This is a genomic window from Methanoculleus sp. (assembly GCF_036677455.1).
In the GTDB taxonomy this organism is placed as follows: domain Archaea; phylum Halobacteriota; class Methanomicrobia; order Methanomicrobiales; family Methanoculleaceae; genus Methanoculleus.
This window is the reverse complement of the sequence record NZ_JAVBWL010000004.1, coordinates 1-57,523: the sequence shown is the minus strand read 5'-3', so window position 1 is coordinate 57,523 and position 57,523 is coordinate 1. Positions and strand designations below refer to the sequence as shown.

The following is a 57,523-nucleotide window of genomic DNA, read 5'->3' as shown; positions in this document are numbered from 1 at the left end:
ACCGTAGCGTTGTGGTCGTCATCCAGCACGATCTCCGGTGCCGTCGTTGCCGTGCTCCAGTTGACGGAGGCGGTGAGGTTTGACGCATCGAGAGGATCGGTGTCGTTGCAGGTAGCGAGGATCGTGACCGGCTCCCCGGCGAGCACGGTGCGGTCGCTCCCTGCATCGACCGTGAGGGCGGCCTGCACGGCAGGAACCACCAGGACAAGGGCGATCAAGAGGGAGAAGATCCGGATCGTAGTATCTCGTTTCATGGATAACTCATCTCCGGTAGATACTGGCTCTGCTCCCTTATTTGAGCGCATGGAGCTTCCCGGTTCAATCGATCATCCAAAAGGTTGGTCTATACCCTGAGCAGCCGGGCGTTGATCGCGACGATCACCGTGCTTGCGCTCATCAGCACCGCCCCGGCCGCCGGGGTGAGGACGATGCCGACGGGATAGAGGACGCCTGCGGCAAGCGGGATGGCGACGACGTTGTAGCCGGTCGCCCAGAGGAGGTTTTCGACCATCTTCCGGTAGGTCTTCTTCGAGAGGTCGACGACCGCCGCGGCGTCCCGGGGATCGCTCTTTGCGAGAACGATATCGGCGCTCTCCACGGCAACGTCGGTCCCCGCCCCGATGGCGATCCCGAGGTCGGCCTCGACAAGCGCGGGGGCGTCGTTGATCCCGTCGCCCACCATCGCCACCCGGTAGCGCTGCTGCACCTCCCGGATCTTTGCAGCCTTCTCGTGGGGGAGGACCCCGGCGAAGAACTCGTCGAGACCGAGTTCCCCCGCCACCCACGCGGCGACGTCTCGGTTGTCGCCGGTGAGCATCATGCACCGGACATCCATCGCTTTGAGCCGGGCGATTGCCTCCCCCGACTCCGGCCTGATGATATCGGCGAGCGCAAGCGCTCCCATGAGCCGGTCGTCCTCGAGGAGGAAGACGACGGTCTTGCCCTGCCGCTGGAGGCTCTCGACCCGCCCGTCCCCGGCGATACCCGCATCAGCGATGGAGCCCGGACCGACCACCCGGACAATCCGGCCCGCGACCCTTCCCTCGACGCCGACCCCGGGGATCGCCCGGAAACCTTCGACCGGGGGGACGGAGAGGACCCGCTCCTCCGCGCTCCGGACCACGCCCCGGGCGATCGGGTGCTCGGAGTGCGCCTCCACCGCCGCCGCCGTCCGGATCACGTCGTCCTCCGTCGCGCCATTGAAGGTGAGGACGTCAGTGACCCCGAACCTCCCCTCCGTCAGGGTGCCGGTCTTATCGAAGACGACCGCGGTGAGGTCTTTTGCCCGCTCAAACGCGCTCCGGTCCCGGATCAGGAACCCTGATGTAGCAGCAAGGGCCGTTGAGACCGCGATCACGAGCGGGACGGCGAGGCCGAGGGCGTGGGGGCAGGCGATGACCATCACGGTCGCGGCCCGCTCCACTGCAAACCCGGTCCCCGCCCCGAGGGCGAACCAGGCCACAAACGTCACCGCACCAACCGAGAGGGCGATCACCACCAGGAGGAACGCCGCCCGGTCTGCGAGGTCCTGCGTCCGGGACCGGCTCTCCTGCGCCTTTCGGACAAGGTCGATCACCTGCGCGAGATAGGTCTCCGCGCCGGTCTTCCTGACCTCGACGACGATGGAGCCCTCGCCGTTGATCGCGCCGCCGATGACCTCGTCACCGGGACGCTTCTTCACCGGCCTCGACTCCCCGGTGAGCATCGCCTCGTTGACGCTCGTCGCTCCCTCGGTCACCACGCCGTCCGCCGGCACCTTCTCCCCGGGCCGGACGAGAACCCGGTCGCCCGGCGCAAGGCGGTCAACGGGGACGTCCTCGGTCCTCCCGTCCCGGACCAGGTGCGCCTCCGCCGGCATGACCCGGACCAGCTCTTCAAGCGCCCGCGACGCCCCGAGGACCGAGCGCATCTCGATCCAGTGGCCGAGGAGCATGATGTCGATCAGGGTGGCAAGCTCCCAGAAGAACCCCTCCCCGGCGACAAGGCTGAGGAGGGCCGCCGAACTGTAGACGTAGGCGACGGTGATTGCGACGGCGATGAGCGTCATCATCCCGGGCATCCGCGCCCGGAGTTCGCTTATAAGGCCGGTGAGGAACGGCCAGCCGCCGTAAAAGTACACCGCGGTCGCGAGAGCGAGGAGGAGGTAATCCGAGCCCGGGAACCGTATGACGATCCCGAGGAGCGCCTGAACCGGGGCCGAGAGCAGGAGGATCGGGACGGTAAGAGTGGTCGAGACGATAAACCGCCGCCGATAGTCCTCAAGGGCGTGGTGGTGGGTACTATGAACGGGGCTTCCGGAGCCCGGGGACCGGCCCGCCTCCACGGGTTGCATCTCGTGCCCGTTGTGGTCGTGGTTCATAGTGACTGGCCGCCCCGTTGTGTGCGCGGTATCTCCTGCCATGGAGATGGCGGCCCGCGACGTAAACATTCCGGCGGTTCACGGACCGGGAGGCGCCTCCACACTACGTGCGCGACCTCACGACGGCGATGGAGTCTGGATCCAACGCCTCTCAGGTGACGGCTACCTCCAGGGAGAGATACACAGGTTTATATGCTTTGGAAAAGAGCATACTGCCGTTGGACGCCAAAACGTGCCTACCGGAGGGATAGATTCCAAAATTCAGGTAATATGCGTCAAAACTATCTATAAGGCCTTGCAACATTTTATCGCATAATAATTATAGAACTCTACGATAAAGGGAGAGGAACCCGGCCAATGTATGAACATCTGCCTGCATGCGGTAATCTCACTGCGCTTGCCGCCATACTGGAGACGCTCGACGAGGGAGTGCTCGTCGTCGGCCCCGGCAACCGGGTAGCCTGTTCCAACGGGTATCTCCAGCGCATCCTCGGTATCGACCGGGACGCGGCGAGCGGTGCCGACGCGGACCGGTTCATCCAGAAGACGATCGCGGAAGATTCGAGCCGGGCCGAGATCCTCGCGTTCCTCGCCGGACGAACGCGGTCTCTCGACGTCCTGTGCAGACCGCGAACGCCTGGTGACGTGAAGGGACAGGTCCGCTGCTCGTGCAGGGTCGCCGACGAGGGGCTGTTTCCGGGTATGCGGGTCATTCGCCTCTCGCCTGAGCCCGCCGCTCTCGCTGGCGATTCCACCCCCGGCGCCTCCGCCGGGACCGGGATAGAGGAACTCCTGCAGGAGGACGGGTACCGGTTCCTTGTCGAGAACATCAACGAGGGCATCGGGCTGATCGACAGGGAGGGCGTCGCGGTCTTTGCCAACCAGAGAATTGCCGATATCATCGGCTACCCGGTCGACGAACTGATCGGGATGCCGGTCGGCGCGCTCGTCGACGAGGAGGGTGCTCTGTGCCTGGGAGCGTACCTGCAGGGCCTGGACCAGAACTCGCATGAGGTCTTCGAGATCGACCTGATCCACAGGGACGGTGCCCGCATCCATACACTGATGGCGACAACCCCGATCATCGATACCGACGGCGTCTGTCGGGGTTTCCTCGCCGGGGTCCAGGACATCACACCCTTAAAGCGGATGGAGATGCAGCTCCGGGAGAGCGAGGAGAAGTACCGGTCGCTCGTCGAACGCTCGGCCGAGACGACCCTGATCCACCAGGACGGGAGGATCGTGTACATCAATCCTGCCGGCCTGAAGATGCTCGGTGCCTCACGCCTGGAGGAAGTGATCGGGAAGTCTGTCCTCGATATCGTCCACCCCGAAGCCAGGGAGGCCATCAGGTCTTTTGGCGCGCGGGACCTTCAGGGGGAAGAGACGCCGCTCGCTGAACTGCTGGTTGTCAGGCTCGACGGGACGACGGTCCCCGTCGAGGGGAGGGGCACGAGGATGTTTTACTCGGGAAGACCTGCGATCCAGGTCGTTATGCGGGACGTCACCGACCGGAAGCAGGCACAGGAGCAGTTGCAGGCAAGCAACCGGCGTCTCACGCTGCTCAACCGGATCGCCGGCACGTCCGCATCGGCCCGATCGCCCGGCGAGCTCATGGAGACTGCGCTCAACCAGACGCTCGACCTCCTCGGCTATGACGGCGGCGCCGTCTACCACGCCGGCGCCGGACGGAGCAGGATAGCGCCCCGGTACGAGCGGAACATGCCGGACGGGTGCCTGGAGCGGGCGGAGAGCCTTGTGAGGGAGTTTTGCGTCGGGCCCCTTGCTGCCGGCCAGCCCCACTACGTCGAACGCGATCCTGACCCGAACTCCTCTAAATCCCGTCTCCTCCGGGAACTCAGGTTCACCGCGCTCGCCTGCATCCCGCTCGTCGTCGAGTCCGACGTCTTCGGGACACTCCTCATCGGGAGCAGGGACCGGGGATCCTTCTCCCCCGAAGAGCGAGGGCTCCTCGAGGCTGTCGGCCGGGAGATCGGGGCCGGTATCCTGCGGGGAGTGCTCTACCAGAGACTCGAGGCGGCGAACCGGGAGGCGAACCTCTACCTCGACATCCTCACCCACGACATCAAGAATGCCGACAACGTCGCAAATATCTACGCCGATCTCCTCATCGACGAACTTGACGGTGAACCGGCCCGGCACGCCCGGAAGTTGAAGAAAGGCATCAAAAAGAGCATCGAGATCACCGCAAACGTCGCCACCATCAGGAAGATCCACGAGAACCAGACCGTGCTTGCACCCGTCGGCCTCCACGAGGTCATCCTGAGTGAGATCCGGCACTTCCCCGACCTCCGCATTCACTACAACGGTCTCCCCGTGGAGGTCCTCGCCGACAACCTCCTCCCGGAAGTCTTCACGAACCTCATCGGCAACGCCGCAAAGCACGGCAGGCCGGGGGTCGAGGTCATGGTGACGGTCGAGGAGATGGATGAAGAGACCGTCCTCGTCACCATCGCCGACACCGGCCCGGGTATCCCCGACGACGTGAAGGAAGCCCTCTTCTACCGGTTCGAGCGGGAGGGGGGAAGGCGGGGAAGCCAGGGCCTCGGCCTCTCGATCTGCCGGATGCTGACCGCACGATACGGCGGCAGGGTCTGGGTCGAGGACCGGGTCCGCGGGCACCCGGAGGAGGGCGCGGCGTTCCGGTTCACCCTCCGGAAGGCCGGGTGCGGGGGAGTTGCCCCCGCCTGAGCGCTCCCGTGCATGCCGCTGTCGACGATCAGGTTTATTCCTCCCGTGTCAGACATATTACCATGCATAGAGTCGCTCCTCTCCTCTTTGTCTGTATCCTCCTCTCCGCCGGATGCCTCGCCGCAGACGAGTCTCCGGCAGGAGCGGATCTCAGCCTGATCGCCCCGGTTGACCCGATACCCATATTCGACGGCCAGGCAACCTACTCCGGGATTATCGGTGCGGAGATGCCGCAGATCCAGGCGAACTACAGCATGGGATATGTCGCCATCGCACCGGGCAACGCGACGCCGCCGCACCGCCTGATCGGGACGGCGGAACTCGTCTATGTGCTCGGCGGTACGGCGGAGATCCGCTGCGACAACGAGACGGTAACCGCCCGCGAGGGAGAGACCGTGCTCCTGCCCGAAGGGGTGCTGCAGTCGATAGCCGCGGCCGGGGACGCCGATCTCACTTACATCACCGTGAGCCAGCCGGCCTACACAGCCGATATCGAGATATCCGGCGATGAACTTGCCACGCTGAGCATGACGACGGACGGGAAACCGGTCGTCGTCGCCGGTCCCCGTGAGGGGATCGAGTGGGACCTTGAATCCGGCGTGGCGGTCTACACCCTGGTAAACCCGGTGCTGATGAGGGAGAAGGCCCTCCCGATCGACTACAGCCTCGCGTACGTGGAACTCCTGCCGGGTGGCTACCTCGGCTACGACGGGATCAAGGGTTCATCCGACCTCCTCTACGTCATCGAAGGGGAGATCGAGGTCAACACCCCCGGCGGGCAGGCGGTACGGGTCCCCGCCGGGAGTGCCGCCTACGTCCCGCCGGACCTGGTGAAGGAGACCCGGAACGTCGCGGCCTCGACGACGAAGATCCTCTCGTTCATCGACCCGGCATGGGCGCCGGAGAAGACCGGCCTCTTTGAGTGAGGGTTCTCTCCCATCTTTTTTCACGTGCTCAGGACGGCGGCACGCCCGCCGGCCGTCCTATCCTGAGGGCGTTTACGATGACCGCAAGCGTGAGCCCCATGTCCCCGAACGCCACCGCCATCCAGAGGGAGATGAGGCCCAGGACGGCGAGTGCTGCGATGCCGAGTTTCACGACGATCGCTGCCGTGACGTTCTGCCTGACGACCGAGACCGTCTTCTCCGAGAGAGCCACGAGGTAGGCGACCTTTGCGATATCGTCCTCCATCACGACGATATCGGCCGCCTCGATCGCGACATCTGATCCTATGGCCCCCATCGCGACCCCGACGTCTGCCCGTGCGAGCGCCGGGGCGTCGTTCACGCCGTCGCCGACCATCACCACCGGCCCGTAACGGTCGATCAACTGCTCGACCATCGTGACCTTCTCCTCCGGGAGGAGCCCGGCATGACACTCGTCGATCCCGATGCGGCGCGCAACCGCCTCGCCGACGCGCTCGTTGTCCCCGGTGAGCATCACCGTCCTGATGCCCCTCGACCGGAGATCGGCCACGGTCTCTTTGGCATTCTCCCGGATCACGTCCGAGAGGGCGAGAAGCCCGATGACCGCCGAGTCGGTGCCGGCGAGGACGACGGTCTTTCCCTCGCTCTCCAGGCGGTCGTACGCCGCCTGCCATGCCCCGCCGGGGATCTCCATAAAGAGTCCGGTGTTCCCGACGACAGAGGCCACGCCGTCGATCCTCCCCCGGACGCCTCTCCCCGTCAGCGAGGCGAACTCCTCCACGTCCCTCGCCGGGATGCCCTCCTCATCCGCCCGCCGCCGGACTGCCTCCGCGATGGGGTGGCCGGACCGTGACTCAAGCGATGCAGCGACGGCGAGCACCTCCGCCTCCGGCACCCCGAAGGCGACGACATCCTCCACCTCGAGTCTCCCGGTCGTGAGCGTCCCGGTCTTATCGAAGACGATCACCCGGGCGAGCCCCACGGCCTCGAGGGAGTCCCGACCCTTGATGAGGACGCCGTTATGCGCCGCGGTCGTGATCCCCGAGACCATCGAGACCGGGGTGGATATGGCGAGCGCACAGGGGCAGGCGATGACGAGGAGGATCAGCGCCCGGTAGAACGCCTCAAGGAACGGGATGCCGAAGGCGAGCGGCGGGACCACGACGAGGAGGGCAGCGACGAGGATGACCGCCGGGGTGTAGTAGCGGGAGAACCGCTCGATGAACGCCTCGGTGGGGGAGGTGTGGGCCTGGGCCTCCGCGACCAGCGCCACGACCCGGGCTATCGTGCTCTCCTCTTCGGGCTTCGTCACCCGGACCTCCAGGTAACCGTCGGTGTTGCGGGTCCCGGCGTAGACGGCGTCCCCGACACCCTTTGCCACCGGAACGCTCTCCCCGGTGATCGCCGCCTGGTCGACCGATGACGCCCCATTGGTGACGATACCGTCGAGCGGGACCGTATCGCCCGGCCTGACTATCGCAGTCTCCCCGACGGCGACCTCGCCGACGCCGACGGTCACCTCCCCGCCGTCCCGCCGGACCCGGGCCGTCTGCGGCGCGAGATCGAGGAGCGAGGCTATCGAACGCTCCGCCCTCCCGGCCGCGTACTCCTCCAGGAACTCGGCGATGGCATAGAGGTAGAGGACAGTCGCGCCCTCTGCGGGGTTGGCGGTCAGGAAAGCGCCCGCCGCCGCGATGGATATGAGCACGGCGATGCTGAAACGAAGATGGATGATCGCGAAGAAAGCGTCGCGTAAGACCTCGTAGCCGGATAGCACCGCGGCAGCGAGCAGCAGGGCCGTGCCGGCGAGAGGATACGGGGTGAAGTAGACGAGGAGTACCCCGGAAAAGAGGAGGAGGCCCGATACCACGAAGACCGCGACCTCCCGCCGGTCGACGACCGGCCTGTGGACCTCGCATACCCCGGCCAGGCAGCGGGGACAGGACGGGGGCCCGTCATGCCCGGTCACGGTTCGCCTCCCGGCAGTCTATAAAGGATCGGCATCCTTGCGGTCGGGATCCCCGGGTGCAGGGCTTCGCCATAGTGAGAGAGTTGTTGGCGACACTGCCATAAAAAGTGGTTTGGGCGTACTTGACCCGGCATCCGATGTACTTTCCCGGGGAAACCTTGATGGAGCGAGAGGTCACCCTTTCACAGGACAGAAACATTATGGGGAGATCGCCCCAAGTGATCGGAAGAACTACCCGTACCGTATCTCCGTGTGCCGTCCGGCATATCCGGCCACTCTGCCCGCCTCCCCTGCAGGATTTTGACGATGCCTCTATCTCCACCTCCTGATGAACCAGACACCCCCGACCGGCTCTCCGCTCCAGGTAACACCACGAAAAAAGCAGAAGAACCGGAGAGTGAGCGGAGGGGCGACCGGGATTGCGGGATACGGGAACTCAGGACTCTCTATGCCATAAGCCGCATCACCGAGTGGCACGGGGTATCGGTCGATGAGGCCCTCCGGGAGATTGCCGCCATCCTTCCCGGCGGCTGGCTCGACCCGGAGGATGCTGTCGCCCGGATTGTTGTCGACGACCGGGAATACCGGTCACCGGGTTTTGTCAGAACCAACCGGAGGCAGGAATGCCCGATCGTCGTCCACGGCCGGGATGTCGGGAGGGTGGAGATCTGCTACCGCCATGCGCAACCTCGTGAGGGGGATGCGCAGCCCCTCGCCGACGAACGCCTCCTGATCGACGCTGTCGCCGGGAGGATCGGCCGAATCATCGAGCGAATATTGGCGGACGAGGCCGTCAGGAGGAGCGAAGAGAAGTACCGCCTTCTCTTCGAGCATCTGCTCGAGAGTTACACCCTCTACGAAGTCGTCCGGGACGACGCCGGGAACTCTGTCGACTACCGCATCCTTGAGTTGAACGAGAAAGCAGCCGACGTATTCGGCCTCAGCCGCGATGAACTGATCGGGCGGCGGCTCTTTGACATCTTCCCGGCGATCCGTGAAGGTGCCCGTGTCCTGTATGGGGAGGTCACAGAGACCGGTGTTTCGGTGCGGCGGCGGCTGCAGGAACCAAAAACAGGGCGGTGGTACGATATGCGCATCTACCGTCCGCAGGCCGGGAGGCTGGCCGTCACAGGCCAGGAGATCACCGGGCAGAAGCGAGCGGAACTCGCCCTCCGGGAGAGCGAGGAGCGCTTCAGGGAGATATTCGAACAGGCAGGGACCGGGATCGCGCTCATCGACCCGCAGGGGAGGATCTCACGGGCAAACCCGGCGTTTGTGGGCATGTTCGGCTACGATGAGGATGAACTGTATGCCATGCGGTTCTCCGACCTGATCTATCTTCCTGACAGGGGGGAGCCCGACCTTCCCCCACGGGAGAACGCCGCACAGGATAAGCGCTACGTGACGAAGGACGGCAGGGTCATCTGGGGGCGGCTGACCACTTCGCTCCTCCGTGACCCGGAGGAGCGGGGGCTCGTCATCGGGATGATGGAGGATATCACCGACCGGCGGGAGATGCAGGACGCCCTGCTGGAGAGCGAGGAGCGGTTCAGGGAGATTGCCCAGCGGAGTTTCGACATGATCTACACATGCTACACCGACCGGGGGATCACCTACATCTCCCCGGCCGTGCAGAGGATCCTCGGCTACACTCCGGATGAGATGATCGGCGAGCAGTGCAGCGACTACGTCCTCGAGAAGACCCGCCCTGACTGGCAGGAAGCCCGGGTCCGGGTCGCCCGGGGGGAGCCCGTCGAAGGGCTGGTGGTGGAACTCCGCAGAAAGGATGGAACGGTTGCTGTCATCGAGATGAACGAGTCCCCGATCGTGGAGGGCGGCCGGGTGGTCGGCGTCCAGACCGTCGGTCGTGACATCTCGGAGAGGAGGTGTTACGAGGATATGCGGCTACAGGCGTTCGAGCAGATCGAGCAGAACATTGAGCAGTTTGCCGTCCTCGCGGACCACATCCGCCTGCCCCTGCAGGTGATCCTCGGCATGGCCGACCTGATCGAGGACGGGACGCCATCGGAGAAGATCCGGGAGCAGGTGAAGCGGATCAACGGGATCGTCAAGCAGCTCGACGAGGGCTGGGTTGAGTCGCGCGAGATCCGGGAGTTCCTGCGGAGAAACGAACTGGTCTGACACCCTCCACTCGCCCGTCCGGAGATCCTCTTCCCCGGGATTGCTCGAGGGCGAGGGTCTTACCCACGCCACCTTGGCAGCGTCGAGAGATACTGCCGCACCATCTCTTCTGCTTTCACAGGGGGTATCCCGAGGCTTGCAGCCATCATCGGCGCGTACTGCTCGACTGCCTTCTCTTTCGTCAGATCGGGCTCGGTGAGCCCACCGTCCCGGTAACAGTAGGTGCAGTACTCCGTGCTCAGCGACCCGTCCGCCTCGGTCCCCGCGTCCTCGTCGCGGAGAAGGGGCATCCCGCAGCTCACGCAGAAGGGAACCTCTCTCCCGGTCCACCGCTTCAGGCACGAGATCTGTTCCCGGGCGAACCGTTCGGCATTTTCAGCAGGGATACCGTATAACTGCGACATGATCGCCCCGCACTTCTCCGCCATGCTCTCGATGGTGGCCCCGGGTTCGGTAAACGCGCCGTTCTGATAGCAGTAGGTGCAGTAATCGTTCGAGAGGGTGCCGTCTGTTTCCGTCCCGAAATGCTCCGCTTCGCTCATCGGCATGCCGCAACTCTGGCAGGTTCGTGGTTTGTTCGTCTCCATAGGTCTTCACCTGGCGCTGAAACGCTCAGAATAGATGAACGGGCTCGGCAGTACATAATTATTTGCAAAACGTTCCAGCGGTGCCGCCGCGACCGCCCGGAGGCGAGGAGAGCGACGGAGCCTCAACGATTGCCAGGCCGTCCCCCGGCTGAACGCGCCCGCTACTCCCCACAGGGCGGGAACCGGATCGTTATCTTCGCATCAGCGCTGTGTTCGAGCACCGCATCCTGCTGGAGCGCCCGGGCATAGCCCGTGAGGTAGGGTTCGGCCACCCGCTCATCCGCGAAGGTCTCCCTGATCGCCGCCGTTGCGCCGTCGCCGTCGATGAGGATCGTTATGCCCCCATCGGCGGCTGCTTCGGACGTGCAGGGGATCCCCCACGTCAGGAGGAGCCCCTCCATCAGGGTAGGCGGGTCGAACCGCTCCTCGTTGTGGGCAAGGAGCGCTGTTCCGTCCTCCATGCCGAGCCGCCCGGCGATGACGGCGACCTGTTCCGCGAGGGTCGGGGAGGCGTCACGGAGGAGGCCCCGGACGAGCGGCCCCGTGACGTCATGCCGCCGCAGGGCCCGGGCTACCTTGATGAGCTGCCAGTCCCGGGCAAACGAGATACCGGTACGCATATCATCCTCTCAGGATGCCGTACGTCATCACGCAGAGGCCGAGGATCACCACGACGCGAGAGAATACCGCCGACCAGGCGATAATGAAGGAATCAGGCGTGAAGATACTCACGAAGTCCGCAAACGTGATCCCCACGACCAGGGTAAAAAGCCCGTAGATGAAGAGAAGCAGGGTCGGTTGCCTCACGATCCGATAGGCGTTGAAGATGAAGGCGATGAGGAGCGTTCCGAGGAGGAGCGTCACAATCGCAAGCATCTGTTGCATGGTCTCAATCTGCAATCCGTTCATGTCTGTTCCTTGACCTTCCTCACCGATATGATCGTCTGGATATCCTTTACTCCCGGAAGACCTGAGAGCGGAACGAGGACGCTCCGTTTCAGTTCGGATATGTTCTGCACCCGGACCTTGACGAAGAAGTCCCCGGGCTCAAGCACCTCGTAGAGCTCAAGGATGCAGGGGAGACCCTGCATAAACTCCTCGACCTCCGGCTTCCCATCCGGGTGGACCCGGACGTTCAGGAAAGCGACCAGCGTATGCTCGAAACACTTCTGGTTGACGACGATGGTGAACCGCTCAAGGATACCGGCGTTCTTCAGTTTCTCGATCCGCTTGAAGACAGTTGACGGTGCGATGCCCAGCATCGAGCCGAGCTCTGCCATGGACATCCGTCCGTCTCGCCGCAGTTCCCGAAGAATCGCATCGTCGATCTCGTCCATTCGTACAATAGTTACAGGCACTTAGTTATTAAAATTCCGAATTTGATTTATACATTCAAATGGCTCCTTTTCGTTTCTACTGAAAATATCTAGCCATATTGGAAATTTATCAGGGCTCTGTTTAATGATGAATAAATGAAAACACCCCGGGAAATTGGGAATTTTTTGACATGATTCCCCGGATATCGGAAATTTTTATTCAATCTTCATGATAACTCGTTCCTCCAGGATTGACGATCCGGATGGGTTCGGGACTCCCCGCCGCATCCCGGATGGCCGTATCGATGAACTCACGGGCCGCGACAAAGGCTCGGCGCGCATCCATTCCCCGAGCAAGGTGCGCAGTGAGCGCCGCGGAGAAGCAGCACCCCGACCCGTGCACTGAGTAGGGGTAGCGCATCCCGGAGGCCTCCGTCACCCCGTCCCGGTCGATGAGGAGGTCGACCGCCGCACCGCCGGCAAGGTGCCCCCCCTTCATCACCACGGCCCGGGGACCGAGGTCGAGAATCCGCCGACCGGCCTCCGCCATATCCTCTATGGTCACGACCTGCATCCGGCCGAGCACCTCCGCCTCCGGGATGTTCGGGGTGACGACCGCCGCCTGGGGGATGAGCAGTTCCATGAGGTCAGCAACGGCGTCCTCGCGAAGCAGCCGGTGGCCCGAGGTCGAGACCATCACCGGGTCGATGACGAGGTCCGCCCCGTCCGGCAGTGCCTCTGCGACGGTCCGGATAACCGGCCGGTCGGCGAGCATCCCGGTCTTCCACGCCCCGATGAGGAAATCGTCGGCGACCGCCTCTATCTGGGCCCGCACCGCGTCCGGCGGGAGCACCCATGTCCCCCGCACCTCGCGGGTGTTCTGGGCCGTCACCGCCGTAATAACCGTCAACCCCCAGACGCCGAGCGCCGTGAACGTCTTCAAGTCGGCCTGGATACCCGCTCCTCCCCCCGAGTCGGAACCGGCGATGGAGCAGGCAGCGATCATCTGCGCACCCGTCATTCTTCATCGTTCGGCATGGATCTGCTTGAATCTTTGCCCCTCCCCCGCCACTCCCTTTATCTGATTGCGCATCGACCACTTCTACAATGGATGTAGAAGAGATCAGCCGCCGGCACCTCGCTGCCGGCACCCCTGACGACGAGATTGTGCGCATCCTCGCCCGGGACGTGCTCTCCATAAAGCGCCACCGCATAACCCCCGCCTACGCCGAGGCATTTGCCCGGGCGGTCCTCGCCGAGGCCAAAAACTCAACCGATCTCTCCGGAGACCTCTTCGCCTTTGAGCCCTCCGGGTCGACGATGGGAGAGTTCGGCGTTGGATCGAGGGGATCCGGCGACTTCTTCGCCCACCGGCAACTCGCCCGGATCATCGGCCGGACGGACGCCGCGGTTGGTGTCGACGAGATGGACGACGCCGGCGCCGTCCGTGCCGAAGGCGACTATATCATCACCACCGTCGACGGGATGCACTCCCGCCTCTCCGACTTCCCCTTCCTCGCCGGGTTCCACGTCACCCGGGCGACGCTCCGCGACGTCTACGTCATGGGTGCAAAACCCGTCGCTCTCCTCTCTGATATCCACGTCGCCGACGACGGGGACGTTGCAAAAATATTCGACTACACGGCGGGGGTCTCGGCCGTCGGCGAGGCGATGGGCGTCCCGCTCGTCACCGGCTCCACCCTCCGCATCGGCGGGGACATGGTCCTCGGGACACGGCTGACCGGGTGCGTCGGCGCCGTCGGCGTTGCCCGGCACCTCACGGCCAGGAAACAGATCGCCCCCGGCGACGTCCTCCTCATGACCGAGGGGGCCGGCGGCGGGACGATCGCCACCGCCGCGATCTACTCCGGGTTCCCGGAGGTGGTCGAGGAGACGATCAACCTCCACTTCCTCAAAGCCTGCGAGGCGCTCCTCGCAAGCGATGTCCTCGATGGGATCCACGCCATGACCGATGTCACGAACGGCGGGCTCCGGGGCGACGCATACGAGATGGCCGAGACCGCCGGCTGCCGGATTGTCGTCGTCGAAGATGAACTCCGGACGCTCGTCCGGCCGAAGGTCCTTTCGATGCTCGACGCTCTCGAGATCGACTACCTGGGCGTATCGCTCGACGCCCTCCTGGTCGTCGCACCCCCCGAGAACGCGGCGGAGATCCGGCGGGTCGTCGGGACCGCGGGCGTCGCGATGAAAGAGATCGGTTACGTCGAGGAAGGAGAGCCCGAATCGGTCCTCTCGGTCGACGGCGAGATCCGGGACTTCACGCCCCGGTTCAGGGAGTCGGCCTACACCCCGGTCAAGAAGGTCGTGGACGAAGACAAGAGGAACTTTGAGGAGATGAAAACCGGGGTCGAGCGGGCGGCGGAGGCGGCGCTTGAGAAGAAACTCCGGATCCTCTCCCGGCTCCGGTCTTCGTGAATAAACCGATCCCTGCCAGAGTGCGGGCAAGGGTGGCGGGCATCGAGACTGCGGAGGAGGGCACCGATCCCTCCCGCGAATCTCTACTTTTCCGGCTTTTTCCCGCCCGCACAGACGTTGTAGGCAAGATAGGGGAGGTTCTCCTCGACGAAGGGCTCCACCTTCCGGGCGAGCGAGAAGACCGGGTCGGCGAGGTTCAAGTGCGCAAACGAGCATCGGCCGACCGCGACATCGGTGAATCCAGCCTCTTCAAAAAGCCTCGCAATCTCGGCGTTGGTGTAGTAGTGCTCGTCAAAGTCCCCGACGCCCACTTTCTTCAAACCGACCTTCTCCCCCACCTGGTAGAAGAGCGGGACGATGCTCGTAAAGACCGTCCGGGAGAGAGTGCAGATCGCGATCCGGCCGCCGGGCTTCAGGACCCGGTAGCACTCCCGGAGCATCCCCTCCGGGTCCGGGACGTAACTGAAGGCGAGCAGGCTCGCGAGGGCGTCAAAGGTCTCGTCCCGGAACGGGAGGACGTCGGCGGTCCCGACGCAGAACCCGCTCTCCGGACAGCGCTGCCGCCCGTGCCGGACCATTCCGGGGCTGATGTCGAGCCCGACGGCCCGGCCTCCCTCCTCAACGTAGCGCTGCACGAAGAGCCCGGTCCCGCACCCGAGGTCGAGGAGGAAACCTCCCTTCGGGAGCACGCTCATCACGTGATCAGAGATATGCCTGTGGTAACTCTTCCCTCGGCGGCCGTCGTAGCGGTCGTCGTAGACGTCCGCGACCTCGTCATAATGTTGCTGTACTTTCTTCACTGAACACCTCCCGGGCGATCCGGGCAAGAAGTGCGTTGACCTGAACAAAATCGTTTGCGCTGTGGCAGAGCCGGTGGTCCGCATCGGCGAGTGCGATCGCAAGGGCCGGGTGGTTGTACTCGCGCCGGACCACCTGCCGGAGTTCGCCGACGACCTCCCGGGCCGAGAGCCCGTACTCGATCATCAGCGACTCGACGATCCTGCGTGAGGCGTCGAAGTTGCCCGCCCGTATGGCATCGAACGCAGACGCGGCGACGTTCGCGGTCTCGGAGCGGGATACCTCCGCGAGGTCGAGGTCTTTTCCCGACCCCACGGTGATCTGGAGGTACATGATCGCCCGCCGCAGGTCGCCCCGTGCGGCGTGGACGATCAGGTCGAGGTCGTCGGCCGGGCAGGCAGCGTTCTCTGCGGCGAGGATCTCCTCGAGGCGTCCACGGACAACGCTGCTCTCGATCGGTGCAAAGAAGAGCGGCAGGCAGCGCGACGCGATAGCGGGGATGATCGCCGACGGCCGGGTCGTGACGAAGATGAACCGGCAGGTGGCGCTGTAGCGCTCCATCGTCCGGCGCAGGGCCTGCTGCGCCTCAAACGTCAGGCCCTCGGCGTCCTCGACGACCATCAGTTTGAAATCCGCGTCGAGCGGGCGCATCGAGGCGTACCACTTCACGATGTACTTGAAGTTGGTGATCAGGCTCTGGTCCTTCCGGTAGACCAGGGCGAACCGCTCGTCCGCCTCAAGCGCGCTCTTCCCCCTTCCGAGGAGGCCGGCGGCGCTGAAGATGGTCGTGTTTGCTTCCCAGTTCTCGCCGTAGAGCCTCCGCGCCAGGCACTCGACGGCCACGGTCTTCCCGGTGCCGTGCGGGCCGGAGACGAGCAGGTGGGGCACGCTCCGCGCATCCGCAAACGACATGAGGTAGCGGACGACCTCGTCCTGTCCGATGATCTCGTCGCACCGCCTCGGCCGGTAGACCTCACTCCAGAGCATGGGCCAGTCTCTCTCTCATCTCATCTATTGCCGCCCGGAGAAGATAGGTATTATCCAGGGAGGCAATCAGGTGTTCACCTTCACCGGGCTTGAGGGAGCCGCACGCCGCGGTGATCGCGGGGATGGCGCGGGTCACCTCGTCGACGACCGTCAGGGTCGCCGTCCGGGCGGTCCGGGAGAGCGGGTTCAAGTCGATGGTGATGACCGTCTTGCCCATCGCCCGGAGCGCTGCACAGCGGTCCCCGTCCTCGAGCGGGACCAGGACGACATCGGCATCCCCGATCCCCTCGCGGAGCGAGAGCGCCCGGTCGTGGGAGAGCGGGACGAGCCGTTCTGGCGCACCCGTGAGGACCCGGACACCGTGCTCCGCAAGGAGCCGGGTGATCAGCACTATCCGCTCCTCTGTCCGGTGGAAGAGGTTCACCTCGACGTCGGCGCCGGACGCCTTCTGGAGCGCTGCTATCTCGGCCGCTGCCAGTGCCGCCGTGTTCCCGTTCACCGATATCACGGCGTGCCGGGCAGCAAGAAGCATCGCCGCCGCCGTCCGGGCGGCGAGGAGTGCGCTCTCGGTCGTCTTCTCGCCGATCAGGTAGTCGAACGCCTCCCCGCGCCCGTGGGCCGCGAGCCCTTCCAGGGCGACGACGCCCTCGCGGGCGCACCGGGCCAGTTGCTCGCGGGCGACCAGGGAGCGGTAACGTGGATGGTCTTTCGGTATCATGGTCTTGTCTCGATAAGGTATGCGCCGCGGCGTGCAACACGGAGGGTGTAGACCTCCCCGAACCGCGAGAGCACCCGCTCTGCGGCCTCTCCCGCGGCAAAGGCGCCGTTTCCAAGCATCGTCATGCTGGCGGGGACCTCCGCTGTGTCGCAGGCCTCGAGCACCTGCCGCACCCCCGGCGCGATGAGCCCGCTCCTCTCGGCGAACTGCCGCGAGAGGTGGCAGAGGTCCGCGAGGTCGCGGGGGCAGCGGTCGGGGTATGCTGCGGCGATCCGGGTCATCGCCTCCTCCGAGGAGAGGACCGAGGCGGTCGGGAGCGGGCCGAGGCTCACGGCGTAGAGGGGATCGTCCGGGTAAAAGCGCGCGATCTTCGCGTGGACCCCGGGACCCGTCCGGCAGACGACCCCCCCGGCCTGGCTCGCGGCAACGTCCCCGAGGCCGGTCCGGTGGAGGACCTCGGCCTCGTGCGCCCTCTCGGCCACCTCATCCGTGGAGAGGCCGAGGTCGAAGAGGCAATTTGCGGCCGTGAGCGTCGCAAGAAGCGCCGCCGCCGAGAGGCCGAACCCGGCACCGATGGGGAGCCGGCACTCCGTGACGACCCGGGCGGTGACCCCCAGCCGGTCGAGGGCGGACTCGACCGGCGGCGACCCGGCGGCCGTGTGGCCCTTGCGGACCACGGTGACGCTCGTCGACCGTGCCGGTTCAACCGTCGCGCGCACTCCCTCACTGATGACCACGCCGGCCCCGACGCTCCCGGTGGCCGCGGGACCGGACCCCTCGACCCGCCGGAAGTAGCCGGATATGTGCCCGGGGGAGAAGGCTACAGCAGTCCGGACCATATCGCGCTGGCGACCTCCTCTTTGCTCCCCGTCACGTCAGTGACGCCGTCAGCCGTCATGAGCCGGAACGATCCTTCCGTCGCCCCCATCACCGGGGGTGCGTTCACGACGACCATCCGTGCCCCTGCCTCAAGCATGGCCCGTGCCCGCTCCTCCTCGTGCCACCCGAGTTTGAAGGCCACCGTCACGGGGCGGCAGGCCGCCATAACTTCGTCGATGATCTTCGGGAGCGGGTTGAGCCGGACCGCCAGGGGCGAGCCGCTGGGGATCTTTCCCTCCCGGCGCTCGGGGGCAAAGTCCGATACCGCCGCCGCGCTCGCGTAGATATCAACCCCCTCGTCCCGGCAGACCGAAAGGACCGCCTCGCGCATCTCCCCGGCGGTCACGACACGGATGTTTCGGACGCAGGGGAACGTATCGCTATGGACTACCGTCACGTCGGCGCCGAGCCGGAAGGCCTCAAGCGCAAGCGCCCGGCCCATCCGCCCGGTCGCCCGGGTGGTCATGACCCGGACGTCGTCGATGGGCTCCGCGCACGGACCGCTCGTGATGAGGACCCGTCTTCCCGCAAGCGGCCTCCCGGAGACTGCTCGCTCGGCGTGGAGGACGATCACCTCGTTATCGGCGATCTTCGCCTTCCCCTCCTCGACCTTCGGGCCGACGATATCGATGCCCCAGGACTGGAGCCTTCGCAGGTTCCCTGCGACCGCAGGATGGCGATACATGCTCTCGTGCATCGCCGGGGCGAGGACCAACGGCATTCCCCGGCCGAGTGCCGTCGTGGCGAAGGTCGTGACGGGAGTATCATCGATCCCGCAGGCGATCTTTCCGATCGTGTTCGCCGTCGAGGGCGCGATGAGGAGGAGGTCCGCCGCCCCGCCCTCCCCGCAGTAGAGGACGTGCTCCACGAGGCCGGTTATCCGGGTCATCACAGGCCGGCCGGTCGCGTAGGCCAGGGCGTCGGGGTGGATGATCCCGGCCGCCGCCTCCGTCATCACCGCCTGCACCGTCGCGCCCCGGCGACGCAGGGCATGGGCGAGTTTCACCGTCTCGACGGCCGCGATGCTCCCCGTCACGGCGAGGACCACCGTCTTTCCCGAAAGCGTCTTCACGATATCGTCACATCCTGCACCATATGCCACGCGTGCGGACCGTATTTCTTCACCTGGCGGGAGGTGATCTCCGCCGCAAAGCCTGCATCCGCGGCCTGCTCCCGGATCGCGGCCGATGCATCCCCGATGCTGTGGACGTGGAGCACGCTCCCCGTCCGGACATGGGCGAGGGCGGCACCGAGCATCGACGGGGCGTCGAAGTGTCCCATCAGGACCCGGTCGTAGACCCCGGAGAGGAGGTCCCGCGAGTCCCCGACCTCCGCGGTGACGCGGTCTGCGACGTGGTTTGCCATACTATTGCGCTTCAGGTATTCAAAGGCTATCGGATTGATCTCCATCGCGTGGACCGTCGCGCCGGCTGCGGCCGCGGGTATTGAGAAGTAGCCGATCCCGGCGAACATATCGGCGACCCGCTCGCCGGGCCGGACGAGTGCGGCGATCCTTGCCTTCTCCGTCCGGTTTCCCTGCGCAAACATCACCCGTGTCGGGTCGAGGATGAACGTATACCCCTGCTCGCGGTGACGGATCTCGCCGGCGGTCCCGTAGAGGACCTCCGCGTCCGGGATCCGCATCTCCCCCAGGTACCCCTTCACCCACACGACACCCCGGGGACGGCAGTTCCGGACGATCTCGGCGAGCTCCTCATCCGACGGCGCGGTGCCGTGGAGGACCGCGATGTCGCCGATGAGGTGGTAGCCCCTTCCCTGGTAGGTCTCCCGGTCGGGCAGGTCCGCATCAGCCGGATGCCCCTCCCTGACCGGGACCCAGGCGGTGCCGTCCCGGACGTAGGGCCGACGGGTGCGGTCCACCCACTCCGCATCCACGAGATCGGCGAGTGTTGCCGCCGGCACTTTCCGCGCACGCATGGCGGGGGTCACCCGACGATGACCAGGCGGTCCTGCTCCTCGTCGCGGAGCACCCGGATAGGCTGTCCCTCCACCGGGAACGTCCAGGGCACCGGGTCGAGCTCCCGGGTCACGTAGGTCTTCGGGTCCATCAAGCCCACGACGTCTGGCTGCGTATAGACGACGATCGCGGACTCGGCCTCGCGAACGTTCCCGAGAAGGCGCACGATCTCGTCCTCGGCAAGGGTCCGGCCCTGGCCGCTCTGGAGGTCGAAGACCCGGAGGCGGTGGCCGTCGATATCGCGCACCTCAAAGTAGCCGCCCCGTGAGACGACCACGTCGCCCTTCTGGTAGAAGGGGAGGCGGATGGAGTAGGTGATCCGGTAGAGCGCCTTCCCCTCCTTCTCGCCGACCAACTTCGGGTGGGTCGTGAACCGCCCGCCGAGCGCCCCCGTGACCATCCGGGCGATCTCCTGGCCGAGGTGCTGCGTCCCGACGGTGATGTCGACGCCGTCTTTCGTCTCCTGGAGATCCGATATGAACGAGAACCGGTCGCCCCCCTGCTGGAGCGATTCCTCGGCCTGCTCCGCGATCTTCGTCGCGACCTCGCGCTCGTAGGCGTTGATCCTCCGGTTCGTGGCCCGCACCTGGACGATTCCCTCATAGTAGCCCCCGGAGATCCGGCTGCACCGGTCGCAGGACTCCTTCTGCCAGAGGATCTCGGTCGTGCAGGTCCCCCGGACCGGGACTGAATAGAGGGTCGCCTCCACATCGATGGTGCAGGTCGTCTTGTTCGGCCCGGTCTCCTCAGGCCGAACGGTGACCCGGATGTCTTTTGCGTCCTCATGGATACCCGTCGCCGATACGGCGAGTTCGGCGATGAGGTCCTCGCGCGGCATGTGCAGGTCCGACCAGGTCTTCCCCCGTTTCTGCGATTCGCAAACCGGGCAGTAGACGGCCGTCACGCGGGGAGTGCAGGTGAGCAGCCGGACCTCCGCGGCCCGGCACTGCGGACAGAATCCTTCCTCGGTCGGCTGGCCGCAGCGAGGGCAGATGCTCGTCTGTATGGTCATAGGTTATATCCTGAATATCTGGGCATGGGGCACGTCGCCGATCATGATGCAGTCTTCCTCGGCGATCAGTCCCATGGCGATGGCGAGTGCTACGACGCGCTTTCCTATAATGTTAGCGTTCGTCGCGCAGATCAGCGCCTCCCTGACCTCTTCCTCGGCGACACGCTCCGTGCCGTAAAATCCTCCGGTGATACAGACTTCCACGTCTCCGTGCGCGAGGGTGGTATCGAGCAGTTCTGCGTCGCAGGCAGCCACCACCTCACCGGCGCCGGGCATGCGGTGAATCTTCAGGTGCATCTCAGATCTCTTGGACGGGAGTCTTCAAAAAGGTGCGCTGGTGCGGTCAGGGAAGGACGATATCCACGCCGTAGGTGCGCGATGGGGTCTCTTGATGGATGCGCCAGGCGTCCTCTTCGGTGATGAGCTCTTCCTCGATGTAGCGGCGCGTGAACCGGGGGACGGACTTCGGCCCGATGACCGCGCCGGGCCGGGAGTTCTCGTCCATGTAGTCGCTCTCCATCGTGAACCATCGGCCGGCCCGGGCGAGCGCGGGGATCTCCTCGTGCCGCGCGATGAAGGAGGGCATGAGGGGGGTGTCGGGGGTTGCGAAGTGCTTGACGACCCGCTCGACCGGGATGCCTGCCCGCTCTGCCATATCGACGACGTCGGTGCAGGGGCCGCTCTCGGCGTGGAGCTGGACGGCGCAGTCGCAGTCGGCACCGAGTTCGAGCGCGTGGTAGAGGACTGCGTTTGAGGCGGCAAGCACCTCAGGCGCGACCTCGTAGTGGGGCCGACCGCTCTTGAGGGCAACCGCCCGCCCTTCCTCGACGTAGCGGGCCGCAAGGTCGAGCCCGCCCATCATGACGGCAGCGGCCTCGTCAAGGGTCATCCGTTCGGCAAGCCGGTTCATCTCCGCCGGGTGGACGCCGAGGACCGGGTAGACGACGAGCCCGGTCTCCCGGACCAGCTCGGCCACCCGGAGCGTCGCGTCGAAGACCTCACGGTAGTCCTCGCCCGATGAGGGTTCGATGCCGAGCGACCAGGAGGGCTTTGCGACCAGGAAGATGTGCGTCCCCCCGCTGCGGCGGAAGTCCTTTGCAGCCTCGACACCCCGGCCGTTTGCCGGGTCGATGTGGATATGGTCGTCAGTGATCGGTATCGCAGGTGGTTTCATGGAACTCGACGATCTCCATCATGGGGTAGTCGTCCTCGAGGTGCAGCCGGGCCCGGCAGGCGGTCGCGCCGACCTCGGTCGTGATCTCGGCATCGAACATCTTCCCGGCGAGCTCTGAGTAGCCGAACCGGTTCGAGACCATCATATCGCGGTTCAGCCGGACGCGGATATCCGTCACGTAGGGCTGGAGGCCGACGGCCTGCTCAATGGCGGCTTCAACGGAGGCGGCGGTCTCGCGGGCGATGGGCGTCCCGACAAACTGGTGGTAGAGGGCGCCGAGCTTGATACCGGCTTCAAACGCCGCTTTCTCGCGGTCGGTGATCATGGTTAGTAGGTTTGGGGTATGGGAGTAAGAAGGTGCGCCCCGGGCAACACGCCGGGGCCTCACTCCATGGAGGCCGCCACCTTCACCATCTCCTCTTCGCTCAGCAAACCGGTGATGCAGTACGAGATGTTTTCATCGTGCCACCGGAGCTGATTCTCCCCTTTGCCGACGACGTACGTCCCTGCGGTCCCGTCGATCACCACCTGCGTCGCGTTTCCGGTCAGGAGTTCCGGGCAGGACTTTTCGGGCGGGAAAATCACCCTGATCCGGAACTCCTCGTTTCCCCGGGTATAAAACTGGGACGTTTGGCCCTCCGCTTTCCCGTAGAACAGAGCGTAATGGAACGTATATCCTTCCGGGACGTAAGCGGGGATCCGGATATACGAGCCGAACCGGTCTTGGGCCTGCTCTGGTGTAGACGCATGCAGGGGTGTTACCCGGCCGGCCGGGTCCGGTGTTGGTTCCGGCTGCGCGCCTTCGGGCGGGACGAACGTGCAGATATCGCTCGAAACCTCGGTGTTTATCCGTATATTTGAGTATTCGGCTCGTACAATCGGCATTTCGGATTCGTAAAAGAACTCGATCTTTTTCACTACCCACGCATCGCTGTCAATCCAGATGCGAACTCGTGAGAAGAGAACGGGGGAGTACTTCAGCGGATCATCCGGCATCGCCTCGATAACATATGCCGTCTCTCCATCGATAACGTCTTCGCCGATGTATGTCGGTTCGTTTTCCTTCAGGATTGTGCTGGCAGTCGTCTGGTAATCCAGTTCAGTAAATATCGTTTGCGCCGGATCGTCTATGTTTCCATGCTGGTAACGGTTCTCCGAAGGGTAGTACCACCATAGATCTCTCCCATCAGAAACTGCAAGGGTACCGACCCCTACCTTCGGGGAAACGAGATACTCAACCCGATAGCAATAGGGCTTTTTCACAGTTATGCTCATCGTTTCTAAGACCGGGGCCTCGATGGTTAAACCGGTTGTTTTTGAAAGAATCGTTGAGTAGTCCCTGATGCTTTCTTGACGTGCGGTAAACTGATCGACGATGTCATCGCTTGCCACTTTTGTGTTCCAGACATCTGTACAGCCTGACCCTGCTATCAGTGCAAACAGAATGACCGGCAAGAGATACTTATGAACCATCCATCATCAACTCAGTGATAGTAGCCGCCTTACATGTCGTGTCAGGACAGGTATCGACGTTCGCGTTTACATCATAAATAATATCTTTCTTCATCTCATGAGACCTCTCTGTAAAAATAGTGGAAATGGATGTTTCACCATCTGGAGTCACAATAAGAGCGCGTAAATAGTTCCTGATTCAGTTCTCCCCCCCAATAGTAGTCGATATGCACGTAATCGTCGGGGGTGGGGCCGTTATTGTACTCAAACGCAGCCCTCGGCTTATACCAAATTCCACCTTCCCAGCTCCATTCGTCCTTCACCGGGATGGTCTGACCCATGAAGAAATATCCGCTTGCCACTGGATCAAGCCACAGTTCAGATGAACCATCTAAATGGTCTATATATGTGCTAGGAGATGTATCATCATCGTATCGGTAGTACCACCAGTTGTCAGTGCTTGCATCGTGGAACCATAGTTCATAAGTCCCAACATTGTTTCCGACCCCGATCCCACAGTAATACTCATATTCATGCGGCAACGAACTGCGGGAAACCTCAATGAAGGGCAGGGGGTAGATTGGATCGGGCGCAGGATCATCCCAGATTGCCGGGAATAGCAGCACCTTGCCTCCATCGGTTTGATCGTGGTATGCAACTACCAGTTCGATTGTGTCTCCTTCATTCAGGTAGATCTCTCTCTCATGATAGGCACAATATCCATACTCACTGTTTGAGTAGTAATATGGAGTTATTTTACCCGTCAGATACGTAATCTGTCGGGGGATTTTGTGGTTGAATTGAATCCATTCAGCATATAAATCCCAGTCTCCTCTCGATATTTCATATGACAGTGGATCACCTGCCTGAATAGATCTGGCTATTCCCCCACCGATAGACTTCTCCATCTCTCCAACATTTGGATAAACTGTGAAATATTCCGTGGGGAAATTGATGTTGATCGTAGTGGGATTCTGATTTAGATAACCAAACATGGTTTTTGGCATCCGTAAAACCGCGACTTCCTCATTTTCATTGATTCCCTTGAAGATATGGTACCCTGGATGATCCGCCATGCATGTGAACTGCTCATCAAATTCAGATACTGAGAATGATATATTCACGATGTTTGCATCCTGACGAGCATCCTTCGTTAAAGTCAACTTGTACGGGACAACGATCGAGATCATTTCGGACTCTTCGAGTGGTGTTGCAGGTTTTGCATCCTTTAGATAATCCGGGGAAATCGAACGATGAGTCTCGCTTTTACTATCCTGTAGTTCCCCGGTAGCCATAGCCGGCACAACGCCCACGCTCACCAGCAGCACGGCGAAGAGCGCGGAGAGGGCCCGCATTCCAATGTTTCCGTTCATTTACTTTCCTCCTGGAACATCCCCGGAGGCAGAAGAGGCGCAACCTTAAGTACGTGGAACGCGAACTACTCTCTTGCCTCCGGGCAGTGGGGGGGTTCACCCGGTCTTGGATGGATGGGGCGAGCCTCCGCCGTTTTGCGAACGCTGTTTTGAGCCTCCGCACAAGGAGATATACCCGGAGCTATATAGCATTTCTCTCACAATCCTCTACACGTCCCTCGGCTGATTGCAAAAATGGGGTGTCCGATCCAGCCCTGGGGGACGCGGACACAGGAGAGAGGCCATTCTCAAAGAGAGGTAGGCGGTGCGGTTTACGTCGCGGAGAACACGCAATGAATTAGGAATGGAAGTTCGAAAAGCCGCCAAGCTTCGCTGTGCGACACTCCTTCGTGGCCTTCGCACGTCCCGGCAGTCGCGCTCCTGAGCATCGCATTTCGCGTGAGGCTCTATCACTACCCACTCTGTCGAATCACGCGAAGTGCAACGGGTGCGATGGACGGAATGTCTGGAGTTTGAGAAGCCATCAGGCTTCGAGCCGGAGCTCGAGCACCGCGAGGCGCGAAGGGGGACCTGGTTCGATCCCCTCACCCGATCAGCTTCACCAGCCCGTGCCGCGGCTCGAGCACCTCGCCGCCCCGTTTCAGCTGCTCGAGGGTGTGCTCGATCTTGTCGCGGGAGAAGCCCTGCTGTAGCAGGATGTCGATGACCTCGTCGACCTTCGCCTGGCCGCCGGAGTCGCCGGAAACGTTCCGGATGGTCTCCTTCACCGACCGGATGATGTCGCGCTGCGACTTCGTGACCCCGGTCACGAGTTTGTCGATATCGAAGCTCCCGGTCTCGGCGTCGTAGGCGACCTGCCGGAGACAGGCGTCCACGATCTTGAGGATCCGGTCGGTGTCCTCCGTATCGACGGTGTTCGAGAGGCGCATTCGTGCGCTCGCCTCCGCAAGGCGGACCTGCGCCTCGAGCTGCCGGGCGGTGACCGGGACGGGTTTGTTCGTGCCCGCAAGGTTCCTGAGGCGCATGTAGTAGGCGATCAACGCCTCCTGGGCCCCCTCCGAGAGGATGGGGAAGCAGGTCCTCTTCGCGTAGGCGATATACTTCCGGAGAAGCGTCGGATCGATATCGGGAGTGACCGGTGAGAGCGCCCGCTCGATGTAGGCATCGTTGACATCGGGCAGCGGCGTGTAGGCGTGCTGCTTGATCAGCTCGCCGACGGAATGCGTCTTGATGATGTGCTGCGCGATCGCCCCGTCACGCTCGGCCTCGGGCTGGTCGGTCATCACGAAGATGAGGTCGAACCGCGAGAGGAGCGAGGGCGGCATATCGATCTGCTCCCCGATCGGAACAAACTGGTCGAACCTCCCCAGTTTCGGGTTTGCCGCGCCGAGGAGGGCGCAACGGGACTTCAGGGTCGCGGTGATGCCGGCCTTTGCGACCGAGATCGAGTTGCCGCACCAGACCGGGATGCCGTTTCGCCGGACATAGAGGATGTGGTTTGGGACCTCAAGGCAGTAAATCGTGCCCTTATACGGCCGCTTCTCGATATGCCGCTGTCCGTTTGTGTTGATGTTCGGCTCGTTCTGGCCGTCGCGGATGAAGGTCACCTGGTAGATGTCATGGCTCACGGTCGAGGTCCCGCCCCGTGGGTTGGGCGTGACGGTTCCGGCCTCCCGCATGAGATGGATGTTCCCGGACCACCCCTTCTTCAGCAGGAGCTCGGTGACGTCGTCGGCCAGTTTCCTCGACGAGGTCGTGTATATCGAGACCCCGGTCGTCTTGTTGACGTAGCCGTCCCCGAGCATGAGCGCGTCGAGCAGGATCCCGATCTGCTCCGGGGGGAGACTCTTCGCGTAATCGGGGACATACTTCTCGTGGCATTTCCCAAACGGCGCGAGGTGTTCTGCGAGTTGTTTTGCACTGATCGCGAAGTTCTTGCCGTCGTAGGAGAAGTTAAATGGAAGCCGTTCAAGGCACTGCCGGATTGTCTCGGCCGATTCGGGGTTCGTCTGGGATACGATCACGCGGTAGGGAACCCCCGTCTGGTAATGCCGCTGGACGGAGCCCTCGGAGAGGAAGTAGCCCAGGAACTCAAGCCAGTCGTCCATCCCGATGGTGACGGGATCGGTGAGTTTCCCTTCGGCATTCTGGTTCGCGAACTTGACGACGGGCGGGATATCGTAGGCTTCTTGCCGCTCTCCCGTCCAAACGGCGTTCTTCTTGAACCGCATCCGCTTGTGGATAGGGATCTCGTCCATGCGGATGAGCCGGAACTCTTCCCACTCGTCGGCGCGTCGGTTCAGGTTGACATACATCCGGTGGTTCGGGGTGACCGCGAGGTCGACCTGCCGCGACTTGACGTAGTATAACTCTCCGTCGTACTCCGACGCCACAAAGTTGGACGGTGATGCGTATTCGAGCCTGCCGTCGGAAGAGAGCGTCGCGACGCGGTCTTCAGCAGTGACGTCGCGGAAGAGTTTCCACCCGGCTTGTGTGAGGACCTCGGTCTCGTCGTCGTAGCACTGCTGCTCCATCGCCTCATGCAGCGCGCTCCGGTCCTCTTTCGCCATCTTGTCCATCTCGTCGACGGCGGCGATCCCCATATCGGCAAGGACCAGCGCACCGGCCTCGAGCGTCCAGCGGCCGTCGCCGAACTCGTCCTTGACGGCCGTCGCCGTCAGCCCCGCGGACGTCGACGACTTGCCGCTCGTGTAGATCCCGCGGGGCGAGAGTTTCACGACGTAGCGCAATATCTGACTCTTGGCGATACCCGGGTCGCCGACCAGGAGGACATGGATATCTCCACGAAGGCGGGAGCCGTCCGGCATATCCTTCGCGATACCGCCGAAGAGCTGGAGCGCGATCGCCTCCTTCACGTCGTCGGTCCCGAAGATCGTCGGCGCGATCGACCGGGCGATCTTCTTGTAGATCATTGGGTCGCGGGCAAGCTCCATGATCTTCGCCTCGTCCTCCTCGGTGATCGAGACCTCCTCGAACTCCTTCTCGGCGATCTCGATCGAGTTGCACTCGAGGTAGATGTCAAAGAGGGTGCTCTTCTGGCCGGAGTTGATCCTCTGGACCGATCGCAGGATGCCGTTCACCACCACCCGGTCGCCCGGTGCAACCATGCCGGTGAGGTCGTCGATGACGTCGATATCGAGTGTCTGAGGCTGCTCGCCGCCCCGGAGCCCTTCGGGAGACTCCTGTATCCGGAGCTTCTGGGCGTCGACGAACCGGCACCGGTTCATGACCAGGTCAAGCCGGGTCTTCCTCTCACAGTTCGGGCAGAAGTCGGGCTCGTCGAATCGCCCGTAGCCCTGGGGGACCGGGTCGGTGTTCTTCCCGCAGGTGCGGCAGTGGAAGACCGCGCTGACGATCCGGGGGCGGACCTCGGTCGTCTTCCTGAGGATCCCCTCGATGGCGACGAAGGTGTTGATCTGGTCGGCCCGGATATCCCGGACGTTGGTCTTCTGCGGCAGGTTCGTGAACCGGACGTTGAGCTGCTCCGGGTCCTGGCCGTCCTTCAACTTCAAGAGTTTGTTCTGGACGATCGCGTCCCGGATATCCCCGAGGACCTTGCCCGGGCTCCGCAGGAGCTCGAACGCGAGCTTGTTATTCAGGATCTTGCGGTAATCGATGATGAGCGACCGGTTGTGAGGGTACTCGCGGGAGAGCTCGGCGAGCTCCCGCTTGTACTGCTTCTTCAAAAACTTCGTCCACTCACCGACGTTGTCGGTGACTTCGACGGTTACCTCTTCGTCCACGGCCTGGATCCTCACCGGCTCTGCTCTGCGGCGAGGACAAACCGGGCGAGCAGCGCCTCCATCTGAATATCGCTGCTTGCTCCTTCCGAGAGGCGGAAGTCGGTCTCGCCGAGGGCGTCGATCAGTCTCACTTTGAGCGTCCGGTCGATGTCGCGCTGGACCAGCGCCCGGTAACACTGGTTGATCAGCTCGTTCGGGGCGATGCCCCGGCCGCGGGTCAGTTCGATGAGCGCCTGCTCGGCCTCATCGAACCTTCCTGCGATCGAGAGGTCGAGGAGTTCGTTGATCTCCGCCGGACGTGCCGTTGCGGTGATCTCGTAGATCATCTCCTCGTCGATCGCGGGCCGGAGGATGGCGGCGCCCTGCAGGGCGTTGATCGCCTTCCTCATATCCCCTGAGGCGACGTAGACGATGGCGTCGAGCGCCCCCTCCGTGACGGTGAGGCCTTCGGCTGCCGCGATCCGCCGGACCTCCTCGATGACCGCTTCGCGGTCGAGCGGCCTGAACCGGTAGATAGCGCACCGGCTCTGGATGGGGTCGATGATCTTCGAGGAGTAGTTGCACGAGAGAATGAACCGGCAGGTCCGGGCGTAGGTCTCCATCGTCCTCCGCAGGGCCGCCTGGGCATCCGTCGTCAGCGCGTCCGCCTCATCGAGGAAGAGTATCTTGAACGTCGCGCCGGCGAGCGGCGACGTCCGGGCGAACTGCTTGATCTGGTTCCGGACGACGTCGATACCGCGCTCATCGGAGGCGTTCATCTCCCGGAAGTTCATCTGCCAGGAGTCGCCGAAGAACTCCCGGGCGAGAGCCACAGCGGCGGTCGTCTTCCCTATCCCCGCGCTGCCCGTGAAGAGGAGATGCGGCAGGTTGCCGGTCTTCACGTAGGATTGAAGACGCACCACGATATCCTTCTGTCCGACCATCTCGTCGAGTCTTCTGGGCCGATACTTCTCTATCCAGATGGTGTGGCTGTCGTCCATTTGCATAGGATGTTGGTGCTCGTGCATCGTAAAAGCATCGTCACTTCCTCCGGTGATCCTTTTTAGAGGGTTAAGGGCGAACAGGTAGGTACGGATACCCTATGGAAATACCGTAGGTTCGCGTGGAGTGCCGGCGGTTCGGCACCCCGGGACCGGTAATTCCTTCCAGGGCGGACGGAACCGTATGGAACCTGCAGAACGAGTATTTGCGCGGGACTTCTCCGCCGCGCGGCACACGGCGGACTCCGGGGGCGGCCGGGACGGCTCCTACGTGGTGACGCCCGCGGGCGTCTGGTGCCGCCGCCTCTTCGTCGTCGGTGCCCTCACCGAGCGGAGGGCGAGCGGCGACCTGATGCAGGCCCGGATCGCCGACCCCACCGGGACGTTCCGGGTCACGGCCGACTGGCAGAGCCCGGACGCGGTCGAGACGCTCGGCTGCGTCGAACCGCCCGCGTTCATCGCCGTCACCGGCCGGGCGACGCTCGCCGGAACCGGTGAGCGAGCACATGCAGCACTCGCTGCCGAGGCCCTCCGCGTAGTGGACCGCACCGCCCGCGACCTCTGGGTGCTCATGACCGCCGGCGTGACGCTCGACCGCCTCGAAGCGCTCGATAAGGCGCTCCGGGAGAACGGCGGCGATGAGCGGACCATGACCGCCCTCCGGCTCTACGGCACCACAGCAGCGGATATCAGGGAGATGGCCGGGATGGTACGGACGGCGCTTGAGAGCGTCCGGTCCGATCTCGCCCCCGGCGAGATCGCGCCCGGCATCGGGCGCGATCGTCTCCTTGCCGCTCTCGAGGACCAGGGAGGTGCCCGGGGCGTCCCTATCGAGGACGCCGTCGCCGCCGGGGTGCGGGCCGGCCTCTCTGCACGGGACGCGAAGCGAGCGCTCGAAGAACTCCTTGACGAAGGGGAATGCTACCAGCCCGCATCGGGCATGATCAAACTCATCTGACAACGATATGCACCTGCGTTTTATTGAGAACGGCCCGGCCCTCCTGGTCGAGCAGGACCGGCGTGTGCTGGTCATCGCCGACCTGCACATGGGGATTGAGTCGGGCCTCGAACGTCACGGCGTCCACATCGCGAGCCGGAGCGCCGCCCGGGTCGACCGGGTGGTCGCCTGCATCGAGGAGACGGAACCCGACCTCCTCCTCCTCCTCGGGGACGTCAAGCACAACGTCCCGGTGACGAGCCGGCAGGAGTACCGGGAACTCCCCGGCGTCCTTGCAACGTTCCGGGACCGCGTGCCCATCGCCGTCGCCCCGGGAAACCACGACGGCGGTATCGGCCGCTTCCTCGAGCACGACGAACTCCTGCTTCCCGGCGGCACGCTCATCGACGGTGTCGGCTACCTCCACGGCCACACCCATCCCGCCCCTGAACTCTTCGGCCACCTCATCGTCCTCGGCCACCACCACCCGGTCGTCTCCCTGATCGATACGGTCGGGTGCGCCGCACGCGCCCGGCCGGCCTACCTCTACTCGGGGATCGATGGAGCGTGCCTCCCGGAAGGGGCGGGGGTGCCGCCTGAGCGCCGCACCCGGCTCCTCTTCGTCCCGGCCTTCAACGAGTTCGCGGGCGGGATCGACATCCAGCGGTTGCAGAAGAGCGGGCTTGGCCCCCTCTCCCGGTGCATCGACGAGAAGACTGCGGAGGTGTTCTTAGCAGATGGCACATACGTCGGCTCCCCGGCCACGCTCTGCCCCGCAGACGACCGTTGATCTCCTCGACCCCCGGGTGCGGGAGGTCGCCCGGAGGCGCGGGTTTACCGGGCTCTCGGAGGCCCAGGACCAGGCCATCCCGCTCTTGCTCGAAGGCAAAAACCTCATCCTGGTGGCACCGACCGGCACGGGAAAGACCGAGAGCGCGATGCTCCCGGTCTTTGACCGGCTCCTCGACACCACCGGCCCGGGGTTCAAGGCGCTCTACGTGACCCCGCTCCGGTCCCTGAACCGGGACATCCTCACCCGGATGGAGTGGTGGTGCCGGGAGCTCGGGCTCTCGGTCGGCGTCCGGCACGGGGATACGCCGCAGAACGAGCGGCGGAAACAGGCGCTCTCCCCGCCTGACCTCCTCATCACGACACCGGAGTCCCTGCAGGCGATCTTCATGGGCAAACGTCTCCGCGGGCACCTCAAGCATATCCGGTATGTCGTCATCGACGAGATCCACGAGCTCGCCGACAGCAAGCGGGGAGCCCAGCTTGCGGTGGCGCTCGAACGGCTGGCCGCCTACGCGGGCGAGTTCCAGCGGATCGGCCTCTCGGCGACCGTCGGGAACCCGGATGAGATCGGCCGGTTCCTCTGCGGCCCCCGTCCGTTCTCGCTCGTCGAGGTGCCGGTCGCAAACAGCCTCGATATCACCGTCCGGTTTGCCGGGGAAGACTTCGCCGCCCAGACACGGGCCGTCGGGCGGTGCCTGGACGCTCCGGGCTCAACCCTCGTCTTCGTCAACACCCGGGTGACCGCCGAGGCCCTCGGCCACCAGCTCTACCCCCGCGGGGACGTCGAGGTCCACCACGGCTCGCTCTCGCGGGACGTCAGGGTCGATGCCGAGGAGCGGTTCAGGAAGGGCGAGGTCCGGACGCTCATCGCCACGTCCTCGATGGAACTCGGGATCGATATCGGGCACATCGAGCATGTCGTCCAGTTCGGCTCTCCCCGCGAGGTCTCGCGCCTGGTACAGCGGGTCGGCCGGGCCGGCCACCGCCTCGATGCCGTCTCGCGCGGCACCGTCCTTGCCACGGGGTTTGACGACCTTCTGGAGTCGTTCGTGATCGCACGCCGGGCAAAGGCAAACGAGTGCGAGCGGATCGTCCCGCCCGCCGGCGCCGCCGATGTCCTGGCAAACCAGGTGGCGGCGATCGCGGTCGAGTACGGGGAGATCGAGGTCTCCCGCGTCCGGGAGATGATCGAGCGCTCAGGCGTCTTTGCAGGCTCTGGGTCGCTCCTCGACGGCGTCTGCTGCCAGATGGTGGAGCACCGCCTGATCCGGCTCGATGGGACCCGGATCGTCCGGACCGGGCGAGCACGGCGCTACCTCATCGAGAACCTCTCGATGATCCACGACGAGCGAAAGATGGAGATCTTCGATATCGTCTCGCGCCGGATAGTCGGGACGCTCGACGAGTCGTTCGTCCTCGGGTGGATGCACACCGGCGCGGTCTTTATCACCAAGGGCCAGCTCTGGCGGGTCCTCGAGATCGAGGGGGGCCGGATCTCGGTCGAACCGGCCACGAAGGCGAAGGGTGAGGTCCCGTCATGGGAAGGCGAACAGATCCCGGTGCCGTTCGCCGTCGCCCGGGAGGTCGGGGCGCTCCGGCGGACCCGGGCGTTCGACCGTTATACAGCCCTCTCGCCAGAGATCGCCTACGCGGAGCGGTGGATTGGACGGATGGACGAGGGCAACTACCCGGTCCCCTCGGACCGGCTCGTCACCCTCGAGAACACGGACGAGGGAGTGGTCTGCAACGTCTGCGGCGGGCATAAGGCGAACGAGGCGCTGGCCCGGGCGCTCTCGGTCCTTCTCTCGGCCCGCTATGGGACGGCCGTCGGGATCGAGGTCGGCGCCTACCGGTTCTTCCTGCGCCTGCCCGCAAACGTCCGCGCACTTGAGGTGCAGGAGACGATAGCCGCACTCGAGCCCGCGCACCTCCCGGGGATCCTGAAACTCGCCCTGAAACGGACGGCGCTCTTCAAGTGGAAACTGGTGCAGGTGGCAAAGAAGTTCGGCGCCATCGACGCGGACGCCGACTACGAGCGGTTCAGCATCCACCGGCTCATCGACCTCTTCAACGGGACCGTCATCGCGGCAGAGGCCTACCGGGAACTCTTCAGTAACTCGATGGACGTGGATGCGGCAGAGGAGATCCTTAGAGGTCTTCGCGACGGCAAGATCGCCGTCGCAGCAGGGCGGCTGAGCCCGCTCGGGAGCGAAGGGCTCTCGTCGTCACGGGACATGATTCCGCCGCCGCTGGTCGACCAGGCGGTGATCGGGACACTGATGCGGCGCCTTGAGAAAGAGGACGTCGTCCTCTTCTGCATGCACTGCCGGAAGTGGAAGAGCCGGACCGTCGTGGAACGGGTCCCTGATAAGCCGCAGTGCCCGCTCTGCAGCGCCCGCCTCATCGCGGCGTTGAAACCCTGGGACGAGCAGCTCATCCCGGCGGTGAAGAAGAAGGACAAGTCCGAGGAGGAGCGGGCAATCGAGGTCAGGTTCCTCCGGAACGCAAACATCGTCCTCTCGAGCGGCAAGAAAGCCGTGGTCGCCCTCGCTGCAAAGGGCGTCGGCCCGGAGGCGGCCTCCCGGATCCTCGCGACCCTGGCCGAGGGGGACGCCTTCTACCGGGAGATCCTCAAGGCCGAGCGGAACTACGTGAAGACGCACAGGTACTGGTGAAGGGCGATCTTCCGGGCGGGTGGGTATGACCTGCCACGGGGGTGGAGCCAGGGAGCTCACTTTGCGAGTACATCCATCTCGCACTTCAGGCGCTCAAGATCTGGGTCTGATAACTGGTGCGTGGGGATAGCCGATGGGAAGCCGTACCCTGAGAAGCGAGCCGGGGCTCCACCCATTTCCCGTATCATCCCATCCAGTGGACCGTGGTGGGTATCGCCACGTGGGGAGGGGCTGACGGGGAGGGGGCTCGCCCCCTCCCCTGTCTCTACCCAGAAAGATTAGTGTAACCCCCACCCCACCCGGCCTTCGGCCTCCTCCCCCGCCCCCGGGGCGGGGGGCAGTGCGTGGCGATATGCGGCTGGCCGCAGGGCAGGAACAGGAGAAGACCGAAGGTCCCGCACTGCCGATAATTCTGCTATCTTAGAAAAATCAGAGGGGCCCGGGACCCCTTCCTGAGAAAAAATACGAAAAAAACAGTTCACATAATGGTTTCGAGCCGCTGCTCCAGGAAATCAAGCCCTCTCTTGATATCCTCGACGGTCTTTCCGCCGGTCAGGATGATCTTCCCTGAACTGAAGAGAAGAGCGACGATCTTCGGGTTCTCGATGCGGTAGACGAGCCCCGGGAACTGCTCGGGTTCGTACTCGATGTTCTCGAGGTTGAGGGTGATGACCACTTTGTTCAGGTTGATGTACCGGCCCATATCATACGAACAGACGATGTTCGTGACCGCGACCTGCGGTTCATCGTAGGTATCGACACCGGCATCCTTGAGCGATTTCATGATGATATCAAGGCCGGCATGAAGGTCCGGATTGTTCCTGATGCCGGTGAGCACCACTTTTCCCGAGGAGAATATCAGGGATGCGATCTTCGGTTTCTCGATACGGTAGACCGCTCCAGGGAACCGCTTTGTATTCAGTTCACAATTTTTGATCTTTTCAGAGACCAGTTCAAGGTCGATCGAGTCGGCAATTACCCCGGAGGCAACGATGTTCTCAACTTTCAGTGACTCGTATCTTTTCTCATCCATCGATATGAGTATCATTTTTTGGACCATAATACTAATGGATAATCTTTATGCCCATTCCGAATGTGGAGCGCGCTTCAACTTCGTGAATTCTATAAACCAGAAACGCGCAACTTTTATGATCACGTTATGACGGATGATGAGCAAAAACCAGTGTCCTACGAAGACCTCTGTGCGAACTTCAAGATAGACGTCCCTGAATACTATAACTTCGGTTTCGACGTGATCGACACATGGGCGAAGAAGGATCGGAACAAACTCGCCATGATCTGGGTGGATCAGCAGGGAAACGAGAAGAAATACACCTTCTTCGACCTCATGCGCCTCTCGAACCAGGCCGTCAACATCTGTATAAAATACGGCATCAAGAAGGGCGACCGGGTCATGTTGATGCTCCCCCGGACACCCGAGTGGTGGATCTTCGTCATCGCGCTCATCAAACTCGGCGCCGTCTACTGCCCGGCAACGACGATGCTGACTCCAAAAGACCTGAAGTATCGCATCCAGGCCGCCGATGTCAGGATGATCATCACCATGGCCGAGCATGCGGATAAGATCGAGGAGATCCGTGAAGAGTGCCCCACGCTCGCGGTCCGGCTCATGATCGACGGCGTAAGGGACGGGTGGGTCAGTTACCCCGTCGAACTCGATTACCCCGCACCCTGCTCGCACAAACTGGTGAACCTCCCCGGCATGCACCGGACCCGGTCGACGGACCCGCTGCTGATCTTCTTCACCTCCGGGACCACCGGCGAGCCGAAGATGGTTGTCCACGACCACACTTACGCGCTCGGGCACATCGTCACCGGGCGCCTGTGGCATGACCTGCACCCGAACGATCTCCACCTGACGCTCTCCGATACCGGTTGGGGGAAGAGCGCGTGGGGAAAACTCTTCGGCCAGTGGACCGTCGGCGCGTGCATCTTCGTCTACGACATCCGGGGCCGGTTCCATGCCACCGAGATCCTGCCGCTGCTGGAGAAGTACGGGATCACGACGTTCTGTTGCCCCCCGACGATCTACCGGATGCTGATCCTCGCCGACCTCGACAAGTTCGACCTCGCCGACCTCCGGCACTGCTGTAGCGCCGGCGAAGCGCTCAACCCCGAGGTGATCCGGGCATGGCAGGAGGGGACCGCGAGGACCATCTACGAGGGATACGGTCAGACCGAGACGGTGCTCTGCATTGGGACCTTCCCCGGTATGAAATGCAAGCCCGGCTCTATGGGGAAGCCGGCGCCGGGCTGGCATATCGAGCTCCATGACGACGACGGAAACCCGGTCGCCGCCGGCGAGGAAGGACATATAGCGATCAAGACGGACCCGCGCCCGGTCGGGCTCTTCCGCGGCTACCTGAACAACGAGGAGGAGAACTGCAAGGTCTTCCGGAACGGGTTCTACTACACCGGCGACAAGGCATACATGGATGAGGACGGCTACTTCTGGTTCATCGGGCGCGGCGACGACGTCATCAAGTCCTCGGGGTATCGTATCGGGCCCTTCGAGGTCGAGAGCGCCCTCATGGAGCATCCCGCCGTCCAGGAAGCGGCGGTCATCGGGTCGCCCGACGTGATCCGGGGACTGGTCGTCAAGGCCTTCATCGTGCTGAAGCCTGGCTACCGGCCCTCGGAGTCCCTGATCAAAGACATCCAGAAGCACGTGAAGAAGGTGACGGCACCCTACAAATACCCCCGCGAGGTTGAGTTCGTGGAGTCCCTCCCGAAGACCATCTCCGGCAAGATCAAGCGGTACGAGCTCCGCGAGAGGGAGACAAAACGGTTCATGGAGAACAACTCCTGCACTCCCCGGCCCCCCGCCGATGGCGGGGAGTGATTACCTTTATTTTGTTGAAGATACCATAGTGTTAGGCGCGAGGATCGCCGGGTCGGGTCAACGGCGAGCGGTCCATCATACTTTCGTGCGAGAGTTGCCAAGCCAGGTCAAAGGCGCCAGGTTCAGGGCCTGGTCTCGTAGGAGTTCGCCGGTTCGAATCCGGCCTCTCGCATCTTTTCGACTACTTCTCAACAAGGAGCCGTTGATCTTCACCTCCTATCGCCCGGGTCGAACTCAAGCCTTTTTAATTCTGCCGCGTCTACCCCTGAGTTGAGCGGGAGAACGCCGCATCGCGGGGACGATCGTGAGCTTCCCGCTCCGGCCCGCGCTCCTGGGCCTCGATGGATTCAGCCACATACTCGTGCTCTGGTGGTGCGACCGGGTCGATACGGCCGGGTGCCGGTCGGAGACGGCCTGAAAAAAGCCTACACCAGGGGCCCCGAGACGATCGGGATCTTCGCCACGCGATCTCCGGTCCGGCCAAACCCGATCGCGGCATCGGTGGTCCCGGTGCTCGGCATCGATGCCGACGATCGCACGGGTGCTGGACATCAAGCCCTATCTTCCGGCCACCGAACGGGTCCGAGGTGCAAGCGTCCCTGCCGGGTCTTCTCACCGGCCGCAGTGGTACGGAGAGAACCAGGGGTTCGACCGGGCGGCGGAGTTCACCTTCGAGGAATGAGGTCCGGCTGCCCCGCGTTCCCTCTCGTTGACGACTCCTGCCGGCGGGAGATCCCCGGGCGTCCGGAATGGCCGCGACGCCCCGGGAGCGGTCGTTTACCGATCATCCCACAGACGTTGAATGCGTTCAAAAAAAAGAGTTATTTGACCCTGCCAAACTCCTGGCTCACTTCTGCTGCGGACTGGAAGGTCTGGTCCTGGAACATCTCGAGGACCTGGATCACCGCGTCCGGCGCATTGTTCTTTTTCGCGTGGTTGATCAGGTCCTGCTTTCCTGCAGGATAGTCCATGCCTCCGAGGAACTTCTGGAATGCGGATGCACTCAGCTCTTCGACGGAGGCGGTCTGTGCTGCGGAGGCCATGCCGCCTCTGACGGACGGTCTTTCTTCTGCCATAGTTCTCATCACCTGCTTTTAATCTGCATCCCGCATGCGGGACACAGGCCTGCCCATGGTACTAAGTGAATAAAAATGTTGCTGCGTGGTATGGGAAAACTGAACCTAATAAGAGGGTTTCATCTGAGGAGTTCGGGATGGTGCCGACCCCGATCGGGAGGCGTATCCGTCCAGCCGTCCCTTCGGGGGTAGTGACCGGGCGGGAGCGCTCCCGCAGGTATCAGGCGAATCAAGCCCGGCACAGCAGCCGTTCCCAGCCGCACGGTCCTCCTCTTTGTGGCGGTCGGCGCCGTCGGGCTCAGATCATCCCGGCGACCCTGATCTTTCCTCTCGGACAGGATGAGCTGCCGCAGGTGAAACAGGGTGACGGCGGGCGATGACATGACCATGCGCGCCGGTCAATCAAAGAAGAGGCCCTTGCGAACCCCGATTCTTTAAAAAATGGGTGATATTCTGGGTGCTATTCTTTCAGGTAAACCTTAATAGCGGCGGAAGTCGCTTCTCGGCCTGGGGGGCCGCGCTTCGTCAATCTTTAACGTGCGGCCTTCAAATACCGTGTTGTTCAGGGCTTCCTTTGCTGCCTCAGCCTCTTCGGGGCTGGACATCTCGACAAACCCGAACCCTTTGCGTTCGATGACTCTGACGTCACTTACCGTCCCGTACTGGCTAAACAGGTCTTTCAACTGCTCTTCATTTACCGAGTAGGTGAGGTTACCGACGTACAGCTTGCTGCTTTCCATTCAAAGATCCTCGTCACACATGTACGTTCAAACCTTAATTATTCTTCGGCGAAAAGTCCGGGTAGCGGTCAGGGGTACCATCCTCGATACGGGAGTACCCCCGGCAGGTGATCGCTGCTTTCCCTGACCGTGTTGAGCGCCCCGGATCCCGGAGGGGCCGGTTCTGCCCTGCGACGCCGTGGTCGGGGGGGACGCCCGGGTTGGGGACCATACCTATCCCGGCGAAGTGGGGGTAACCCGTGATCCCCGGAGAGGTGCGTCCACGCTGGTCCGGGTATCGATACCCGGGATACACATCGAAAACACTGTGTACGCCCGTCCCTCCCCGCCGGCTTCCGGTTCTTCAGGTCTACCCGGGAATAGATACTTTAATGGTGGCTGGGCTCATTCGTATACACCACCAGGGAAATATACGGGGGTCTTGCATCACCGCCTTTCATGGAGTTGATTAACTGACGAACACACGAGGATCACAAAACAACGAAAGCGAAGAGATTGTACGAGTACGGTTGCCGAAGAAGCGAAATCGGGAGATGTTCGCCCGGGCCGACCTGATGCTCGGGGCAAACCACATCCGCGTCCGCTGCGAGGACGGCGTCACACGCACCGGGCGGATCAAGGGAAAGATCAAGAAGCGGCTCTGGATACGCGAAGGCGACCTCCTGATCGTCGTCCCCTGGAGTTTCCAGGACGAGAAATGCGACATCGTCTATCGCTACATCAAACCCCAGGTCGACTGGCTCAAGAGGCACAACTACCTCAGCCAGTGAATACTTTTTCTCTCGAAACCGTCGAGAGGCCGTCCTCTGGAAGGCTCTCGCATACGGACTCCGCCCGAGAGCGAAGGTCGGTCACCAGGGCAGAACTCCGGGTTCTTCCATCGCTGTCTGGCATCTATCAGCACAAGCCCTGACCGGTAGCATGAGTGAGATCAACCGCTTGATCGGTATGCACCAGGACGAAGGTCCTGCTCACTGATGCTGTTACGCTTGCCGCAATCTGCATGGTGAGCATGATGAGCCGCATGGCATCCTGAAGCGTTCCGCCGTCCCACGCCTCCTGGATGCACTGATTGGCGATCCGTTTCGTGGTATCGTTTCCCAGCACCACGAAATTGCTTGCCCTGCCACGCTTTGTCACCTCCATCCGGGAATCGACGATCTCGGCGATCACGTAACTGCCTCTCGTAGCATACAGCCTCCTGCAGCGGACGCTCGCCCCCTCGGTCTCGGTCACCTCGCCGACGAGCACCCCGTCCTGCTGCGATGCGACCTTGACCTTATCGTCCCGGACATGGATTGTCACGCCAATCTCAGCCGCCCGCTCCGCAAGGGCCGCGTCGGAGGCGATCGAACCGCCATAGAGTTCGCGCTCCAGTTCTTCGATGCAGGAGTCGTCCCCCTGAAATGCAATCTCCCGCATATCCCCCGCCATAACGGCGCCCGATCTTCCGATGAATGCTATCACAAGACTCATACAGTAACCCCCCGTCCATCTGCCACCGCCCACCCGGCCTCGCTCCATCCGTCCTGGTGAGATCGCTTCCGGTATGACTTTTGTTCTGTCATCCAGGGCCACCTGCATGGTGCGAGGCCAGGTCTGGAATGCCGGCATCGGCGGCAATATCTATAGCGCGTTTTTTATAATACTCATTCTATTCACCCCCACTACAGGGGGTGGCAGGAATGGCGGAGGCATGGTTCACGGTGAACCGGGGCGGATGGTTGAGAAGTACCTGGCCGGGGTGGATTACCCGGCGCAGAAGAACAGCGTGCTCGTGTAGCAGCAGACCTGCACGGACGATAGGCCGGGATACGGTCCTATCCGACCGGGCAGGACCACTCGTCCTGTTGTCTCAGGAAGAGGAGGTCACTCGCTCCCTTCTCCGGCCCCCTCCCGGCCCCGGGGGCCCCAGACCGAAGGCCGGGGTTTTGCTGCCGGAGTCCGGGCACGCTCCGCTACGGCACCTGCGAGGAGCGATGGGTAATACCGGCTGGCGTACTCTTTCACCATCCGGCGGGACGAGAACCGGGGAGCGTTGCTCTTGATCGACTCCTTCATCATCTTCACCCAGCCGTGGGGGACATCGTCGATGGAGCGGTTGTAGTAGAGCGGGACGACCTCCTTCTCCAGAAGGTCGTAAATCGCCGCGGAGTCGACGGTGTTCCTCGCCCCGGGGGCCGCACCGTCCCCGAACGCCCATCCGTTTCTGCCGTTGTAGCCCTCGATCCACCAGCCGTCAAGGATGGAGAGGTTCAGGACACCGTTGAGCGACGCCTTCATGCCGCTCGTTCCGCTCGCCTCCATCGGGGGCAGGGGGTTGTTTAACCAGACATCGACGCCGTGCACCAGGTACTGCGCCACCTGTTCGCCGTAGTCCTCGACGAACGCGATACGTCCCCCGAACTCGGGCTGCTGCGCGTAACGGTAGATCCTCTGGAGCACGCGCTTGCCATCGTTGTCGTTCGGGTGGGCCTTGCCGGCGAAGACGATCTGGACGGGGTACCAGGGGTTGTTCAGGATGCGCTTCAACCGATCCAGGTCCTCAAAGATGAGGTGTGCCCGCTTGTAGGTCGAGAACCGCCGGGCAAACCCGATCGTCAGGACGGAAGGGTTGAGGAACGCCCCTTCAGCCGCAGGGTTCGACGTTCCTCCGCTATGCGTCGCCCACTTTACCCGTTGCCGCTCCCGGATCCGGTGGATGAGTTTCCCCTTCAGGTGGAGATGGATGTCCCAGAGTTCATCGTCCGGAACTTCATCGATGAGTTCCCAGACCGCCGGGTCGTCATGCTCCGAGAGCCAGTCAGGAGAGGTCGGCCCGATGTAGCGGTCGTAGAGGTCCTTGACCCGGTGGTTCAGCCAGGTCGGGAGATGGACGCCATTGGTGACATGGTCGATGGGCACCTCCGTCTCGGGCATCCCCGGCCACAGGCAGTTCCACATCTGCCGGGTGACGGTCCCGTTCGCGCATGAGACCCCGTTGTGGTGCGCGGAAGCTCGCAGGGCGAACGCGGTCATGTTGAAGCCTGCGCCGGGGTTCTCGGGGTGAACGCCGAGTTGCAGGAACCGGGTCCGGTCGATGCCGAGCGCCGGGTAGTAGGTCCTGAAATAACGGTCGATGAGGTCGACAGGGAATACGTCGTGGCCTGCCGGGACGGGCGTATGCGTGGTGAAGATCGATGTCGCCTGCACCGCGCAGAAAGCTTCCTCAAAGTCCATCCCCCGTTCGACCCGCTCCCGGATCCGCTCGAGCAGCGCAAACGCCGGGTGGCCTTCGTTCAGGTGCACCGCCGAGTACTCGATGCCGAGTGCGTGGAGCACCTTTCTCCCGCCGATACCGAGGACGATCTCCTGGCGGAGGCGCTGCTCCAGGTCTCCCGTGTAGAGCCGGGAGGATATGCCCCGGTTATGGGAGTCGTTGCAGGGGATATCCGTATCCAGGAGGTAGAGCGGCACCTTGCCGACCTGGACCTTCCAGACGCCGACGTAGACGGGCGGGTCGATATGCTCGACCCGGACCACCAGGTCTTCGCCGGCCGCATCGAGCACCCGGGTGATCGGCGCTGCGCTGCGGTCGACTGATTCGGTGATCCCCTCCTGCCAGCCGTCGGGGTTGATATGCTGGTGCAGGTAGCCCTGCGAGTACATGAACCCGACGGCAACCATCGGGAGACCGAGGTCGCTCGCCTCCTTCAGGTGGTCGCCGGCCAGGAATCCAAGCCCTCCCGCGTAGAAGGGAAGCGAGTGATGGAGCCCGTATTCAGCCGAGAAATACGCGATCGGCAGTGCCGGGTGTTCGGGGAACTCCTGTGAGAACCAGGTCCCGTTGGTGGTCATGTAGCGTTTGAACCGGCGCATGACGATATCGTAGCGGTGAAGGTAGGCAGGGTTCTCAGCCGCCCGGTTCAGGAACTCGACCGGTATATCGCGGAGCATCCGGACCGGATTATGGACGCTTGCCTTCCATGCCTGCTGGTTCACCTGCTTGAAGAGTATCCGGGCCTCTGAGTTCCAGCTCCACCAGAGGTTGTATGCGAGGTCGACGAGCCCGGAGATCCGTTCCGGGACGTGGGCAAACTGATCGTGTAGCAAATTCCCCATGAATTCTGTCCTCTGTTGAATGGTGTACTTTCCGTGTTTATTATTATATATGTCTACGGATTTTTATAGAACGCCGGAATATCGAGGAAAACAGAAAAAATAGTGCATTTCAAGGTGCTCAGGGTCCGGGGTTCATCCCCGCCCGTATATCCTCGTAACCTCGGCGAACTCCCGGAGGCCTTCCTCCCCCATCTGCTCCGGCCGGAGCCGCCACTCCCAGTTCCCTTCCGCCGTGCCCGGCCGGTTCATCCGCGCCTCCTCCCCGAGGCCGAGGACGTCCTGCATCGGGACGATCACGGTCTTTGCGGGGGAGAGCATCGCGAACCGTATGAGGATCCGGTGTATCTGGTCGGCGCCGACCGGTCCCCCGATGTAGCGGAACAGGAGGTTTTTCTCGTCGCCGGAGACCCCGTGCTCGAACCATCCCCGTGCGGTGTTGTTGTCGTGTGTCCCCGTGTAGGCGACGCAGTTCCGTGTGATGTTGTGGGGCGCGTGAGGGTTCGTTGCGACGTCGCCGGAGAAACCGAAGATCAGGATCTTCATCCCCGGGAACCCGAAGTGAGCCATCATCTCATGGACGTCGGAGGTGATGTAGCCGAGGTCCTCGGCGATGATGGGGAGGCACGACCTGCTCCGCACAAGCTGGGTGAAGAGGTCCCGGCCGGGCGCATCGACCCAGCGCCCGTTCTCCGCGGTCGCCTCCCCGGCCGGCACCTCCCAGAACTGCACGAACCCCCGGAAGTGATCGAGGCGCAGCCGGTCGACGAGAGCGAGAGTGCGGTCGATCCGGCTCTCCCACCACCCAAATCCCCATTCCCGGTGTACGTCCCAGTTGTAGACCGGGTTTCCCCAGAGCTGCCCGGTGCTGCTGAACATATCCGGGGGGACGCCCGCGACTGCGGCCGGTTTCTTCTGCTCGTCCAGCTTGAAGAGCCGGGGGTTCGCCCAGAGGTCGACACTGTCGTAGGTGAGGTAGATCGGTATATCCCCGATGATCTGGAGGTGGCGCTTGCGGCAGTGGATCTTGAGCACGCCCCACTGGTGGTCGAAGATGTACTGGAGGAACTTCTCCCGGAGGATCCGGTCGGCAAGTTCGGTACCGTACTTCGTGAGCGCCTCCTCGCGCCGGTCCCGGATCCCGGCCGGCCAGTCGCTCCAGACCTTCCCCGAAAACTCCTCCTTGAGGGCCACGAATATGGCATAGTCGTTGAGCCACGAGACGTTCTCGGCTGCGAAGTCCTTGTAGCGGAAGTCAGGGCCACGCTCTTTGAACCGCTCGAACGCCCGGTCGAAGAGGCCGTTCTTGTAGTCCATGACCGCCCGGTAGTCGACCCGCTCTGCGGGAAAACCGGGCGGGTCTGCAATATCCTCCGGTCCGAGGAGACCGTCTGCGACCATCTGCTCGGGGCTGATGAGCCAGGTGTTCCCGGCAAACGCCGAGACGCCCTGGTAGGGCGAGTTGCCGAACTCCGGGCATGTCGGGTTGAGGGGGAGGATCTGCCAGTAGCGCTGCCCGGCATCGGCGAGGAGGTCTATAAATCGGTGCGCTGTCGGCCCGAGGTCGCCGATCCCGTAGGCCGACGGCAGGGACGTTATGTGGAGGAGAACCCCACTGCCTCGCCGGTTCATCTCCGGTCCCTCCTCATGCCACTCTCACGCCGAGGCATCTCGCCGCCTCCCTGAACGCTTCCATCCACCGTTCCGCATCCCGGTCGCCCCGACCGGCCCGTTCCTCCATTACGACATAGTTTTTGCGCATCTCGATACATAGGTTCTGAGCCTCCCAGAGGGTGAGGGGGAGCCCTGCTCCCTTCGCGCACCCGACCATACGAACGATCTCCTCAAGCGGCGCCGGGTTCCCGGGCCGGCTCGCTGCCGCCCCCGCCGAGGCCTCGATCCGCCGGCTCGCCGCCGCCCCGAGAGCTACGAGGACAGGCGCCATCACATCCCTCGCGAGCGCCAGAAAGCCGTCCGGATCGGGGCAGCCTGCTTCGATCAACGAGCGCAGCCGCTCACTGGAGGCGTGCTCCCGGAGAAGGGCGGCGCCTCCCGTCTCAGGGATCCCGAGATCCTCAAGCACCGAGAGGAGCGGAGCTGCGTCCTGGTAGACACCGCAGATGGCCTCTCCGATCCCGGGAGCGATCCGGCGGGCGATCGCCCACCGTTCCTCATCAGAGAGGTCGGGCCCGGTGTAGACCCGGGCAAAGGAGCCGGATACCGCCCCGGCCGGGTCGGCGCCCATCACCTCCTCCCAGGTCGCCCGGAGCGCCTCCTCGCCGCCGTCCTCGCGCACGCCGACGGCGACCCGGTCCATCCCGGAGAAGAGCGCGACCGCGTCAAAGAGCGCCTCCTCCCCCGTCGCCCGGGACCGGACCCGGACGGTCCCGAGGGTGCGGCGGAGGCCGCCGGCATCCGACCGGTAGCGCCAGTCCCCGTCGACGGCGTACATCCCCGACGCGACCGCAGGAGGCTCGAGGTCGAAGAGCGCGTAGAGGGCCGCCCCTGCCCCGATCCGGGCGAGGTCAAACGCCCGCGGCCTGACCCGGGCCTCGTACACATCCGCGCCGGTCACATACTCCGGGTCGTTTGTCCCGGCCCGGCGGAGGGTATCGATGAACGCCGCCTCAAGGTCGAGGCCGAGGGTCTGCCGGGCAAGGTCCATCGCCCGCCCCGCGTGCCGCATCACCTGGACGCTCCCCGGCTCTGTGATGTCGTCGAAGAACCAGCCGCAGCTGGTCTGCATCAGCATACCCTGACGCTCCATCTCGAGGAGCGAGAGCACCCGCCGCCGCTCATCGGGGGTGAGGTCGCGGAGGGCGTGGCGTGAGAAGAACGCCGCCGCGGCCTCGTCGGACCACCGGGCGAGGACGAGGGTGACGGCATCCTCCCGGGCCGCCGCGGGGTCGCGGACGAGGGGCGCGAGCGCCTCCGCCGCCCGCGGGGCGATGACGTCCCGGACCATGACGACCGCCTTCCGGAGCGGTTCGCGCCATGCCTGCGAAGATCCCGGGTCCGCCCCGCTGTGGCACCCGCACGCCTGTTGCCACCGCTCGAGGCCGTGGACGCAGCTCCAGGACGTCCTCTCCCGGACGATGACCTCGTGTCCCGGTGGGTGGGCGGCGAGGTACTCTCCGTAGACCGTGAGGCGTGCGTCACGACTTCTTTCGATGGTGCGGAGACAGCAGGCGAGCGCCATATCCCCGAACTTCCTGTGGTGGCCGTAGGTCTCGGCGTCGGTCGCGATATGCACGAGTTCGGGGCGGTCCCTCCCGGGAGAGAACGCACCGAGCAGCCGCCCGGCAAACCGTCGCCCGTCCGTGAGCAGGTCGCCGAACGCGACGTCGTGGGCGATACCGCCGTCGTAGAAGAAGACCGCGATGGACCGCCCGGAGGGGAGGCGGCAGAGGTAGGGCATCCGCGTCTCGACCCGGCCGCCGGAGACGTCCGTCCAGGCCCCCTCCCCGATCTTTCGCACTCGTGCGGCCTGGTGCGGGGCGAGGATCGTGAACCGGATCCCCGCCTCCGCTGCCAGGTCCAGGGACTCGAGATCGACCGCCGTCTCCGGCAGCCAGATCCCTTCGGGCTCGCGGCCGAACCGGGCTCTAAAGTCGCGGACTCCCCAGGCGACCTGGATCCGTTTCTCCTCCCGGGTCGCGAGCGGCATGATGATGTGGTTGTAGCAGCAGGCGATCGCGGACCCATGACCGGCGTAGCGTTCCCGGCTCTCCCGGTCGGCCTCGACGATCGCGGTGTAGACCGCCGGGCGGTGCTGCTCAAGCCAGGCAAGAAGCGTCGGGGCGGCCGTGAAACTGATCCGTGAGTAGGTGTTCACGACCTCCGCGATCAGGCCGTCCGGGTTGAGGAGGCGTGCGGCAGTGTTCGGTTCGTAACACTCCGCCGTCACCCGCTCGTTCCAGTCGTGGTAGGGAGCGGCCGACCGCTGGACCTCGACCTCGCCGATCCAGGGGTTCTCCCGCGGCGGCTGGTAAAAGTGGCCGTGGATGCAGACGGCCCGGTCCATCGTCACGCCCCCTCCGGGGTGAAGATGACCGCACCGAGCGGGGGCAGGGTGAGCGGAAGGGACCACGGCCGGCCGTGTGCCGGGACCTGCTCCGCCTCCACCCCCCCGAGGTTCCCGACGCCGCTCCCCCCGTACTCGACCGCATCGCTGTTGAGCACCTCCTCCCAGAACCCGCCGAACGGGACGCCGACCCGGTAGCCGTAGCGCGGCACCGGGGTGGCGTTGCAGGCGACGAGGACGACGTCGTCGGCCGAGAGCCCCCGCCGGAGGTAACTGACGACGCTCTTCTCCACATCCGAGAAGTCGACCCACTCGAACCCCCCCGGGTCGGCGTCCCGCTCGTGGAGGGCGGGCTCCCGGCGGTAGAGATGATTCAGGTCGGTGACCCACTGGAGGATCCCCTGGTGAGGAGGGTACTGCAACAGATGCCACTGGAGCCCGGCATCGTGGCTCCACTCCGACCACTGCCCGAACTCACCGCCCATGAAGAGGAGTTTCTTGCCCGGATGCGTGAACATATACCCATAGAGGAGCCGGAGATTCGCCCGTTTCTGCCACTCATCGCCGGGCATCTTTCCTGCAAGCGAGCTCTTCTCGTGGACGACCTCATCGTGCGAGAGCGGGAGGATGTAGCGTTCCTGGAACGCGTACCATATGCTGAACGTCAGGAGGTCCGGCCGGTACTTCCGGAAGGCCGGGTCGAGGACGAAGTAGTCCAGCGTGTCGTGCATCCAGCCCATGTTCCACTTCAGGTCGAACCCGAGCCCCCCGGTCACGGTCGGGGCGGTCACCCCCGGCCAGGAGGTCGCCTCCTCGGCGATGACGAGGGCGCCCGGGAAGTTCGCATGGACCATCTCGTTCACCTTCCGGAGGAACCGTATCGACTCGAGGTTCTCCCTCCCGCCGTAGACGTTCGGTATCCATTCCCCGGCGCTCCGGGCGTAGTCGAGGTAGAGCATCGAGGAGACCGCGTCCACCCGCAGGCCGTCCGCATGGTAGTGGTCGAGCCAGAAGGCAGCGCTGCTCGAAAGAAACGACCGGACCTCGTTTCTTCCGAGGTTGAAGATGTAACTCTTCCACTCGGGGTGGTACCGCTGACCCGGGAGGGCATGCTCGTAGAGGTGGGTACCGTCGAAGTAGGAGAGCCCGTAGCCGTCAGCGGGGAAGTGGGACGGCACCCAGTCGAGGATCACCCCGATCCCGCGGTGGTGGAGAGCGTCGACGAGGTGCATGAAGTCCTGAGGGGTGCCGTAGCGGCTCGTGGGAGCGAAGTAGCCGAGCGTCTGGTAGCCCCAGGAGGCGTAGAACGGGTGCTCCATGACGGGGAGGAACTCGACGTGCGTGAACCCGGTCTCAAGCAGGTAGTCCACGAGTTCGGTCGCTGCCTCCCGGTAACTCAGGGACCGGTTCTCTTCTTCCGGCACCTTCCGCCACGACCCGAGATGCACCTCGTAGATGGATATCGATCCATCAGGGGAGTTCTGTTCCTCGCGGCAGCGCATCCACCCCCGGTCCCGCCAGGGGTAGGCAAGGTCCCATATGATGGATGCGGTCTTCGGCGGAATCTCCCAGAAGTGCGCGAACGGGTCGCCCTTATCCACCGTGTAATTGTTGTAGCGGCTCGTGATACGGTATTTGTAGAGCGCTCCGTGGCCGATACCGGGGATGAATCCTTCCCAGATGCCGGAGTCGTCGCCCCGTGCCAGGAGCGGGTTCCGGCCTCCTTCCCAGCGGTTGAAGTCCCCGATGACCGAGACCTCCGCGGCGTTCGGTGCCCAGACAGAAAAGAAGGTTCCCTGCACGCCGCCGGAGACGGCAGGATGCGACCCCAGTTTCTCGTAGAGGCGGGAGTGGCTCCCCTGCCGGAAGAGGTAGACGTCGTAGTCGGTGATGAGGCTCCCGGTCCTCGTGACATCCGGTAACGCCTGCTGCATGGGCTCATCCTCCTCGTCGAGCATCATCGAAGGTTGCCGGAGAGGACTCTGCCATAGACACCAAGCATCCTCTCCATGACGACGCTCCACCTGAACTGCTCCATCACCTTCCGGCGCCCGGCCTTCCCGAGCCGTTGCATGTAGGCCGGGTCGTCGATGAGGTGGCAGATCCCCCAGGCGATCGATTCCGGCCGGACGGGCACCTTGATGCCGTTCTTGTAGTTATCGATGTTCTCCGAGAGCCCTCCGACGTCGGTCGCGACGACGCAACGCTCGGCGCTCCACGCCTCCGTGAGGACGAGCCCGAAGGGTTCGTTCCTGCTCGGTATCGCGACCAGGTCGCAGGCGTTCAGGAGCCGGACGTGCTCCGCATCGGCGACGTACCCGAGGAACTGGACCGGGAGACCGTGCGCCATCCCCTCCAGGTAGCCGCGCATATCCCCGGTGCCGGCGAAGAGGAACTGCACGTCCCAGCGCGTGGCGAGGATCCGGGGTATGGCCTGCATCAGGAGGTCGGGGCCCTTCTGGTAGGTGAGGCGGCCCACGAAGAGGACGACGGGCGCGAGCGGATGGATGCCGTAATGCTTCTTCACCTCGCCCGGGTCGACCATGGTATGGTAGGCGGAGGGATCGATCCCGTTCGGGACGACGGTGACCTTCCACTCGGGGACGTTGTAGAGCCACATCACCTCGGTCTTCGTCGAGTTCGAGACGGTCGTGATCGCCTTTGCGATGTAGCCCCCATACCACTCTTTCCCCGAGATCTCCTTAAACTCCCACCAGCCGCCGAAGTTCCCCCCGTGCCGCCCGTACTCGGTGGAGTGGTAGGAGAAGACGGTGTTGCGGTCGCGGAGGAGGTGCATCGCCTCAACGACATGCCAGTCGTGAAAGTGGAGGATGTCGAACGCCGGGGTGTCGCAGGCACGGAAGGCCTCCACAAGCATGGTGCTCATGGTCTTGCAGTACTCGACGATGTTGTCGCCGTAGGGAAGGCAGTAGTGGTAGTGGACAGCGTTGATCGTCGTGTCGTCCCCCTCTCCCCGCGTGAAGAAGTGGACTTCGTGCCCCATCCGGGCGAGGTTCTCGGCGAGCTCGGTCGCCGCCGGCGCAAGGCCGCCCACCTTGAACGTGGAATGGAGCGACTCCCAGCAGAAGAATGCTAGCTTAAGCGTTTCCATAATTTCTCTATCCTCTTCTGGATCGTCGACTGAAGCCTGATGCGGTCCGAGACCCCCCGGATCTTCCCGGCCAGTTGTCCGTCGCCGATGACCTGGTCGACCCACCGGGAGAAGTCCTCCCGCTCGACGTGGTAGCGGATGACCTCGTCCGGGACGAACTCGAGCATGCTCGCGAGTTCCTGAAGGCTGTGAGCGGCGTACCCAACCGGCCGCTCATATGACGAGAAGGAGAACGCCTTCTCCGGCGGGACGCACCGGAGCGCGAGCGCGGACTTCGGGGACCGGGTGGACGCGGCTGACCGTTCCTCGGCGTGCGAGAGGATCCGCATGAACAGCGCGAAGTGGTCGTAGGTCGCCTGGTGGCTGACGGCGTGGAGCGGTCTTCCGCACGAGACCGAGCGCATGGCCATCCTGCGGAGGTGGTCCGTATCGAGGAGGCAGCGCCAGACCTCCGGGTCGGTGACCAGACCGCCGGCCTGCTCGAGCGCTTCAAGGGCGGACTGCTGCAGGATGGTCCTCTGGCAGCCCTGCGGGCCGGGCACCGCGGTGGTCTTCCCGATCTCGGCGTGCGGCGTCGCCCGGGCGGCCTCCGACGGGTGGACGGTCGTTATCCCCTCCTCGGCGAGGGCGGACGGGAGCGCCCGCAGGAACTCGAGGATGCCGGTCGCGGGATCGATGACGTCCCCGAAGATGCGGTAGTCAAGGAAGAGCGTGATGCAGTCGCCGGGAGAGGCGGCAAGCCATCCCGCGTAGCGGTCGGCCATGAGAGGCCACCGGTCCCACTCCCTCCAGGGAAACCGCACGGCGATGTCATCGGAGAGGTCGCACTGCGTGACGAGGACCGGGAGGCCGCGATAGGTGTAGATGGAGTTCGGGTCCCTCTCCGCCCCGGGCCCCTCGCTCCCCTCGATGATAGCCGCCTGGATCCCGGCTCCGGCAAGCGCCCGTGCGGTGGCGGGGGTGATGGGGTGGTCGGTGTGCGCGAACGTGGTCGGCACGACCGAGAACTGCTCCTGCATCAGGTCGCGGTGCATACGGACCTCGTCCGAGAACTCCCTGATGTCGGAGAACTGACCGGCGACACTGTGGTAGTAGGTCGCCGCGAGAACCTCGACGTTCCGGTGGGTTGCCACGCGGGAGATGAGTTCGAGCGTCTCCGGGTACCACGCTTCAAGGTGCTCCACGACCATCCCGGAGATGCTGACGGCGCACTTCAGCCCGTCATCGAGAAGGTCGAGGAGGATCTCCGTCGTCGGCGTGAAGGACCGTTCGATGACCCTTCCGAAGTCTTCCTTCGTGTTCGGGTTGAAGTAACTATCCTTCAGGTTTCTCTTTCCCTTCACCATATCTGGCTGAAATCCGGGATTGAGGTAGCAGGGATAGTGAATGTCGAATCCCAGACAGACCGCCGGTGGATTTGAGTCCTCGCCTGTCATCAGTGCTAAATGGCCGTTTGCGTATATAAATGTCATCAATACGGAATATCTTTCGCAGTTTCGTCCCCTATCAGGCCTGGTTCTCCAGTCACCGGCGCGCATTCTCCCCGGAGAGAGGAGAGGGGGTCGAGAACCCGGGAACTCTCCAGAAAGGAGACCCCCGGATGACCGGGATCTGCGCAAAGAGCGCTGGAACTACCGCAAGAGCGATGCAGACGGGAGGAGGTCCCGGTCGCCGCCGACCGGAAGATCGGGGTAACGGACTATCCTCGATGCAGGAGATCCCCGGCATGACCCGGTTCAAGCCCGGGTGATGGTCATCCAGACCAAAACATTCTCTAACGACTTCCCCCGATCATCTTTCAGGAAGTGTGGCCGCATGGATTACCTGGAAGAGTTTCCCGTTCTCATCATCGACGACGAACTGCACTCGGAGACCGCGGAGGGCCGGGCGAGCCGGGAGATCGTGAAAGAACTGATAGACGACGATTTTCCTGTCATCGAGGCGCTGACCGCCCGCGACGGGGTCCACGCGTTTCTTTCGCACCCGCATACGAGCTGTGTCGTCATCGACTGGGAACTCACCCCCGAGGCCGTGGACGGCATGCTCACCGCGCAGGAGATCATCACCCTCATCCGGGAGAGGAACCCGAAGATCCCGATCTTCCTGAACACCGAGAAACTGGCGATCTCCGCCATACCGCTCTCGGTCATATCCCGGATCGACGGCTACATCTGGAAACTCGAGGATACCCCCGGCTTCATCGCCGGCCACATCAAGCGGGCGGCAACGAAATACCTCGCCGACGTCCTCCCGCCATTCTTCCGGGGATTGATGGACTACGTCGAGGAGTATAAGTACTCCTGGCATACCCCGGGCCACATGGGGGGCGTCGCGTTCCTGAAAAGCGCCCCGGGCCGGATATTCTACAACTTCTTCGGCGAGAACGCTCTCCGGGCCGATCTCTCGGCCTCGGTGCCGGAACTCGGCTCGCTCCTGGAGCACTCCGGCGTCGTCGGGGAGGCGGAACGGAAGGCCGCGGAGGTCTTCGGCGCAGACCGGACCTACTTCGTCACCGGCGGCACGTCGGCCGCAAACAAGATCGCCTGGCTTTCGACCGTCACCCCCGGCGACGTCGTCCTCGTCGACCGGAACTGCCACATGTCCGTGATGCACGCGATCATCATGACCGGCGCCGTCCCGGTCTACCTCATCCCGGCCCGGAACGAGTATGGGATCATCGGGCCCATTCACAGCCGCGAGTTCCTGCCTGAAGTCATCGAGGAGAAGGTCCGGAACTGCCCGCTCATCGAGAACCCTACGTCACAGACGGTCAGGATGACCGTGATCACGAACTCCACCTACGATGGGATCTGCTACAGTATAGAGCGGATCGAGGAGCACCTGCGGGATGTGGTCCCGTACCTCCACTTCGACGAGGCATGGTCCGCCTACGCAAAGTTCCACCCCCTCTACGCCGGAAGGTTCGGGATGCACCGGGCGGAAGCGGCCGGGCCGACGGTCTTTGCCACCCAGTCGACCCATAAGGTCCTCGCCGCCTTCTCGCAGGGCTCGATGCTCCACGTCAGGCAGGGGCGGGGACCCTTCGACCACCCGCGGTTCAACGAGGCGTTCATGATGTTCACCTCGACGTCGCCGCAGTACACCATCATCGCCTCCCTTGACGTCGCCACCCGGATGATGGACGGACACTCGGGGAAGTTCCTCATCGAGGAGGCGATCGAGGAGGCGATCGTCTTCCGGAAGAAGATGGTGACGGTGGCCGAAGAGATCCGGGCGGGTCCCTTCCCGGAGGAGGACTACTGGTGGTTCACCATCTGGCAGCCCGACTGCATCATGGATCAGGGTGGGGAGCGCCCCCTCGGGGAGGCGGACGACCTGCTCCTCCGGAGTCAGCCGGACTGTTGGATGCTGCACCCCCACGATGCGTGGCACGGCTTTCCTGGCATCGAGGAGGGTTACGCCATGCTCGACCCGATCAAGGTGACCATCCTCACCCCCGGGATCAGGCCTGGTACAGGCATGGAAGACCGGGGGATACCGGCGGCCGTCGTCACGAAGTACCTCAGAGAGAATGGGATCGTCGTCGAGAAGACCGGGTATTACTCGTTCCTGGTCCTCTTCACGCTCGGGATCACCCGGGGCAAGTCCGGGACCCTCCTCGCGGAACTCTTCCGGTTCAAGGCCCTCCACGACGGCAACAGCCCGCTTGAGGAAGTCTTCCCCGACCTGGTGCGCCAGCACCCCGCCCGGTATGCCGGACGGGGCCTTGCCGATCTCTCCTGGGAGATGCACGGCTACCTCCGGGAGAAGTCGATCACGGAGACCATCAGGAGCGTCTATGCGACGCTGCCTGAGGCGGCGATGACGCCGGCGGAGGCCTACCGCCACCTGGTGCGGGGCGAGGTGACGCCGGTGCCGGTAAGCGAGCTCGAGGGGCGGACGGTCGCGGTGATGGTCGTCCCCTACCCGCCAGGTATTCCGGTCATCATGCCGGGGGAGCGGTGCACCCCGGCCACGCGGGCGATCGTCGACTACCTCGTCTCCCTGCAGGATTTCAACGATCTCTTCCCCGGGTTCGAGAGCGAGGTGCACGGGGTGGACGTCGTGGTGGAGGACGGCCGCCGGGTCTTCTACGTCTCCTGCGTTGCGGAATGACGGAGCCGGATGCTGAATTGTGTTGGAGACAGGGGCCTCTATCTATAGACTGGAATTGGGAGCTGCTAGGAGAGAAATCGTAATTGAAGGTTCTTTTAAATTGATATGGATGAAAAGGTAGCGTTAACTGTCTTGGAATTGATCGATCATTGTGACATATCACGTTTACGTGAATACCCATGCCGTGAAGTACAAAGCATTGATACACAAATCCGAATGTGGCAATTGCAAAAACGGTACTGGTAAATCAGGGAAAGGTACGCGGGGAGATCGGGGACGTTGGCTTGGCCCATTTGATTCGATACAGGATGCAGAAAAAGCCGCTAAAGATGCCAATTACGCGAAATGTTGTCTCAGATCCAGACCTCGGCAACTTTGATCTCCCACATTTTTGACCAGCGCCATCCATGTGATGTACTTTCCCCATTTGCCACGATCCGTGGGCGGATTTCTTTAATCTGGGCGGGAAGGACCATTGATGAGGAAAAGTCCCGTACAGTGGATCGTGGGGGATATCGCCACTGGGGAGGGGCTGACGGGGAGGGGGGAGCATTCCCCCTCCCCTGTCTCCAACGCGCAGGGTTCTATGTTACTCGTCGCCCCACCCCACCCGCGCTTCGCGCTCCTCAGTCGCACCTATCGGTGCTCAAACTCCTTCCCCTACGGGGAAGTCGTTCCGCCCCCTGGGGGCGGGCAGTGCGTGGCGATACTCGGTCGAAAGTCGTATCCGAAATGTGTCAGATAGTTTTCGGCTATGTGGAGCGGGATCCAATCAAGGAGTCATAAATGATAAGATTCACACCTGGGCTTGCATAACCAGTGGAAGTTTAAAAACATATCAGACCCAGACCTGCCCCCTCTCGCAGGCCACTTCGAACATGTTCAAAAAAGTGGTTATTCTCCCTTCAGCATCGCGTCGATCGCCGCCGCCGCCTTCTTCGCCGAGCCCATCGCCTCGATCACCGTCGCGGCGCCGGTGGCGATGTCTCCGCCGGCGTAGACGTGGGGGATCGAGGTCCGGCCGTTCTCGTCGACGACGACGTTGCCCCTCCGCCCGCGCTCGAGGCCCGGGATCAGGGAGACGAGGAGCGGGTTCGGGCTCGTCCCGATCGCCTGGATGACCATGTCGACGTCGAGGGTGAACTCACTCCCCTGGATCGGCTCCGGGGATCGGCGGCCACTCGCGTCGATGCCGCAGAGGGACATCTTCACGGACTCGACGCCGGTGACGTGCTGCTCGCCGAGGATCCGGGTCGGGTTCGTGCAGGTGAAGAACTCGATCCCCTCCTCCTTCGCGTGCTCGACCTCGGCCCTCCGTGCCGGCATCTCCTCCTCGCCCCGACGGTAGATCAGGGAGACCTTCGCCCCCAGGCGGCGCGCCACCCGGGCCGAGTCCATCGCGACGTTGCCGCCGCCTATCACCGCAACGCGGGCGGCGTGCAGGACCGGCGTGTCGGACTCGGGGAACGCCTCGGCGTGCATCAGGTTCACCCTCGTCAGGAACTCGTTTGCGGAGTAGACCCCGTTCAGGTTCTCCCCGGGGATGCACATGAACGCGGGAAGCCCCGCCCCGGTCCCGAGGAAGACCGCGTCGTAGCCGAGGAGTTCGTCCGTGCTGACGCTCCTCCCTACGAGGTGGTTCTTCTTCAGGCGGGCGCCGAGGGCGAGCACCTGGTCGATCTCCGCTCTGACGACATCCTTCGGGAGCCGGAACGCAGGGATGCCGTAGGTCAGGACGCCGCCGGCCTCGTGGAGCGACTCGTAGATCGTGACGGCATGGCCGGCACGGGCGAGTTCGGCCGCGGCCGTCAGCCCGGCAGGGCCGGAGCCCACGACCGCCACGCGCTTCCCGGTCGGCCTTGCCACCTCGGGGAGTTCGACGCCGTTCTCCCGCTCCCGGTCGGCCACGAACCGCTCGATCGCGCCGATCCGGATCGCCGTCTCCTTGTTCCCGAGGATGCAGACGCCCTCGCACTGGGTCTCCTGCGGGCAGACCCGGCCGCATATGGCCGGGAGCATGTTCTGCTCCTTGAGCGCCCGTGCGGCGGCGGGGAAGTCCCCTTCCGCGACGTGCCCGATGAACGCGGGGATGTCGATAGAGACCGGGCAGCCCCTCACACAGAGCGGTTTCTTGCACTGGAGGCAGCGTTCCGCCTCGGCGATGGCCTCTGCGGCGGAGAGGCCGCCGTCGACCTCTTTGAAGTCCTTGATCCGGACGTCGGCAGGCCGGTCACTCATGGTGGTGGCCTCCTTCACCGCACCGGCACCGGTGCTCCGCAAACCGCTCGAGCGATGCCTTCTCCTGCCCGGTGTAGATCCGCTGCCGCTGCATCAGTTCGGCAAAGTCGACCTGGTGGGCGTCGAACTCAGGGCCGTCGACGCAGGCAAACTTCGTCTCCCCGCCGACGGTCACCCTGCAGGAGCCGCACATCCCCGTCCCGTCGACCATGATCGGGTTGAGGCTGACGTAGGTCTTCACCCCGTAGGGCACCGTTGCGCCGGAGGTGACCTTCATCATGATGGCGGGGCCGATGATCCAGACCCGGTCGATCGTCCTCTCGGCGAGCAACTTCTTCAGGACGTCGGCCGCAAACCCGTGAACGCCCTTGCTCCCGTCGTCGGTCGTGACGTGGAGTTCGTCGCAGATCTCACCCAGCTCGCCCTCGAGCATGAGAAGTTCGGCGTTCCTCGCCCCGATGATCCCGATGACGTGGTTGCCCGCGCTTTTGAGTTCCTGTACGATGAGGGGCATGCTCGCGATCCCGACACCGCCGCCGACGACGCAGCAGGTGCCGTAATTCTCGATATCGCTTGGTCTTCCGAGCGGCCCCGCGACGTCCTTGATGCTGTCGCCCGCGCGGAGGGTCGCAAGCTCCTCGGTCGTCTTGCCGACGGTCATAAAGATCACCCTGACGGCGTCTCCCCTGACGGCGGAGATGGTGAGCGGTATCCGCTCGCCCGCGTCATGGAGGCGAATGATGAGGAACTGGCCTGCCCGTGCGTGCTCGGCCACCTGCGGTGCGCGTATCCAGTATTCGTAGACCCGGTCGGCGAGTCGGGTCGCTGATTCCACCTTATACAACTGCTTCACTCCTGACGGTGCCGGTCGATTCTACCATCGAGATGCATCCGAACATTTCATACATATTGTGGCTCCAGCCTCTTTACTTCACCTGTTCTATATAAACCCGGGGTCGTCGCGCGCCGGAAGAATCCTCCGGATATCTGAAAGCCACGTCAGGAACCGGACCCGAAACACGAACGGTTATCTCCCCACCCGTCGCATGCATACCCATGCAAAGTGCGGTTCGCTGGGGGATTGCGCTGATCGTCATCGGCGTGATCCTTGCGCTGCTCATTCCCTTCTTTGGCATCCCGCTCATCGTGATCGGCGTCGCGCTGCTCATCTGGCGGGGGCGCGAGGGGACCATCGAAGCGATCAAAGAGTGACACCATGATACTGACAACGACTGCAGAGGTGCCGGGCTACGCCGTGGGAGAGATCCTGGGCGTGGTCTTCGGCAACAC

The 57,523-nt window shown here is 63.6% G+C and carries 47 protein-coding genes, 1 tRNA gene and 2 pseudogenes; 16 read left to right on the top strand and 34 right to left on the bottom strand.

Translation table 11 applies throughout. From position 1 onward, the window contains the following. Both V6K60_RS01115 and V6K60_RS01110 read right to left on the bottom strand, forming a co-directional pair. Positions 1 to 254, bottom strand: a pseudogene (locus V6K60_RS01115) (hypothetical protein); the annotation flags it as partial. An 89-nt stretch (positions 255 to 343) separates the two neighbouring features. Then, a complete protein-coding gene (locus V6K60_RS01110; RefSeq protein WP_332448668.1) occupies positions 344 to 2,359 on the bottom strand; it encodes a copper-translocating P-type ATPase in 2,016 nt (671 codons plus the stop codon). 357 nt (positions 2,360 to 2,716) lie between these two features. On the opposite strand from V6K60_RS01110, the gene V6K60_RS01105 reads away from it, so the two are divergent. Then, positions 2,717 to 5,071, top strand: a complete 2,355-nt coding sequence (locus V6K60_RS01105; protein ID WP_332448667.1) for a PAS domain S-box protein — start codon at positions 2,717 to 2,719, stop codon at positions 5,069 to 5,071. A 62-nt stretch (positions 5,072 to 5,133) separates the two neighbouring features. Further along, positions 5,134 to 5,997 (top strand): cupin domain-containing protein, encoded by an 864-nt coding sequence (locus V6K60_RS01100; protein ID WP_332448666.1) that lies wholly within the window; start codon positions 5,134 to 5,136, stop codon positions 5,995 to 5,997. A gap of 28 nt (positions 5,998 to 6,025) precedes the next feature. Here the strand turns inward: V6K60_RS01100 and V6K60_RS01095 are convergent, their stop codons facing one another. Continuing rightward, positions 6,026 to 7,966, bottom strand: a complete 1,941-nt coding sequence (locus V6K60_RS01095; protein WP_332448665.1) for a heavy metal translocating P-type ATPase — start codon at positions 7,964 to 7,966, stop codon at positions 6,026 to 6,028. Between the two features lie 306 nt (positions 7,967 to 8,272). On the opposite strand from V6K60_RS01095, the gene V6K60_RS01090 reads away from it, so the two are divergent. Next, on the top strand, positions 8,273 to 10,108 hold the full coding sequence (locus V6K60_RS01090; protein ID WP_332448664.1) for a PAS domain S-box protein: 1,836 nt from the start codon (positions 8,273 to 8,275) through the stop codon (positions 10,106 to 10,108). A gap of 59 nt (positions 10,109 to 10,167) precedes the next feature. Here V6K60_RS01090 and V6K60_RS01085 read toward each other — a convergent pair whose 3' ends face one another. The 5 genes from V6K60_RS01085 to thiD form a co-directional block, all read right to left on the bottom strand. Next, positions 10,168 to 10,695, bottom strand: a complete 528-nt coding sequence (locus tag V6K60_RS01085; protein ID WP_332448663.1) for a zinc ribbon domain-containing protein — start codon at positions 10,693 to 10,695, stop codon at positions 10,168 to 10,170. Positions 10,696 to 10,856: 161 nt separating this feature from the next. Further along, positions 10,857 to 11,315, bottom strand: coding sequence for a hypothetical protein (locus tag V6K60_RS01080; RefSeq protein WP_332448662.1), 459 nt, complete (start codon positions 11,313 to 11,315; stop codon positions 10,857 to 10,859). A gap of 1 nt (position 11,316) precedes the next feature. Next, positions 11,317 to 11,604 carry a hypothetical protein gene (locus V6K60_RS01075; RefSeq protein WP_332448661.1) on the bottom strand — a complete coding sequence of 96 codons (288 nt, stop codon included), beginning with the start codon at positions 11,602 to 11,604 and terminating at the stop codon, positions 11,317 to 11,319. Then, complete coding sequence (locus V6K60_RS01070; protein ID WP_332448660.1) at positions 11,601 to 12,032, bottom strand: Lrp/AsnC family transcriptional regulator; 432 nt, start codon at positions 12,030 to 12,032, stop codon at positions 11,601 to 11,603. Before V6K60_RS01070 ends, V6K60_RS01075 begins: the two co-directional genes overlap by 4 nt. 199 nt (positions 12,033 to 12,231) lie before the next feature. Then, entirely contained in the window at positions 12,232 to 13,032 is an 801-nt protein-coding gene (gene thiD / locus V6K60_RS01065) for a bifunctional hydroxymethylpyrimidine kinase/phosphomethylpyrimidine kinase (RefSeq protein WP_332448659.1), read from the bottom strand. 86 nt (positions 13,033 to 13,118) lie between these two features. Here thiD and V6K60_RS01060 point away from each other — a divergent pair, with 86 nt between their 5' ends. Further along, positions 13,119 to 14,447, top strand: coding sequence for an AIR synthase-related protein (locus V6K60_RS01060; RefSeq protein ID WP_332448658.1), 1,329 nt, complete (start codon positions 13,119 to 13,121; stop codon positions 14,445 to 14,447). A gap of 83 nt (positions 14,448 to 14,530) precedes the next feature. Here the strand turns inward: V6K60_RS01060 and V6K60_RS01055 are convergent, their stop codons facing one another. The 14 genes from V6K60_RS01055 to V6K60_RS00990 form a co-directional block, all read right to left on the bottom strand. Beyond that, complete coding sequence (locus tag V6K60_RS01055) at positions 14,531 to 15,247, bottom strand: class I SAM-dependent methyltransferase (RefSeq protein ID WP_332448657.1); 717 nt, start codon at positions 15,245 to 15,247, stop codon at positions 14,531 to 14,533. Then, positions 15,222 to 16,232, bottom strand: coding sequence for a replication protein C (locus V6K60_RS01050; protein WP_332448656.1), 1,011 nt, complete (start codon positions 16,230 to 16,232; stop codon positions 15,222 to 15,224). The genes V6K60_RS01055 and V6K60_RS01050 overlap by 26 nt, the downstream gene beginning before the upstream one ends. After that, complete coding sequence (locus V6K60_RS01045; RefSeq protein ID WP_332448655.1) at positions 16,219 to 16,950, bottom strand: 4-phosphopantoate--beta-alanine ligase; 732 nt, start codon at positions 16,948 to 16,950, stop codon at positions 16,219 to 16,221. The genes V6K60_RS01050 and V6K60_RS01045 overlap by 14 nt, the downstream gene beginning before the upstream one ends. Beyond that, positions 16,947 to 17,789, bottom strand: a complete 843-nt coding sequence (locus tag V6K60_RS01040) for a pantoate kinase (protein ID WP_332448654.1) — start codon at positions 17,787 to 17,789, stop codon at positions 16,947 to 16,949. Before V6K60_RS01040 ends, V6K60_RS01045 begins: the two co-directional genes overlap by 4 nt. Then, positions 17,771 to 18,901 carry a bifunctional phosphopantothenoylcysteine decarboxylase/phosphopantothenate--cysteine ligase CoaBC gene (gene coaBC, locus V6K60_RS01035; protein ID WP_332448653.1) on the bottom strand — a complete coding sequence of 377 codons (1,131 nt, stop codon included), beginning with the start codon at positions 18,899 to 18,901 and terminating at the stop codon, positions 17,771 to 17,773. The genes V6K60_RS01040 and coaBC overlap by 19 nt, the downstream gene beginning before the upstream one ends. After that, positions 18,898 to 19,767, bottom strand: coding sequence for a class I SAM-dependent methyltransferase (locus V6K60_RS01030; protein ID WP_332448652.1), 870 nt, complete (start codon positions 19,765 to 19,767; stop codon positions 18,898 to 18,900). Before V6K60_RS01030 ends, coaBC begins: the two co-directional genes overlap by 4 nt. 8 nt (positions 19,768 to 19,775) lie before the next feature. Beyond that, positions 19,776 to 20,819 carry a 60S ribosomal export protein NMD3 gene (locus V6K60_RS01025; protein WP_332448651.1) on the bottom strand — a complete coding sequence of 348 codons (1,044 nt, stop codon included), beginning with the start codon at positions 20,817 to 20,819 and terminating at the stop codon, positions 19,776 to 19,778. 3 nt (positions 20,820 to 20,822) lie between these two features. Beyond that, positions 20,823 to 21,116, bottom strand: coding sequence for a DUF424 domain-containing protein (locus tag V6K60_RS01020; protein WP_332448650.1), 294 nt, complete (start codon positions 21,114 to 21,116; stop codon positions 20,823 to 20,825). 46 nt (positions 21,117 to 21,162) lie between these two features. Next, on the bottom strand, positions 21,163 to 21,993 hold the full coding sequence (locus V6K60_RS01015; protein WP_332448649.1) for a TatD family hydrolase: 831 nt from the start codon (positions 21,991 to 21,993) through the stop codon (positions 21,163 to 21,165). Next, positions 21,965 to 22,318, bottom strand: a complete 354-nt coding sequence (locus tag V6K60_RS01010) for a dihydroneopterin aldolase family protein (protein ID WP_332448648.1) — start codon at positions 22,316 to 22,318, stop codon at positions 21,965 to 21,967. Before V6K60_RS01010 ends, V6K60_RS01015 begins: the two co-directional genes overlap by 29 nt. Before the next feature lie 59 nt (positions 22,319 to 22,377). Then, positions 22,378 to 23,466 carry a DUF4367 domain-containing protein gene (locus V6K60_RS01005; RefSeq protein ID WP_332448647.1) on the bottom strand — a complete coding sequence of 363 codons (1,089 nt, stop codon included), beginning with the start codon at positions 23,464 to 23,466 and terminating at the stop codon, positions 22,378 to 22,380. 134 nt (positions 23,467 to 23,600) lie between these two features. Continuing rightward, positions 23,601 to 24,818 carry a hypothetical protein gene (locus V6K60_RS01000; RefSeq protein WP_332448646.1) on the bottom strand — a complete coding sequence of 406 codons (1,218 nt, stop codon included), beginning with the start codon at positions 24,816 to 24,818 and terminating at the stop codon, positions 23,601 to 23,603. A gap of 584 nt (positions 24,819 to 25,402) precedes the next feature. Further along, positions 25,403 to 28,582 carry an LAGLIDADG family homing endonuclease gene (locus tag V6K60_RS00995; protein ID WP_332448645.1) on the bottom strand — a complete coding sequence of 1,060 codons (3,180 nt, stop codon included), beginning with the start codon at positions 28,580 to 28,582 and terminating at the stop codon, positions 25,403 to 25,405. 11 nt (positions 28,583 to 28,593) lie between these two features. Then, on the bottom strand, positions 28,594 to 29,562 hold the full coding sequence (locus V6K60_RS00990) for a replication factor C small subunit (RefSeq protein WP_332448671.1): 969 nt from the start codon (positions 29,560 to 29,562) through the stop codon (positions 28,594 to 28,596). A gap of 184 nt (positions 29,563 to 29,746) precedes the next feature. Here V6K60_RS00990 and V6K60_RS00985 point away from each other — a divergent pair, with 184 nt between their 5' ends. From V6K60_RS00985 to V6K60_RS00975, 3 genes are read left to right on the top strand one after another with little or no spacing between them, the layout of a single operon-like run. After that, complete coding sequence (locus V6K60_RS00985; protein WP_332448644.1) at positions 29,747 to 30,520, top strand: hypothetical protein; 774 nt, start codon at positions 29,747 to 29,749, stop codon at positions 30,518 to 30,520. Between the two features lie 7 nt (positions 30,521 to 30,527). Then, a complete protein-coding gene (locus tag V6K60_RS00980; RefSeq protein ID WP_332448643.1) occupies positions 30,528 to 31,289 on the top strand; it encodes a metallophosphoesterase in 762 nt (253 codons plus the stop codon). Beyond that, positions 31,237 to 33,966, top strand: a complete 2,730-nt coding sequence (locus V6K60_RS00975) for a DEAD/DEAH box helicase (RefSeq protein WP_332448642.1) — start codon at positions 31,237 to 31,239, stop codon at positions 33,964 to 33,966. Before V6K60_RS00980 ends, V6K60_RS00975 begins: the two co-directional genes overlap by 53 nt. A 478-nt stretch (positions 33,967 to 34,444) precedes the next feature. Here V6K60_RS00975 and V6K60_RS00970 read toward each other — a convergent pair whose 3' ends face one another. Next, the gene (locus tag V6K60_RS00970; RefSeq protein ID WP_332448641.1) at positions 34,445 to 34,999 is read right to left on the bottom strand and encodes a TATA-box-binding protein; all 555 of its coding nucleotides are present in this window, start codon (positions 34,997 to 34,999) and stop codon (positions 34,445 to 34,447) included. Between the two features lie 126 nt (positions 35,000 to 35,125). Here V6K60_RS00970 and V6K60_RS00965 point away from each other — a divergent pair, with 126 nt between their 5' ends. The 4 genes and pseudogenes from V6K60_RS00965 to V6K60_RS00955 all read left to right on the top strand — a co-directional run bounded on the left by V6K60_RS00965 (position 35,126) and on the right by V6K60_RS00955 (position 37,511). Further along, positions 35,126 to 36,829: an AMP-binding protein gene (locus V6K60_RS00965; protein WP_332448640.1), complete on the top strand. Its 1,704-nt coding sequence runs from the start codon at positions 35,126 to 35,128 to the stop codon at positions 36,827 to 36,829. A gap of 87 nt (positions 36,830 to 36,916) precedes the next feature. Beyond that, positions 36,917 to 37,001 (top strand) — tRNA-Leu (locus tag V6K60_RS00960). Positions 37,002 to 37,198: 197 nt separating this feature from the next. After that, a pseudogene (locus V6K60_RS12815) lies at positions 37,199 to 37,309 on the top strand (hypothetical protein); the annotation flags it as partial. A 43-nt stretch (positions 37,310 to 37,352) separates the two neighbouring features. Then, positions 37,353 to 37,511: a hypothetical protein gene (locus tag V6K60_RS00955; RefSeq protein WP_332448639.1), complete on the top strand. Its 159-nt coding sequence runs from the start codon at positions 37,353 to 37,355 to the stop codon at positions 37,509 to 37,511. 139 nt (positions 37,512 to 37,650) lie between these two features. On the opposite strand, the gene V6K60_RS00950 is transcribed toward V6K60_RS00955, so the two are convergent. Continuing rightward, a complete protein-coding gene (locus V6K60_RS00950; protein WP_332448638.1) occupies positions 37,651 to 37,905 on the bottom strand; it encodes a DUF2795 domain-containing protein in 255 nt (84 codons plus the stop codon). Between the two features lie 479 nt (positions 37,906 to 38,384). Then, positions 38,385 to 38,645 carry an RNA recognition motif domain-containing protein gene (locus V6K60_RS00945; protein WP_332448637.1) on the bottom strand — a complete coding sequence of 87 codons (261 nt, stop codon included), beginning with the start codon at positions 38,643 to 38,645 and terminating at the stop codon, positions 38,385 to 38,387. Positions 38,646 to 39,097: 452 nt separating this feature from the next. On the opposite strand from V6K60_RS00945, the gene eif1A reads away from it, so the two are divergent. Continuing rightward, complete coding sequence (eif1A, locus tag V6K60_RS00940; RefSeq protein WP_332448670.1) at positions 39,098 to 39,415, top strand: translation initiation factor eIF-1A; 318 nt, start codon at positions 39,098 to 39,100, stop codon at positions 39,413 to 39,415. Between the two features lie 127 nt (positions 39,416 to 39,542). Here eif1A and V6K60_RS00935 read toward each other — a convergent pair whose 3' ends face one another. Next, positions 39,543 to 40,121 carry an MJ0548 connectase family domain-containing protein gene (locus tag V6K60_RS00935; protein WP_332448636.1) on the bottom strand — a complete coding sequence of 193 codons (579 nt, stop codon included), beginning with the start codon at positions 40,119 to 40,121 and terminating at the stop codon, positions 39,543 to 39,545. 106 nt (positions 40,122 to 40,227) lie between these two features. Between V6K60_RS00935 and V6K60_RS00930 the strand changes: the two genes are divergently transcribed. Then, positions 40,228 to 40,428: a hypothetical protein gene (locus V6K60_RS00930; RefSeq protein WP_332448635.1), complete on the top strand. Its 201-nt coding sequence runs from the start codon at positions 40,228 to 40,230 to the stop codon at positions 40,426 to 40,428. A gap of 86 nt (positions 40,429 to 40,514) precedes the next feature. Here the strand turns inward: V6K60_RS00930 and glgP are convergent, their stop codons facing one another. The 6 genes from glgP to V6K60_RS00900 all read right to left on the bottom strand — a co-directional run bounded on the left by glgP (position 40,515) and on the right by V6K60_RS00900 (position 51,315). Then, on the bottom strand, positions 40,515 to 42,746 hold the full coding sequence (gene glgP, locus V6K60_RS00925) for an alpha-glucan family phosphorylase (protein ID WP_332448634.1): 2,232 nt from the start codon (positions 42,744 to 42,746) through the stop codon (positions 40,515 to 40,517). 132 nt (positions 42,747 to 42,878) lie between these two features. Then, positions 42,879 to 44,375: a 4-alpha-glucanotransferase gene (gene malQ, locus V6K60_RS00920; RefSeq protein WP_332448633.1), complete on the bottom strand. Its 1,497-nt coding sequence runs from the start codon at positions 44,373 to 44,375 to the stop codon at positions 42,879 to 42,881. Between the two features lie 13 nt (positions 44,376 to 44,388). Continuing rightward, positions 44,389 to 46,767 carry a DUF3536 domain-containing protein gene (locus tag V6K60_RS00915; RefSeq protein ID WP_332448669.1) on the bottom strand — a complete coding sequence of 793 codons (2,379 nt, stop codon included), beginning with the start codon at positions 46,765 to 46,767 and terminating at the stop codon, positions 44,389 to 44,391. Between the two features lie 2 nt (positions 46,768 to 46,769). Continuing rightward, positions 46,770 to 48,728 (bottom strand): 1,4-alpha-glucan branching protein GlgB, encoded by a 1,959-nt coding sequence (glgB, locus tag V6K60_RS00910; RefSeq protein ID WP_332448632.1) that lies wholly within the window; start codon positions 48,726 to 48,728, stop codon positions 46,770 to 46,772. Further along, complete coding sequence (locus V6K60_RS00905) at positions 48,725 to 49,879, bottom strand: glycosyltransferase family 4 protein (RefSeq protein WP_332448631.1); 1,155 nt, start codon at positions 49,877 to 49,879, stop codon at positions 48,725 to 48,727. The genes glgB and V6K60_RS00905 overlap by 4 nt, the downstream gene beginning before the upstream one ends. Further along, positions 49,861 to 51,315, bottom strand: a complete 1,455-nt coding sequence (locus tag V6K60_RS00900; RefSeq protein ID WP_332448630.1) for an alpha-amylase — start codon at positions 51,313 to 51,315, stop codon at positions 49,861 to 49,863. Before V6K60_RS00900 ends, V6K60_RS00905 begins: the two co-directional genes overlap by 19 nt. Before the next feature lie 164 nt (positions 51,316 to 51,479). Between V6K60_RS00900 and V6K60_RS00895 the strand changes: the two genes are divergently transcribed. Both V6K60_RS00895 and V6K60_RS00890 read left to right on the top strand, forming a co-directional pair. Further along, positions 51,480 to 51,629 (top strand): hypothetical protein, encoded by a 150-nt coding sequence (locus tag V6K60_RS00895; RefSeq protein ID WP_332448629.1) that lies wholly within the window; start codon positions 51,480 to 51,482, stop codon positions 51,627 to 51,629. Between the two features lie 65 nt (positions 51,630 to 51,694). Continuing rightward, positions 51,695 to 53,995, top strand: a complete 2,301-nt coding sequence (locus tag V6K60_RS00890) for an Orn/Lys/Arg decarboxylase N-terminal domain-containing protein (RefSeq protein WP_332448628.1) — start codon at positions 51,695 to 51,697, stop codon at positions 53,993 to 53,995. 894 nt (positions 53,996 to 54,889) lie between these two features. On the opposite strand, the gene gltA is transcribed toward V6K60_RS00890, so the two are convergent. Both gltA and V6K60_RS00880 read right to left on the bottom strand, forming a co-directional pair. After that, complete coding sequence (gene gltA, locus V6K60_RS00885; protein WP_332448627.1) at positions 54,890 to 56,233, bottom strand: NADPH-dependent glutamate synthase; 1,344 nt, start codon at positions 56,231 to 56,233, stop codon at positions 54,890 to 54,892. Beyond that, positions 56,226 to 57,086, bottom strand: a complete 861-nt coding sequence (locus V6K60_RS00880; RefSeq protein ID WP_332448626.1) for a sulfide/dihydroorotate dehydrogenase-like FAD/NAD-binding protein — start codon at positions 57,084 to 57,086, stop codon at positions 56,226 to 56,228. The genes gltA and V6K60_RS00880 overlap by 8 nt, the downstream gene beginning before the upstream one ends. A 203-nt stretch (positions 57,087 to 57,289) precedes the next feature. On the opposite strand from V6K60_RS00880, the gene V6K60_RS00875 reads away from it, so the two are divergent. Then, the gene (locus V6K60_RS00875) at positions 57,290 to 57,445 is read left to right on the top strand and encodes a hypothetical protein (protein ID WP_332448625.1); all 156 of its coding nucleotides are present in this window, start codon (positions 57,290 to 57,292) and stop codon (positions 57,443 to 57,445) included. Positions 57,446 to 57,523: the final 78 nt, after the last annotated feature.

Excerpts from the sequence above, each read along its gene's own strand:
- V6K60_RS01110 (WP_332448668.1), bottom strand. The coding sequence starts at position 2,359 with ATGAACCACGACCACAACGGGCACGAGATGCAACCCGTGGAGGCGGGC.
- V6K60_RS01105 (WP_332448667.1), top strand. The coding sequence starts at position 2,717 with ATGTATGAACATCTGCCTGCATGCGGTAATCTCACTGCGCTTGCCGCC.
- V6K60_RS01100 (WP_332448666.1), top strand. The coding sequence starts at position 5,134 with ATGCATAGAGTCGCTCCTCTCCTCTTTGTCTGTATCCTCCTCTCCGCC.
- V6K60_RS01090 (WP_332448664.1), top strand. The coding sequence starts at position 8,273 with ATGCCTCTATCTCCACCTCCTGATGAACCAGACACCCCCGACCGGCTC.
- V6K60_RS01085 (WP_332448663.1), bottom strand. The coding sequence starts at position 10,695 with ATGGAGACGAACAAACCACGAACCTGCCAGAGTTGCGGCATGCCGATG.
- V6K60_RS01080 (WP_332448662.1), bottom strand. The coding sequence starts at position 11,315 with ATGCGTACCGGTATCTCGTTTGCCCGGGACTGGCAGCTCATCAAGGTA.
- V6K60_RS01075 (WP_332448661.1), bottom strand. The coding sequence starts at position 11,604 with ATGAACGGATTGCAGATTGAGACCATGCAACAGATGCTTGCGATTGTG.
- V6K60_RS01070 (WP_332448660.1), bottom strand. The coding sequence starts at position 12,032 with ATGGACGAGATCGACGATGCGATTCTTCGGGAACTGCGGCGAGACGGA.
- thiD (WP_332448659.1), bottom strand. The coding sequence starts at position 13,032 with ATGACGGGTGCGCAGATGATCGCTGCCTGCTCCATCGCCGGTTCCGAC.
- V6K60_RS01060 (WP_332448658.1), top strand. The coding sequence starts at position 13,119 with ATGGATGTAGAAGAGATCAGCCGCCGGCACCTCGCTGCCGGCACCCCT.
- V6K60_RS01050 (WP_332448656.1), bottom strand. The coding sequence starts at position 16,232 with ATGCTCTGGAGTGAGGTCTACCGGCCGAGGCGGTGCGACGAGATCATC.
- V6K60_RS01045 (WP_332448655.1), bottom strand. The coding sequence starts at position 16,950 with ATGATACCGAAAGACCATCCACGTTACCGCTCCCTGGTCGCCCGCGAG.
- V6K60_RS01040 (WP_332448654.1), bottom strand. The coding sequence starts at position 17,789 with ATGGTCCGGACTGCTGTAGCCTTCTCCCCCGGGCACATATCCGGCTAC.
- V6K60_RS01030 (WP_332448652.1), bottom strand. The coding sequence starts at position 19,767 with ATGCGTGCGCGGAAAGTGCCGGCGGCAACACTCGCCGATCTCGTGGAT.
- V6K60_RS01025 (WP_332448651.1), bottom strand. The coding sequence starts at position 20,819 with ATGACCATACAGACGAGCATCTGCCCTCGCTGCGGCCAGCCGACCGAG.
- V6K60_RS01020 (WP_332448650.1), bottom strand. The coding sequence starts at position 21,116 with ATGCACCTGAAGATTCACCGCATGCCCGGCGCCGGTGAGGTGGTGGCT.
- V6K60_RS01015 (WP_332448649.1), bottom strand. The coding sequence starts at position 21,993 with ATGAAACCACCTGCGATACCGATCACTGACGACCATATCCACATCGAC.
- V6K60_RS01010 (WP_332448648.1), bottom strand. The coding sequence starts at position 22,318 with ATGATCACCGACCGCGAGAAAGCGGCGTTTGAAGCCGGTATCAAGCTC.
- V6K60_RS01005 (WP_332448647.1), bottom strand. The coding sequence starts at position 23,466 with ATGGTTCATAAGTATCTCTTGCCGGTCATTCTGTTTGCACTGATAGCA.
- V6K60_RS01000 (WP_332448646.1), bottom strand. The coding sequence starts at position 24,818 with ATGAACGGAAACATTGGAATGCGGGCCCTCTCCGCGCTCTTCGCCGTG.
- V6K60_RS00990 (WP_332448671.1), bottom strand. The coding sequence starts at position 29,562 with ATGGACGACAGCCACACCATCTGGATAGAGAAGTATCGGCCCAGAAGA.
- V6K60_RS00985 (WP_332448644.1), top strand. The coding sequence starts at position 29,747 with ATGGAACCTGCAGAACGAGTATTTGCGCGGGACTTCTCCGCCGCGCGG.
- V6K60_RS00980 (WP_332448643.1), top strand. The coding sequence starts at position 30,528 with ATGCACCTGCGTTTTATTGAGAACGGCCCGGCCCTCCTGGTCGAGCAG.
- V6K60_RS00975 (WP_332448642.1), top strand. The coding sequence starts at position 31,237 with ATGGCACATACGTCGGCTCCCCGGCCACGCTCTGCCCCGCAGACGACC.
- V6K60_RS00970 (WP_332448641.1), bottom strand. The coding sequence starts at position 34,999 with ATGGATGAGAAAAGATACGAGTCACTGAAAGTTGAGAACATCGTTGCC.
- V6K60_RS00965 (WP_332448640.1), top strand. The coding sequence starts at position 35,126 with ATGACGGATGATGAGCAAAAACCAGTGTCCTACGAAGACCTCTGTGCG.
- V6K60_RS00955 (WP_332448639.1), top strand. The coding sequence starts at position 37,353 with ATGCCGACGATCGCACGGGTGCTGGACATCAAGCCCTATCTTCCGGCC.
- V6K60_RS00950 (WP_332448638.1), bottom strand. The coding sequence starts at position 37,905 with ATGGCAGAAGAAAGACCGTCCGTCAGAGGCGGCATGGCCTCCGCAGCA.
- V6K60_RS00945 (WP_332448637.1), bottom strand. The coding sequence starts at position 38,645 with ATGGAAAGCAGCAAGCTGTACGTCGGTAACCTCACCTACTCGGTAAAT.
- V6K60_RS00935 (WP_332448636.1), bottom strand. The coding sequence starts at position 40,121 with ATGAGTCTTGTGATAGCATTCATCGGAAGATCGGGCGCCGTTATGGCG.
- V6K60_RS00930 (WP_332448635.1), top strand. The coding sequence starts at position 40,228 with ATGGTGCGAGGCCAGGTCTGGAATGCCGGCATCGGCGGCAATATCTAT.
- glgP (WP_332448634.1), bottom strand. The coding sequence starts at position 42,746 with ATGGGGAATTTGCTACACGATCAGTTTGCCCACGTCCCGGAACGGATC.
- malQ (WP_332448633.1), bottom strand. The coding sequence starts at position 44,375 with ATGAACCGGCGAGGCAGTGGGGTTCTCCTCCACATAACGTCCCTGCCG.
- V6K60_RS00915 (WP_332448669.1), bottom strand. The coding sequence starts at position 46,767 with ATGGACCGGGCCGTCTGCATCCACGGCCACTTTTACCAGCCGCCGCGG.
- glgB (WP_332448632.1), bottom strand. The coding sequence starts at position 48,728 with ATGATGCTCGACGAGGAGGATGAGCCCATGCAGCAGGCGTTACCGGAT.
- V6K60_RS00905 (WP_332448631.1), bottom strand. The coding sequence starts at position 49,879 with ATGGAAACGCTTAAGCTAGCATTCTTCTGCTGGGAGTCGCTCCATTCC.
- V6K60_RS00900 (WP_332448630.1), bottom strand. The coding sequence starts at position 51,315 with ATGACAGGCGAGGACTCAAATCCACCGGCGGTCTGTCTGGGATTCGAC.
- V6K60_RS00895 (WP_332448629.1), top strand. The coding sequence starts at position 51,480 with ATGACCGGGATCTGCGCAAAGAGCGCTGGAACTACCGCAAGAGCGATG.
- V6K60_RS00890 (WP_332448628.1), top strand. The coding sequence starts at position 51,695 with ATGGATTACCTGGAAGAGTTTCCCGTTCTCATCATCGACGACGAACTG.
- gltA (WP_332448627.1), bottom strand. The coding sequence starts at position 56,233 with ATGAGTGACCGGCCTGCCGACGTCCGGATCAAGGACTTCAAAGAGGTC.
- V6K60_RS00875 (WP_332448625.1), top strand. The coding sequence starts at position 57,290 with ATGCAAAGTGCGGTTCGCTGGGGGATTGCGCTGATCGTCATCGGCGTG.